This is a genomic window from Pseudoduganella flava, assembly GCF_007830495.1.
GTDB classification, from domain to species: Bacteria; Pseudomonadota; Gammaproteobacteria; order Burkholderiales; family Burkholderiaceae_D; genus Rugamonas; species Rugamonas flava.
The window spans coordinates 545,814-602,003 of record NZ_VLKW01000002.1 but is presented as its reverse complement, the minus strand read 5'-3'; the positions used below and the strand labels follow the sequence as shown (position 1 = coordinate 602,003).

Below are 56,190 nucleotides of genomic sequence, written 5' to 3'. Positions count from 1 at the left end.
TGGTACGATTCGAGCGTGCCAAGCACGCCGGTGATCTGGTCCCACGCGCGCGCATTCTGCACGCCGCCCATCGCGGACACGAGCGCCAGATAGCTTGCCAACGGGGCCGCTCCCGCTTGCGCCAGCGCCCACTGGTCGTCCAGCATGGCGATCCGGTCGCCATCCTTCAGCGTGGTGAACCGGCGGGTGTTCAACGCTAGCGTGGCCGGGTCGTAGGCGACGCGGTAGTAGCCGATGGCGTCGGCGTTCACGGTGAGCGTGTCCTCGCACGTGCCGGCGTCGATCCGCTGCTCGGCGCCGGTCAGCAGCACCGCCTGCGCGGGGCCGCCGCCGCTGCGCACCTGCAGCGGAACCTGCCAGAGCCCTTTGCCTGTGCCCAGTCCCTGCAGCAGGAAGCGCTGCTGCGTCAGCAGGGCGGTGCGCCTGCCGTCCGCACCGCACGTCACGGCCACGGACACGAGCGGGAAACCCGGCTGCGTCGTCCACGAGGCGGCGATGGCGCTGATCCGGCCGCCCTTGCCGTCCTTGGCGTCTTTGCTGCTGACGGCATCGAGCGCGTTCCACAAGTCGCCGGCGAGCGTGTTCGAATACGCGTGCTTCTTCATGTAGTTGCGGATGCCCTGGCGGAAGGTATCCGGCCCCATGTGGTTTTCAAGCATGCGCAGCACGGCCTGCCCCTTGTCCAACACGATGGACGGGTCGAAGGAGTTCATCGCGTCGAGTTCGTTGACGACGGGCTGGATGATCGGCTGCGCGTTCGCGCGCGCATCCGCGGCCATCGCTTTTTCCTTGCTCTCGTCCTGCAGTTCCCACCAGCGCCAGTCGGGATTGCGCAGGTCCGTCTCGCGCGCCGTCATCCACGACGCGAAGCTCTCGTTCAGCCATAGCTCGTCCCACCATCCCATCGTTACAAGGTCGCCGAACCACTGGTGCGCCATTTCGTGCGCCTGGACCCAGAACACCTTCTGGCGGGCGGCGAGCGTACTGGACGGCGTGACGAGCAGCGCCTGGTCGTTGTACGTAATCGCGCCCCAGTTTTCCATCCCGCCGCTGAAACCGCCCGGCACCGCGATCGACGTCAGCTTGGGCAGCGGGTACTTCACGCCGAAGTAATCGTTATAGTCGTCGAGGATCTGCTGCGCCGTGGCCAGTGCGACCCGGCCGCCCTCTTCCTGGCCCTTGACTGCCACCACGTTGAAGTGCGTGCCGCGATGGTCCGCGCTGATCTCGCCCAGGTGCCCGCCCGTGAATTCAACGAGGTAGGTCGGCATCTTCGGCGTCGGCTCAAAGCTGGTCGTCGCGAGCGCGCCGTCGACCTTGCGCGAAGCCTGCGGCATGTTCGAATACACCGACCAGCTGGCGGGTGTCGTCACCGTCAGCTTGAACACGGCGCGGAACGCCGGCTCATCCCAGCACGGGAACATGCGGCGCGCGTCGGTCGCCTGGAACATCGTGCTGAGGAGTTCACCTTCGACGCCATCCGGCGTCTTGTACTGCTGGGCGAACAGGCCCACCGGCTTGGTCTGGATCTTGCCCGTGTAGTCGAACGTGAGCGTGTGGCGGCCGCACGCCGCGGGGGCATGCAGCGTGATGGTGGTGAGCTGCTGTTCGTCGCTCGACTCCACCGACTTGACCGGTTTGCCGTCGAGGAGGACGTTGCTCAGCTTCTGGTTCAACGAGTTGAACTGGATGGTCGCGGTGGGCGCCGTGACTTCGAGCAGGATCGTTTCATGGCCAGCTAGCGTGCGCGCCGCGGCATTGGGGGTTACGGCGATGTCGTACCGGATCGGAATGACGTTCTTCGGGAGCCGGCCGGGCGCGCTGGCGAAGGTGAATGTCGTTGGCGCGGTCGATTGCGCTGGGGTCGGGGACGACGTGAATGCCGTGGCGAGGGCCAAAGTCAACAGACTGATTCGCATTGCGCGGTCCTGGATGAAAGCGCAAATCATACGTATTTCTTGCTTAATGCGAATCGCTAGAAAGAGTGATAGCGGCGCAACGAAAAAGGGTGTGCTGTTGGATTGTTGGTTGGCGTTGACCTGCGCCACGTGGTGGCCGATGCGCGCGCGTAGATAGGCACCGCCATTCACCTCCGCAGCCACCCTGTGGTGCCGGGCCTTAGGCCTGCAGTGGCCGCCGTGCTTGGCGACCGCAAGCAGCTCGTGCAGGTGGTGGCGAACATCCTGCACAACGAGACCCCCTATACTCCGGGGCGCGTCACGATCACCGTCCGCCTGACGTCGTGGCGGACACCGTGGGGCTGGCGGTCGTCGACGACGGCATTGGCATGACCCCCGAGGTGGGAGAGCGCGTGTTCGAACTGTTCACTCAGGCCGAGCGCGCGTCGGACCGCCGCAAGGCGGATTGGACTCGGCCTGTCGCTGGTTCACAGCCTGTGGAACCGCACGGCGGCACTGTACAAGGGCGCAGCGAACGACCGGCGAACTTGACTGCCTAGATGATTTCCTGCTACATCACCAGATCTGATTCGAGAGGAGACACGGCGGCGACATTCATGCTACTCGTTAGTCTTTATCCTCATCAGGAGCGGGGAGGTTTAGTATCTCCTGAACTCCAGGTTCCAACCGGACTAGCTCCATATTTCTTTCAATCTGCGCAGCGGTTTGTGTAAGAAACTCAAGACGGCCTTTTGCCTCATCATCTTGGAATTCCGGAGATTCCGGCTTCGGAGGAGGAGGAGGAAGGTACCGAACCTCAATAGTGACATTCTTTGCCAATTCCAGGGCAATGAATTTCAAACTACCTGTTAGCTCTGTTTTTAGTTCATTTGCGCGACCGATATCAGCAGGAGGATTTTCATCGACAATCTGCTCGGCGAGAGCACGCGTACCCCGATCGAGCATATTATCGGCCTCCGCCGCCACCATCGCTGTCCCGTCGGCAGAAACACCCCTCTCCGTGAGCTGAGCGATCAGCTTTCTGGTCTCGACAAGCTTCTGAAGCAGTTCATTAAGCTGACTGATCGCAGTAGAAAGAGCAAGATAGACCGCCGGGACTGAGGCAAGATAAAACTGCCAATCCGAAGACGAAATAGTTCGAACTACGATCGGATTGTGCTCTGGATCAGCCAGCTCGACGAATGGGCGAAGTGCTTTATTCCATGACTTAGCACTCGCTGCCAAGTCTGCGAGCAAGCGTTCCCCCTGCGGTTCCGGTATAGAAATTCCGATTTCGCCATCTCCTCGATCAAGAATTTCATACTCTACCCCCAGGTGAGTAAATGCTTGGTCAACCGCGTTTATTTCCGTATAGAACTTCCCAACCTCAGAGAAAAACTTCCTCAACTCGCCGGCAGCCAATTGTGGCGTCATTCCATTCTTAGCAAGTATGCCCTCGATCTTATCAAACAGGCGGTCTCCAATATAATTCTCTGCATCGATAGCCTCGATCAATTTAGCAAGCGTCGGGTACGGCTTATTAAGTTTTGATTTCGAAAGTGTTGACCTCAGCTCTTCAAGCTGCGACCGAAAATTATTTGCCACGTCGGAATTTCCGGGATTTGCAGCAAGCGCTTCAACTTCGCGAATAACATTTTCTATCTTTGCTCCAACCTCTTTCTTTTTATACTCAACATTTAGTGAGGTAACTAAAGCATGAAATTTTCCGAGATGCATTGTCTTCCTTCAAATATTAAACAAGATCCTAGAGCTAGCTTTGGGCAGTGGGGACGCGCTCCAAATACAGATCGCTAATTCAGTATATCCATTACCATAAATGCATTCATCTTCCCACCAGGCATCATGGGTGGGACGCGCTGCAGGGCAGTAGCTCAGTGTAAATACATGTTACCAATCGTTCAAGTGTAAATTTCGATGAAGAACGAAGGAGTGCAAAACTACAACATCTTGAAGGATTTTAAAAGTCACGGCACCCCCGGGTGCAGTCGCCACCCATATGGCGCCGAACCTTCGTGGGTCATATGCCGATTTCGACATGGCTCTGCAGCCTTCCGTTAAGTCTTTTTCGCTGCCAATAAGGAGAACGCCAACAGCCGATTGTAGTACGGCACATAGGAATAAAAACGCCTCTGAAATCAGAGGCGTAATCGCATATTGCCTGATTAGGCCCTGCCCCTTGGGGCGACCTCATCACTCCCACTCGATCGTCGCCGGCGGCTTCCCCGAGATGTCATATACGACGCGGTTCAACCCCCGCACCTCATTGATAATCCGATTCGACACCCGCCCCAGCAGTTCGTGAGGCAAATGCGCCCAATGCGCCGTCATGAAATCCTGCGTCTGCACAGCCCGCAACGCAACGACGTAATCGTAAGTCCGCCCATCCCCCATCACCCCCACCGACTTCACCGGCAGGAACACGGCAAACGCCTGCGACGTCGCCTCATACCAATTGCGCGGGGCAGCATCCTGATCGAACCCCGGCACGACAACGCCTTCATAAGCCGTATTACGCAGCTCCTCAATGAAGATCGCATCGGCCCGACGCAGCAGATCCGCATACTCCTTCTTCACCTCGCCCAGGATCCGCACACCGAGACCCGGACCAGGGAACGGATGACGGTAGACCATCTCATACGGCAGACCGAGAGCAACACCTAGCTTGCGCACCTCATCCTTGAACAGTTCGCGCAGCGGCTCCAGCAGCTTCAGCTTCATGTGCTCCGGCAGCCCGCCCACGTTGTGGTGGCTCTTGATCGTCTGGCCCTTCTTGCCCTTGCCTGCCGACTCGATCACGTCCGGGTAGATCGTGCCTTGCGCCAGCCATTTCGCGTTCGTCAGCTTCGCGGATTCCGCATTGAACACCTCGACGAATTCGGCGCCGATGATCTTGCGCTTCTGTTCCGGGTCCGTCACGCCGGCGAGCTTGCCCATGAACTGGTCGGTGGCGTCCACGCGGATGACCTTCACGCCCAGGTTCTTGGCGAACATGTCCATCACCATTTCGCCTTCGTTCAGGCGCAGCAGGCCATGGTCGACGAACACGCAGGTGAGCTGGTCGCCGATCGCGCGGTGGATCAGTGCCGCGGCCACGGACGAATCGACGCCGCCGGACAGGCCCAGGATCACTTCATCCGTGCCCACCTGCGCGCGGATCTTCTCGACGGCTTCGGTGATGTAGTCGGGCATGTTCCAGTCGGATTTGCAGCCGCAGATCTCGTGCACGAAGCGGCCCAGCATTGCCTTGCCCTGCACCGTGTGCGTCACTTCCGGGTGCCACTGCACCGCGTAGAACTTGCGCTCTTCGTCGGCCATGCCGGCGATCGGGCAGCTGTCGGTGGAGGCCATCAGCTTGAATCCCGGCGGCATGTCCAGCACCTTGTCGCCGTGGCTCATCCACACCTTCAGCATGCCGTGGCCTTCGTGCGTGACGAAGTCGTTGATGCCGTTCAGCAGATTCGTATGGCCGCGGGCGCGCACTTCGGCGTAGCCGAATTCGCGCACCAGGCCGTTCTCGACCTTGCCGCCCAGCTGCGCGGCCATCGTCTGCATGCCGTAGCAGATGCCCAGCACCGGCACGCCCAGTTCGAACACGGCTTGCGGGGCGCGCGGGGCGTCGCCTTCCAGGGTGGAGCTGTGGCTGCCGGACAGGATGACGCCGGCCGCGCCGTAGTTGCGGACGAATTCGTCGGACACGTCGTACGGGAAGACCTCGGAGAACACGCCGGCATCGCGCACGCGGCGTGCGATCAGCTGGGTCACCTGGGAGCCGAAATCGAGGATGAGGATTTTAGAGTGCATTGAGTGTGCTTACTGAACTTGGGAACCGGGACAAAATGGAAAAACGCCGGCAGGTTTTGCGCACCCTGCCGGCGTTTCGCGGAGCGTTTATTCCGAACGGTAGTTCGGCGCTTCCTTGGTGATCTGCACGTCGTGCACGTGCGATTCGCGCATGCCGGCGGACGTGATCTCGACGAATTCCGCTTTCTCGCGCAGTTCGTCGATCGTCGCGCAACCGCAGTAGCCCATCGACTGGCGCACGCCGCCGACGAGCTGGAAGATGATCGCCAGCACCGAGCCTTTGTAGGCCACGCGGCCTTCGATGCCTTCCGGGACGAATTTATCCGCCTTGGCCGACGCTTCCTGGAAGTAGCGGTCCGCCGAGCCTTCGGCCATCGCGCCCAGCGAGCCCATGCCGCGGTACGACTTGTACGAACGGCCCTGGTACAGGATCACTTCGCCCGGCGCTTCCTCGGTGCCGGCGAACATCGAGCCCATCATGACGGTGTTCGCGCCGGCGGCCAGCGCCTTGCTGATGTCGCCGGAGAAGCGGATGCCGCCGTCGGCGATGCATGGCACGCCCGTGCCTTCCAGCGCTGCCGCGACGTTCGAGATCGCGGTGATCTGCGGCACGCCCACGCCGGCCACGATACGCGTCGTGCAGATCGAGCCTGGGCCGATGCCGACCTTCACCGCGTCCGCGCCGTATTCGACGAGCGCCTTGGCCGCGGCCGCGGTGGCGATGTTGCCGCCGATGACGTCCACGTGCGGGTACTTCGTCTTGATGTATTTCACGCGGTCCAGGATGCCCTGCGAGTGGCCGTGCGCCGTGTCGACGACCAGCACGTCCACGCCGGCCTGCACCAGCAGGTCGATGCGTTCCTCATCCTTCGCGCCCACGCCGACGGCCGCGCCCACCAGCAGCTTGCCATGCTGGTCTTTCGATGCGTTCGGGTGTTCGGTGGATTTCTGGATGTCCTTCACGGTGATCAGGCCACGCAGTTCGAATGCGTCGTTGACCACCAGCACGCGCTCCAGGCGGTGCTTGTTCATCAGGCGCTTCGCTTCGGCCGTGTCGGCGTTCTCGCCCACGGTGACGAGCTTTTCGCGCGGCGTCATCTTGGCGCGCACTTCCGCGTCCAGCTCTTCTTCGAAACGCAGGTCGCGGTTCGTGATGATGCCGACCACCTGCTTGCCTTCGACGACGGGGAAGCCGCTGATGCCGTGCTGTTCCGTCAGCTTGATCACGTCGCGGATCTTCATGTCCGGCGGAATCGTGATCGGGTCGCGCAGCACGCCCGCTTCGAAACGCTTCACCTTCGCCACTTCGCGTGCCTGGTCGGCCGGACGCAGGTTCTTGTGGATGATGCCGATGCCGCCTTCCTGTGCCATCGCGATCGCCAGGCGGGCTTCGGTGACGGTGTCCATCGCCGCGGACAGCAGCGGGATGTTCAGCGTGATATTGCGGGTCAGCTTGGTGCGGAGGGACGTTTCGGCAGGCAGAACGTTCGAGTACGCGGGGACGAGGAGCACGTCATCGAACGTGAGTGCTTTTTGAAGAAGACGCATGGTAGTTTTCCTATCGGCGCAAAAGTGAATTATACAGAAGTTCGGCCATTTCGTCCTTGCATCTGGGAAAAGCTCAGCTACAGATGGCCGCTTTTGCCGTGCCGCGATTGACACTTGCGGCCAATCGCGGTGAAATCAGGTTGATTCAACAGGGAAACAAAGCTTATGAAATCAACGCAATGGCTGGTCGCCGCGCCGCTGGGCGTACTGCTTGCGGCGTGCTGCACGCTGGCCCAGGCGCAGTGGGTGTGGGTGAACGACAAGGGCGTCAAGCAGTTCACGGACCAGCCGCCGCCGGCTTCCGTGCCGCCGGCGCGCATCCTGAAGGCGCCGCGTGGCCAGCAGCCGGATTTGCGCAAGGAGCTGGCCGAGCAGCCGGCCGACGAGACGCAGCGCCCGCCCGTGCCGGCCAAGCCGCGCCCGACCTTGGCCGAGCGCAACGCCGACTATGCGAAGCGCCGCGAGGAAGCGGCCCAGCAGGCGCAGCAGAACGCTACTTCGGCGCAGAACCAGGCGGAGGACGCGGCGGCCTGCGACGCGACGCGCAGCAACCAGCGCATGCTGGAATCGGGCATCCGCGTCAGCACGATGGACGCCAACGGCGAGCGGGTGTTCTTGACGGAGCAGCAAAAGGCCGAGCAGATGCGCCGCAACCGCGACGTGCTTGCAACGCGTTGCAAATAAGGATTTGATGGCGCGCAAGGCGGGCGTGCATTCCGCTGGCCGGCTCAGCTATATAAGCCAAACTTCAGCCAAGCCTATGTTTGGCTTAACTATGTTTGCCTTAATTCTGTGAACCGACCAGCGAGCGCGCCATGAATGCTTTCACGAATGTGCAGATCATCAACGGACCCAACGGGGAACCCGTGTATGTCGTCATCCCCTACTCCACCTATATGCAGACGCAGTCGCGCCACCAGAACAGCGGCGTGCCGCACCGCGTCGTCAGCATGATCGCGGACAACGCGTGGACGCCGGTGCGCGCATGGCGCGAATACCTGGGATTGACGCAGCAGGAAGTGGCCACCCGGATCGGCATCAGCCAGCCGGCGTATGCGCAGCAGGAAGCGGGCTTGCGGCCGCGCCGGGCCACGCGCGAGAAGATCGCGCTGGCGCTCGGCATCGCGCCGCAGATGCTGGACTTATGAGGCGAGCCCGCCAGCCTCCGGCTTGGCCGGCTGCTCGGCCAACTTGTCGGCCGGCTTCTCGGCGTCCTTGTCCGCCTTCTTGGCCCGGCGGCGGCGCGCGTCCTTCGGGTCGGCGATCAGCGGGCGGTAGATTTCAATGCGGTCGCGCGGCTGCAGCACCGTATCCAACGTCTTTTTCTTGCCGTAGATCCCCACCGGCATCGTAACGAGGTTGATCTCCGGCGCTTCCTGCAGGATGCCCGACAGCTCGATGGCCTGGCCGATCGTCGTGCCGGCGTCCACGTCGAGCACGCGCAGGATCGGCTGCGGATGCGGGTCGCCGATCCGTGCATAGGCCAGCGAAACCTTGATGCGCTCGACCATCGTGTTATCCATAAACCGTTTCGGCGCGCTTGCAGAACGAGTCGACCATGCTGTTGGCGATCATGCCGAACACGGGGCCGACCACCTGCTCCAGCAGGCGGCTGGAGAATTCGTATTGCAGGTCCAGCTCGATCTTGCAGGCGTCCTCGCGCAGCGGCTTGAAGGTCCAGGTGCCGTGCAGCGTCTTGAACGGGCCGTCGACGAGGTTCATCTTGATGCAGGTCGGCGGCGTGTTGACGTTCGACGTCGTGAAGCTTTGCTTGACGCCGTGGAAATTGATGCCGACGGAAGCGACCACCGAATTCTCGCCGCGCTCGCGAATTTCCACTCCACCACACCACGGCAGGAATTTGGGATAATCCTCGATCCTGTCGACCAGGTCGAACATCTGCTGCGCGCTATATCCAAGAAATACCGATTTGTGCACTACTGCCATTTTTTACCGTTTGATATCATGTTGGACTTTCGCGCTTCGGCGCGAACGAAAGACCGTAGTTTAACCGACCCGCGCCTCGACCACGTTTCACACGATATTGCTCATGACCATCGCCGATAACCGCAAAGCCTTCCACGACTACTTCATCGAAGACCGCTATGAGGCGGGCATCGCGCTGGAGGGCTGGGAAGTGAAGGCCATCCGCGACGGCCGCGTCCAGATCAAGGAAGCCTACGTCACGATCCGCGATAACGAACTGTACCTCTTTGGCGCGCACATCAGCGCACTGCCGACGGCGTCCACCCACATCCACCCCGAGGCCGTGCGCACGCGCAAGCTGCTGCTGCACCGTCAGGAAATCGACAAGCTGATCGGCAAGGTCGAGCGCGCCGGCTACACGCTCGTGCCGCTGAACCTGCACTTCAAGGGCGGGCGCGTCAAGTGCGAGATCGGGCTGGCGAAGGGCAAGAAGCAGCACGACAAGCGGGCGGCGGAGAAGGATCGGGATGCCAACCGCGAGGTGCAGTCGGCGATGAAGCAGCACCGGCGGTGATGTCACTGCGGGACGCCCCGCCACCAGTCAGCAAGAACTGGTGGACCATCGCCAGCCTGGTGCTGCTGTACGCCAGCCTCATGCTGGGTTTGTTCATCGTGGACGAGTTTTTCGCCGGCAGCGCCGCGCGGTGCAACAAGATCGGCTACGGCTGCCTGCCCAGCGCGACCGGTGTCGTCGGGATCGGGTCCATTGCCGGGTTCGGCATGGCGCTGTGGGCGAGGAGAAATCCCGCGCACCGCGGCTGGCTGACCTGGGTGGCGCTGGCGCTCAACGGTGTGCCGATGCTCGGCTGCCTCGTCATTGCCGCATTGATCATTCCCAATTGGTAAGGGCGAGCGGAACTCGCAAAAGCCGTCGCGCGTGAACCACGCCCGACCTCATGAATTTCCACTCGGCAACGTGCGCATGGTAGACTGCGCGGGCTTATCCACTCCCAGTGCATCCCATGCTTGCCAAAGTCGTCACTGCCGCCGTTTTAGCCGCTACCGTGGCCGGCTGCGCCGTCCCGTACTCCCCGACTCCGATCGCCACGAATTTCCCGACCTCGCGCCAGGAAAAATTGCAGGCCGCGGCGCACTGGAACGCGATCGCCGACCACATCGAGCAGCGCATCGTGGCGGACATGAAGAAGCATCCGCAGCGCCCGTACTACGTGGCCGAGGACAAGGACGCGACGCCGTTCAAGCGCGCCGTGCTGAGCCAGCTCATGACGTCGCTCGTCAAGGACGGCTACGTGGTGTCGCGCACGCCCGCCGGCGCGTGGAAGCTGGACGTCGACATCCAGGGCGTGACGTTCACGAAGAACCGTCCGCAATATCGCTACTCCGGTGCGCATTCCGCGATCGCCACGGGCGTCTGGGTGCTGTCGGACATCGACCCGACCGTCGGCCTGGTCGCGCTGGCCGGCGCCAGCGACGCGTTCCACTGGTTCCACAGCCAGTTCGCGCCGGGCGCCACGCCGAAGACGGAACTGATCGTCACGCTGTCCGTCAGCGACCAGTTCCGCTACTATGCCCGTTCCACGTCGGCCTACTACGTGGCCGATACCGACCGGGAGCTGTACGGCATCAAGGATGAGGATGCGCCATTGACCAGGAACTTCAAAGTGACGGGGGGCCGCTGATGCGCCGCGCCGCCACCATCCTCGCGCTGGCCCTGCTGGGCGGCTGCGCCAGCACGGCGCCGAAAGAGGAAGCCAATTACGCGACCGTGTCGTCGAACCAGTTCGTCGAGGCGAACTACAAGGCCGCCAACGTGCTGCTCGCGCAGCTGAACGGCAAGCTGGCTGCGGACAAGCCGCTGATCATGGCCACCGTCGTCAACATCGATGCGCTGGACCAGACGTCGACGCTGGGCCGCCTGATCTCCGAACAGATCTCGACGCGGATGGCCCAGGGCGGCCTGAAGATGCTTGAAATGAAGCTGCGCAGCAGCGTCTACATGAAGCGCAACCAGGGCGAGCTGATGCTCACGCGCGAGCTCGGCGAAGTGGCGCAGAACCACGATGCGCAGGCCGTCGTGGTGGGCTCGTATGCCGAGACGAGCGACATGGTGTTCATCAACGTGAAGGTCGTCCAGCCGCAGAAGAACTACGTGCTGGCCGCGCACGACTACGTGCTGCAGAAGGAAGGCATCGTGCGCTCGATGCTGCTGCAGCGCTGAGCTATAGTAGCGTTCCGTCATCACCGGAACGCTGCGATGTTTTCCTCCTCCACCTGGCTCAACGAGCCTGCCTCCTGGTCGATCGATGCGCATACGCTGCGCGTCGTGACCGATACGAAGACCGACTTCTGGCGCGGCACCTACTACGATTTCGTGCGCGACAGCGGCCATTTCCTGGGCCGCGCGATCGATGGGCCGTTCACGGCGCAGTTGCGCGTGGACGCCCGGTTCACCGAGCTTTATGACCAGGCGGGGCTGATGGTGCGCATCGACGAGCGGCGCTGGTTGAAGGCCGGTGTCGAATTCTCGGATGGGCAGCCGATGCTGTCGAGCGTGCTGACAAACGAGCTGTCCGACTGGGCCACGATGCCCGCGCCGGCGCTGGCGGACTGCTTCTGGCTGCGCGCCACCGTCGAACGGGGCGCGATCCGCGTGCAGTATTCCGTGGACGGCATCACGTGGCCGCTGCTGCGGCTGGGGCCCTTCCCCGCCGCTGACAGCTACCTGGTCGGGCCGATGTGCTGCACACCGGAGCGCACGGGGCTGGAGGTGAGCTTCACGGACTTCACGGTCGGCCCGCCTCTCGGCAAGGACCTGCACGACCTTACGTGACGGCCAGCAGGCCCGCCACGGCGGGCAGCACTTCCTGCGCGGGCAGCGCCAGCTTCAGGCCGATGAGATCGTCCGCCCTAGTCTTGCCGGCATTGACGGCGGCGATCGGCTTGCCCGCCGCCGCGGCGAGCTTGCAAAAGCGGTAGCCGGAAAACACCATCAGCGACGAGCCGACGACGAGCAGCGCGTCGGCGTCGTCCATCCACTGCAAGGCTTGCCGGGTGCGCTCGGGCGGGACGTTATCGCCGAAGAAGACCACGTCCGGCTGCAGCACGCCGCCGCAGTCGTCGCACGTGGGGACGATGAAGCCCTCGAGCGATTCCGGCTCCACGTGCGCATCGCCGTCGGGCAGCGGCTGCGCCAGCACATCGCCGAAGGCCGGGTTGTCGCTGAGCAGGCGCTCCTGCAACGCGGCGCGGTGCTGCCGGCGTTCGCAGGCCAGACAGCGCACCATGTGGATGTTCCCGTGCAGCTCGATCAGGCGGCTGCTGCCGGCGCGCAGGTGCAGGCCGTCGACGTTCTGCGTGATCACGTTGCCGACGCGCCCAGCCTTCTCCAGCAGCGCCAGCGCACGGTGCCCGGCATTCGGCGACGCCTGCGCCAACGTCTGCCAGCCCACCATGCTGCGCGCCCAGTAACGGCGGCGCACCGCATCGTTGCGGCGAAACTCCGGCCCCTGCACCGGCGCCCGCCCACGCCGCACGCCCTCCTCGTCGCGATAACCGGGAATCCCGGAAGCGGTGGACAACCCCGCCCCCGTCAGCACGAGGACGTTGCGATGGCGGTCGAGGAAGTCTGCAAGCTGGTCGATCTGTTCGTTCATGGGTCCGATGTGGGGCCGCAAGTGCCCAAGCCCAAGGTCCCGCCCCGGTTCCACGCCGGTTCACCCGGCAACATTTCCAAAATCTGGGGACTGTCCCTCGATTCCGGAAATATTTCCTGAAACGAGGGACAGTACCTCCGCATTTCACAACAGTTTTTGTTGCCAAATGCTGACGCTTCGGCTGAATAGCGGTGCGCGCCGATGGGTTTCACGCCGGCAATGCGTAGCGCTCACTCGGGAATCCGCGTCACTGCAAAAGTTGCCAAAATTCGGGGACTGTCCCTCGATTCTGGAAATATTTCCTGAAATGAGGGACAGTCCCTTGTGTTGGTTTTACAACGTGGTCAGTTGGGGCGGAAGCGCAGGGTGTTGATCAGCGTGTTCGTCGTGTCGATGTCGGTCAGTGCTTCGCCGGAGATGCGTAGCAGGCTGCGCTGGCGGATGCGGAGCAGTTCGTCGATCAGCTGTTGGCGCGGCAGTGCGGACAGCGCCAGCTCCATCGGCTGGATGCCTTCGTAGCTGCCGTACGTGGCGGACAGCGTTGCCAGCACTTGCCGTGTGGCCGCTTCGTCGAGACGGCGCGGCGGGGGCGCTTTTTCGGACGGCGGCGCGTCCGCGAGCTGCTGGGCCAGCGTGTCGAAATTCATCGAGGCGAGCTGCTGGCGCGTTTGCAGGTAGAACTCGCGCGCCTTGCCCGTCAGGCCGCGGGCGTCGAACGCGAGCAGCGCTTCCCTGCCCTGCGGGCCGCCGGCGCGCAGCATGAACGTGACGGCGCGGGCGAATGTGTCGGCGTCCGGCGTCGTCAACAGTGCCGCGACGGCGGGCACGCTGTCCGGCGAGCCCACCCACATCAATACTTCCAGCGCGCGGTTCGCGACTGCCGGATCGCGCAGCAGGCCGCGCAGATGGCGCTCGGCCAGCTCGCCGTACTGGCCGTACAGGTAGATGCAGACGGACGTCTCGTCCACCGTGTAGCCGTGCTGCGGCACGAACACCGTGACGTGCCCGCGCAGGAAGACCTTGTCGATCAGCGGGAACAGGCGAACGTCCTTGTCCGGGGCGCTCGCATGCACGAAGCGGAACAGCTGCTGGCTTTGCGTCTTCGGCACGATGCCGTCCGCATCGATCGCCAGCAGCGCCTGCGTGGCCAGGGCCCGGTCTGACGGCTCGCCCTGCGCGCGCAGGAAGTAGCCCACGTCGAGCAGCACCAGCTGGTTCGGCTTTGCCTTCTTCAATTCCGCCGCCAGCTCGCGCCGCAGCACGGGCAGCGCCGCGGTCTTGTTGTTGCCGAACCAGCGCCATGCGGCGTCGAGATCGCGCCGCTGCTGCTGCGCATCCTGATCCACTGCCGCCGCCGGCATGGCCCGCATCCGCGCGACGCGGTCCAACGTTTCCTGTTCCGGCGTCGCCGCCCCCGCCACCGCGGCCGCGCACAACAGCGCCGCCGCCACCGCCTTCCTCACACCCGTCATGCGCTTCCTTGATCGTGTTCTCACTTGCCCGCCAGCCGCACCTTCTGCTCTTCCACGCCGGCGCGCCATGCGTCGTAATGCTCGCTATCCTGCCACAACTCGCGCAGCTCGGAGCGCTCGGACAGGACCAGGTCCAGCACCCGCCCGGCCTTCTCCACCAGGTCGGCGCGCGGCTTGTACTTCGCCTTCACGACGCCAACCCATTCATCGATGCCCGCGCTGTCGTCATCCTCCACGCCGCCGCGGCCTTCCAGCCGCAGCAGCGTCTCGACGGCGGCCAGCCCTTCCGCGCCGAACGGCGCTTCCAGGTGATCGGCATTGGTCAACACGTTGTCCAGCGTGTCGCCGATGAAGTACAGGTCGTTCGATTCATGCAGGTCTTCCGCCCAGTCCTGCGCGAAGTCGTTGCCGAACGGTCCTACGGCCCAGGTTCCCATTTACGTTCCTTTCACCAGCGGCGATTTCGGTGCTTTCACGACCTGCATCGCCGTGGCGATCAAGCTGCTCATGTCGCCCAGGTTCGCCGGCACGATCAGCGTGTTGTTGGTCTTCGCCAGTTGGCGGAACGCGTCCACGTACTGCTCGGCGACCTTCAGGTTCATCGCCTCGCCGCCGCCCGGCTGCTCGATCGCCGAGCCTACCTGGCGCAGCGCGTTGGCCGTCGCTTCCGCGATCGCGACGATGGCCGTCGCCTCGCCCTGCGCGCGGTTGATGGCGGCCTGCTTCTCGCCTTCGGAGCGGGCGATCGCCGCTTCCCGTTCGCCCGTAGCGATGTTGATCTGTTCCTGCTTGCGGCCTTCGGATGCGGCGATCAGCGCCCGCTTGCCCCGCTCCGCCGTGATCTGCGCCTGCATCGCGTGCAGGATCTCGGCCGGCGGCGTCAGGTCCTTGATCTCGTAGCGCAGCACCTTCACGCCCCAGTTCGCGGCCGATTCGTCGATCGCGTTGACGACCGTCGTGTTGATGTGGTCGCGCTCCTCGAATGTCTTGTCGAGTTCCATGCGGCCGATCACGGAGCGCAAGGTCGTTTGCGCCAGCTGGGTGATCGCGGCGATGTAGTTCGACGAGCCGTACGATGCGCGCATCGGGTCCGTCACCTGGAAGTACAGGATGCCGTCCACCTGCAGCTGCGTGTTGTCCTTCGTGATGCAGACCTGCGACGGCACGTCGAGCGGGATCTCCTTCAGCACGTGCTTGTAGGCGATGCGGTCGACGAACGGCACGACGATGTTCAGGCCCGGCGCCAAGGTGGCGTGGTACTTGCCGAGCCGTTCGACGACCCACGCATGCTGCTGCGGCACGACGTTGATCGTCTTGAAGACGAAGACCAGCGCGACGATCAGGATGACCAGCGCGACGGTACCGAAAGTAATCTCCATGTCACTCTTCCCTCATTTTGATTGTCACCGGCCCACGATCAGCCGGCTGCCGCGCACTTCGCGGATGTGGAACGTGCCCGGTTCCGCGGGCGTGCCGTGCAACAGCTCCACGTCCCACAGCGCGCCGCGATACATCACGCGCGCGGTGTGGCCATCCTGATGGCCTTCCCACCGCGGCACGTGCACGCTCTGGCCGATGTCCAGGTTGACGTTCGGGTCGCGCGCCGCATCCGACTTGGCGGGCTTGCCGGCCCGGCTGCGGCGCATCAGCACCGTCGCGACGATCGCCACCACGCTGGCCGCCAGCATCTGCCCCGGCAAGTCGATGCGCAGGAACGCCACCAGCGCGCCGGCCAACGCGCCCAGCGCCACCATCAACAGGTAAAAGGTGCCACTGAACAGTTCCAGCGCCACCAGCAAGCCGGCGGCGATGAGCCACATGATCCAGTCAGCCATGTTGCGCGTCTCCTTCAAAAATAAAACCCTCGTGGCCCTAAGATAGAGCAACGAGGGTTGACGTAACGATAGAGCAAAAGTTCAGTGTTGACCAGTGCACGCGGGCCGGGGCACTTGTTACCCCAAAGGCGTAACCCTGGGGTCAGACCCGACGGGTCTGACCCCGGCTTCTGCCGGTGGTGCTAACAACGCCGGCAACACGTTGACTTAATTCCTCAGCTCCGCCAGCTTCTGCCACGTATCCACGACCGAGTCCGGGTTCAGCGACATCGACTCGATGCCCTGCTCCATCAGCCATTCGGCCAGGTCCGGGTGGTCGGATGGGCCCTGGCCGCAGATGCCGATGTACTTACCGTGCTTGCGGCAAGCCTGGATCGCCATCGACAGCAAGGCTTTCACGGCCGGGTCGCGTTCGTCGAAGTCGGCGGCCAGCAGCTCCATGCCGGAGTCGCGGTCCAGGCCCAGGGTCAGCTGGGTAAGATCATTAGACCCAATGGAGAAGCCGTCGAAATACTCGAGGAACTGCTCGGCCAGCACCGCGTTGGACGGGATCTCGCACATCATGATCAGACGCAGGCCGTTCTCGCCGCGCTTCAGGCCGTTCTTTGCCAGCAGCTCGACGACCTTCTTCGCCTGGCCGATCGTGCGTACGAACGGCACCATCAGTTCAACGTTCGTCAGGCCCATCTCTTCGCGCACCCGCTTCATCGCCTGGCATTCCATGTTGAACGACTCGGCGAAGTCCTCGGCGATGTAGCGCGCCGCGCCGCGGAAGCCCAGCATCGGGTTTTCCTCGTCCGGCTCATAGCGCGAACCGCCGATCAGCTTCTTGTACTCGTTCGACTTGAAGTCGGACAGGCGCACGATGACGGGCTTCGGCCAGAACGCGGCGGCGATCGTCGCCACGCCTTCGGCCAGCTTGTCGACGTAGAACGCGCGCGGCGATGCATGGCCGCGGGCCACCGATTCGACGGCCTTCTTCAGGTCCGGATCGATGTTCGGGTACTCGAGGATCGCCTTCGGGTGCACGCCGATGTTGTTGTTGATGATGAATTCCAGGCGTGCCAGGCCCACGCCGCCGTTCGGCACCTGCTGGAAGTCGAATGCCAGCTGCGGGTTACCCACGTTCAGCATGATTTTTACAGGCAGCTGGGGCAGCTCGCCGCGCGATACCTCGGAAACCTCGGTCTCCAGCAGGCCGTCGTAGATCTTGCCCTCGTCGCCTTCCGCGCACGACACGGTGACGAACGTGCCGTCCTTCAGCACTTCCGTCGCATCGCCGCAGCCGACGACGGCCGGCACGCCCAGTTCACGGGCGATGATCGCCGCGTGGCAGGTACGGCCGCCGCGGTTCGTGACGATTGCCGAAGCGCGCTTCATCACGGGTTCCCAGTTCGGGTCCGTCATGTCCGCCACCAGCACGTCGCCCGGCTGCACGCGTTCCATCTCGGACGGGTCGTGGATCACGCGCACGGGGCCGGCGCCGATCTTCTGGCCGATCGCGCGGCCGGAGGCCAGCACGGTGCCGGACGACTTCAGCTTGAAGCGCTGCTGCGCATCCGTGTGCTTCTGCTGGGATTTGACGGTTTCCGGGCGCGCCTGCAGGATGAACAGCTTGCCGTCGCGGCCGTCCTTGCCCCACTCGATGTCCATCGGGCGGCCGTAGTGACGCTCGATGATCACGGCGTATTTCGCCAGCTCGACGACTTCCGCATCCGTCAGCGAGTAGCGGTTGCGCAGCTCGATCGGCACGTCCACCGTCTTCACGGAGCGGCCGGCCTTGGCCTCGCTGGTGAACTCCATCTTGATCAGCTTCGAACCGATATTGCGGCGGATGACGGGAGATTTACCCTGCTCCAGCATCGGCTTGTGGACGTAGAATTCGTCAGGGTTCACGGCGCCCTGCACCACCGTCTCGCCCAGGCCGTAGCTGGACGTGATGAACACCACGTCCTTGAAGCCGGACTCGGTGTCGATCGTGAACATCACGCCGGCCGCGCCCAGGTCGGAACGGACCATGCGCTGCACGCCGGCGGACAGCGCCACCTCGGCATGCGTGAAGCCCTTGTGCACGCGGTACGAGATCGCGCGGTCGTTGTACAGCGATGCGAACACGTGCTTCATCGCGTCCAGCACGTTGTCGATGCCGACCACGTTCAGGAACGTCTCCTGCTGGCCCGCGAACGATGCATCCGGCAGGTCTTCCGCCGTGGCGGACGAACGCACGGCGAACGACACTTCCGTGCCCGAACCGGCGACCAGGTCTTCGTAGAAGGTGCGAATTTCCTTTTCCAGGCGCGGCTGGAACGGCGTGTCGATAATCCACTGGCGGATCTCGGCGCCGGCCTGCGCCAGCGAGCGGACGTCGTCCACGTTCAGGTCCGCCAGGCGGTCGGCGATGCGCTCGGCCAGCGGCTTGCCGCCGTCGATCGAATGCGTCAGGAAGTCGCGGAACGCGGCGGCCGTGGTGGCGAAGCCGCCCGGCACGCGTACGCCCGCTTCCGCGAGCTGGCTGATCATTTCTCCAAGCGAAGCGTTCTTGCCGCCGACGGATTCCACGTCCGTCATGCGCAGGTGCTCGAACGAAGCCACATACACGGCTTCGCTGCTTTGCTCCTGGAGTGCTGCGTGAGACAAGTTGGTCATGATGACACCCTTACTGATGATAGAAACCTGTTCGGGGCATCGACACGGCGGCGCTCGTCCATCCCGGGAGGCGCACGGCACCTCGGTACCGGGACAGGTACCACTCGCAACGTTACCGAAGGCCCCATGTAACCTTCGCGGGCATGCCGACTGTGTTCCTTGTTATTCTTGGCGTCGTGCAGCACAATCTAACCGTTGCCGGCCATTTTACAGCCTGCGACGGAAATTGACGATTCACAATCAAAAGCCATGATATCTGAACAACCCCAGCGTCCCGCCGCGGCCCGTACCGTGTTCTTTGTTTCCGACGGTACCGGCATCACCGCCGAGACGTTCGGCCACTCCGTGCTGACCCAATTCGAGATGCGCTTCCGGCAGATCCGGCTGCCGTTCGTCGACAGCGTCGACAAGGCGCGCGCGGCGGCCCGCAAGATCAACGAGGCGGCCGAAAAGGATGGCCAGCGGCCCATCATTTTCAGCACCCTGGTGCAGGCGGAGCTGTCGTCGATCATCCGCCAGTGCAGCGGCCTGCACATGGACCTGTTCCAGAGCTTCGTCGCGCCGCTCGAGGAGGAGCTGGGCCTGAAGTCCACGCACACGATCGGCCGTTCCCACAATATCGTCGACAGCGACGAGTACCGCAACCGCATCGAGGCGATCAACTTCAGCCTGGCGCACGACGACGGCCAGTCGCACAAGAACCTGGCGGAGGCGGACGTGATCCTCGTCGGCGTGTCGCGCTCCGGCAAGACGCCCACGTCGTTGTACCTGGCGATGCAGTACGGGATCAAGGCGGCCAACTACCCGCTGATCCCGGACGACTTCGAGCGCGGCAAGCTGCCTTCCGCGCTGTACGACTACAAGTCGAAGATCTTTGGCCTCACCATCACGCCGGAACGGCTGACGGAAATCCGCAACGAGCGCCGCGCCGGCAGCAAGTACGCGTCGCTGGAGAATTGCCGCTACGAGGTCAACGAAGCTGAGAAGATGATGAAGCGCGAGGGCATCCGCTGGCTGTCGTCGACAACCAAGTCGATCGAGGAGATCTCGACGACGATCCTGCAGGAGATCAAGCCGAACCGGCGCGAATACTGAACCCTGCCCCTGCGCCGCCGGAGCGAGTATGATGGATGATCTCCCGACGGAGGTGCCATCATGTACCTGCCCCAGCAGTACCAGCCCACGCAGTATCAGCCGAATCAGCTGCTGTCCGCGGCGCTGAAGGAAGCCGGGCTGGACCCAGCCACGGTCGACGACGTGGTCGACCGCCTGAAGGATGACGAGTTCAAGGCCGCAACCGATCTGATGCTGTTGGTGCTCGACAGCGAGGAAGCCGCCGGCCACGTCACCGCGTTCGATCCCGCCACGCACGAGCCGCGCCGCCTGCACAGCATCCTGTACGGCGGTGCGGCGAGCACCGAAGGCAAGCTGGTCGCCTTCAACTTCACCCAGGCGTTCAAGGAAACCTTTTTCCCCATCGCCGGCCTCGTCGTCACGTTCATCGTCACGGGCCATCTCGGCCCAGGCAACGTGCCCCACGCTGCGGCGGCGCTGAAGTCGTTCTGGAACAACCTCGTCGTGCTGCGGCCGCCGCAGGACGACAATGCGATCGCCGCCGCCCGCGCCGTCGGCACGCTGGCGATGCGTGCCACGCACGCCTACAGCGAACTGGCGCCGTCGACGGCCGACATCGCATCGGAAACGGGCCTGTCCGGCCCCGAGCTGACGGCGGCGCTGCAACGGCTGTGCGACGTGAAGGTGCTGGCCAACGCGGAATGGGCCGGCCAGCACGGCGATTACGCCGAGCCCGGCAACCGCTGGCACTTGACGACCTGACTCCAGCCAGGAGCCCGCCATGGCAGCGCCCCTGCTGTTTTCCACCGACGCGGCGCACCGCATCGGCTCGTTCGATCACGGCCTCGGCCTGATCGACGTGACGCTGACGGACGAAGCCCATGCGCTGCTGCGCGAGCCGGCATCGGCCGCCGCCTACCGGCACGAGCCGCTGCGCTTCAAGCGCCTGCTGCTGGAGCTGACCAATTACGCGCACGAGCACCGCCACTATCTCGACACGTTCGGCACGCTGTCCGGCATCGGCGTGTACGTGGCGCGGCTGGGCTGCATCAAGCGCTTCATCGACGTGGCGCTCGAGCTGCATCGCGACGACATCCGCTGGCGGCTGCCGCTGTCCGCCTGGGCGCGCGAACAGGGCTGCCCGCGTTCCGTGCGCAGCCTGGCGCGCTTCGTCCGCTCGCACCGGATCAGCGCGGACTTCTTCTTCGGCGATTACGGCCGCCCCGTATTGCCCGGCCACGTGGACGATGCGTGGCTCGACGTGCCGGTCGCCGGCATGCCGGCAGCGGACATGCCGGCACACGGCGACAGCGGCTTTGCCGTGCCGGCCTTTCCTTTTTCGCTGGCGATCGCACGCCAGGGAGCTTCGGGCGCGCAGGAGGTCCGGCCGCTGACGGTGGTCTACCCGCTCGGCTACGAGGCGCTGGTCGAGGGCGCCGCCCATGCGCTGGCGCGCGAACTGGTCGGCGCGCTGTTCCCCGACGTGCCGGACGACTTCCTCGTGCAGCACCGCCAGGCCATCGCGAAGAAGGGCGAGGACGAAGAGGAAGCGGATTACCTGCGGCGCATCGCTGCCACGCTGCCGCCCTACAACGTGACGGACCTGTTGATCACGAAGCACCTGCGCCGCCACGGTATCGCACGCTTCCCGCGCCGCCTCGTGCTGCGGCTGACGGACATCGCGCTGGCCAGCGGCGGCCTGGTGCTGAAGGACGTGGACCACGCGACAACGCAGGCCGAGATCTTCAGCCCCGGCCGCACCTTCGTCGACGAACTGGCCGCCGCGCCGCCGGCCGAACTGGCCAGGGGCGACATCGCCTATCCGCCGATGTACCACGACGCGTACGCGACGCTGCTGGCCGAGCTGCGCCGGCATGGTAGGCACGCTGCGCCGCCTCCGCCGGACACCGTGTTCGGCGCCGTGCGCGTGTGGGAGCACTTTCTTGCACAGCAGATCACCTTGCCGCTGCTGCAGGAGCGGATCGACAGCGGCCACGCGTCGTTCGATCGGCAGGACGCGGCGCTGGAACAGGTGTTCGACATGGACCGGCCGTGCGTCCAGGTGATCAATGGCCGCATCGAATTTCGCCACGTGCCGCCGCCCGTGCAGACGGCATGGGCGCGGCAGATGATGCTGGGCGAATTGACGCAGCAGCTGTTCGCCGACGCGACAACCTTGCTGTGCCCGCGCGCCAATCGCCTGCTGCCGGGGATGGAGACGATCGACCTGGCCAACGGCCACTGCAAGCGCAACGAGCGGCGCGGCTGCGGCAGCTGGGCGCCGGGGCGGGATGCGGACGTCCCCGACTGCATGTTCCGCGAATGCCTGGTCGCCTACGGCTTCATTCCGATCAAGCCCGCGATCAAGCCCGCCGTGTGACGGCGCTGCCCGCAACGGCGCGGCTTGCCGATCGCGCCACTTGCGCTACCATGCGAACTTTCGTTCCATGGAGTCCACATGCGTTTCACGACCATCGCCGCTGGCACCGCCGCCCTGCTCTCCTTCGCGCAACCCGCACTGGCGCAGGGTCCCGCCGTGTCCGAACCCGCGCTGCGCGCGCACCTGTCGTTCCTCGCGGACGACCTGCTGGAAGGCCGCGGCACGGGCCAGCGCGGCGGCGAACTGGCCGTGCGCTATCTCGAGACGCAGGCCGCGCTGATCGGCCTGCGGCCGCTGCCGGCGGGCGGCTACCGCCAGCCGGTGCGCTTCCAGGGTACCCGGCTGCTGGCCGGCAGCGCCGTCACGTTCGACGCGGGCGGCAAGCGCATCGCGCCGGAGACCGGCAAGGGCATCGTGTTCGGCACCGGCAGCGGCAAGGACAGCGTGGCGTTCGACGCGCCGCTGGTGTTCGTCGGCTACGGCGCCAGCGCGCCCGAGGAACGGTGGGACGACTACAAGGGCCAGGACATGAAGGGCAAGATCCTCGTCATGATGGTCAACGACCCGCAGCCGACCGCCGAGGAGCCGAACCGCTTTGCCGGCAAGGCCTACACGTACTATGGCCGCTGGCTGTACAAGTTCGAGGAAGCCGTGCGCCGCGGCGCCGCCGGCGTGCTGCTGATCCACACGACGCCGTCGGCATCGTATCCATGGTCGGTGCCGGCCAATGGCTTCTCGCACGAACGCTTCCATCTGAAGGCGGGCGGCAATCCGGTCGAAGGCTGGCTGCACGAGGACACGGCGCGCGAACTGTTCGCCGCGGCCGGCCATGACCTCGACAAGCTGCGCGCGCAGGCCGAGCGGCGCGATTTTAAGCCGGTGGACCTGGGCATCCGTACGCACGTCGAGATCAAGTCGGCGATCCGGCCCGTCGAACAGTTCAACGTGGTCGGCATCGTGCCGGGCACGGACCCGAAGCTGAAGGAGCAGGCCGTCGTCTACTCGGCGCACTGGGACCATCTCGGCATCGACGAAGGTGTGGCGAAGGACGACAAGCGCGATCACATCTACAACGGCGCGATCGACAACGCGTCCGGTTCGGCGGCGCTGCTGGCGATGGCCGCGGCAGCCGTCAGGCAGCCGGCGAAACGTACGCAGGTCTTCCTGTGGCCGGCGGCCGAGGAACAGGGCCTGCTGGGCAGCGCCGCGTATGTGGCGGACCCGGTGATCCCGCTGGCGCGCACGGCGGCGGACCTGAACCTGGACAGCATGAACTTCGTCGGCCCGACGAAGGATATCGGCGTGGCCGGCGCGGAGCGCAGCAGCCTGTACGAAACGTCGGCCGCCGTGGCGAAGCAGATGGGGCTGAGGCTGGCGCCGGCGATCCCCGACCTGTCCGGCGCCTACTTCCGCGCCGACCACTTCAATTTCGCGAAAGCGGGCGTCCCCGCGTTCAACGTGGGCTCGGCCGTGTTCTCCGGCGACGGCCACTTCGAGTTCGCGCACGACCATGCCGCGTCGAGCGCGAAGATGGTCGGCTTCAAGAAGGACTACCACCAGGTCACGGACGAGTACCACGCCGACTGGAACCTGGCCGGCATGGCGCAGCAGGCCCAGTTCACGCTGAACCTGGGCTACGCCGTGGCCAATGCGGCGGAGATGCCGACGTGGAAGAAGGGCGAAGCGTTCGGGCAGGTGAAGCGCTGACTGCCCGAAAGTTGCCCGGAAAATGGTGTCTGTCCCCGAAGCCGTTCAGTCAAGGCAAACCCGAGACCCGAAACCCCGGGGTCAGGGAGGGGTTCGGGCTTGCAAGCCCGAACCGCTTCGCCGGCAAGGAGCGGAGCTCCTCGAAACCCCTGCTACGCCCCGGCGGGTCTGACCCCAGCCCTTGCCGTTGGGGTGAAAGCATACGTCTTCAACGGCATAAGGTCACGGATTCCCCTTGCCCCCCGCCACCCCATAGATCTGCCCCGTCGTATAGCTGGACTCGTCGGCCGCCAGCACCACGTACGTCGGCGCCAGCTCGACCGGCTGGCCGGGGCGTTTCATCGGGGTGTCGGCGCCGAACGTGTCGAGCGCTTCGGGCGGCTGGCCGCCGGAGACCTGCAGCGGTGTCCAGATCGGGCCCGGCGCCACGCCGTTGACGCGGATGCGCTTCTCGGCCAGCTGCTGGGCCAGCGCTTTCACGAACGCCACCTGGGCCGCCTTCGTCTGCGCGTAGTCGAGCAGGTTCGGCGACGGGTCGTAGGCTTGCACGGAAGCCGTGACGATGATCGCGCCGCCGTTCGTCATGTGCGGCACGGCCGCCTTGCAGATCCAGAAGTTCGCGTACAGGTTCGTCTTCATGGTCCAATCGAACTGTGCCGTGGTGAGCTCGAGGATCGAGTCGACCGAATGCTGCTTGGCCGCGTTCGACACCAGGATGTCGAGCCCGCCCAGTTGCCCGGCCGCGTCGTCGACGAGCTTCCGGCAGAAGCTCTCGTCGCGGATGTCGCCCGGCAGCAGCACGGCCTTGCGCCCCGCCTTGCGGATCAGCTCAGCCACTTCGCGCGCATCCGGCTCCTCGGCCGGCAGGTAGCTGATCGCCACGTCCGCGCCTTCGCGCGCATAGGCGATCGCCGCGGCGCGGCCGATGCCCGAGTCGCCGCCCGTGATCAGCGCCTTGCGGCCCTTCAGCCGGCCGCTGCCGTGGTACGACGTTTCGCCGTGGTCGGGCTTCGGCGTCATCTTGCCGGCCAGCCCCGGCCACTCCTGCTGCTGGCGCGGGAATGGCGGCTTCGGATAATCCGGGTCGCGGCCCACGCCGCCGAAGTCCGTGCCGCCCGGCGCGCCGGCGGCCAATGCGCCGGCCGCGGCCGTTCCTGCCGCGATCCCTGTCGCGACCGCGCCCACGAAGCGGCGGCGCGACGGCATGATCGTTCCCTCCAAAAACTGGTCGTTCGGATCCATCGATGGCTCCCTGAAACTGGGTGAATGAAGCTGAGTTGAAATAGTGAAAGTTGGTAGACTGACGGCGTATCAATGTAGACAAGAATAAAACTGCCTGCCAACACCTTTGCCGTGGGAAAGCTGTCACAAGCCGGATGCCTGCGCCGTCTAGCGGGTATCGAACCTTTACCGTAACCACCATGAACGACACGTCCTCCTCCGCCGCCGCTTTCGACGCCCTGCGCCCCCGCCTGTTCTCGATCGCCTACCGCATGCTCGGCACGCGCGCCGATGCGGAAGACGTGGTGCAGGATGCCTGGCTGCGCTGGCACGGCAGCGCCAGCGGCGAAGTGCAGTCGGCCGAGGCGTGGCTCGTGACGATCACGACGCGCCTGGCGATCGACCGGCTGCGCAGCCGCAAGGCCGAGCGGGAAGCTTACGTGGGCTGGTGGTTGCCCGAACCGCTCGTGGAAGTGGACGAGCACACGCCCGAAACGGCGGCCGAACTGGCCAGCGACGTCTCCGTGGCGATGCTGTGGGTGCTGGAGCGGCTCGCGCCGGAGGAACGCGCCGCGTTCCTGATGCGCCAGGTGTTCGACCAGGATTACGCGGACCTCGCCGCCACGCTGGGCAAGAGCGAGGCGGCTTGCCGCCAGCTGGTGCACCGCGCGCAGCAGCGCGTGCAGCAGGAGAAGCCTCGCTTCACGGTGCCACGGCAAGTGCACCGCGACCTGCTGGCCGGCTTCATGCAGGCGGCCGCCGGCGGCGACCGGGCGGCGATGAAGACGTTCCTGGCCGGCGACGTGCAGCTTGTCTCGGACGGCGGCGGCAAGGTGCCGTCGTTCGGCAAGATCCTCGAAGGCGCCGCGCGCATCGCCGGCGTCTACTGGTCCCTCGAACACGCCTATCCGGGCCAGGTGCAGTACCGGATGGCGCGCATCAACGGCGAACCGGGCCTGCTGCGCTACGTGAACGGCGTGGTCGAGTCGGCCCAGTCGTTCATCATCGACGGCGGCCGCATCGTCGCCATCTACGTGATCCGCAATCCGGACAAGCTGACCGGCATCGCGCCGCTGCACTGAGCGCCGCACTGAGCGGCAAAGCAGCCAAGCCGCCCGCACGATACATTCGTGGAAATGCATTGTATTTTTTATAGTACAATACGGCTGCGTTACCCGGGCCTTAGCATGCGCCCGCGACGAATCTCCTCACGCGACGGCAGGCTCCGCCACCGTCGCTTTCCGCCGCGCGACCGATCCCCGCCGGCTTCGGTTGCCCTCCGCTAAACACGGCGCTCCCCGCGCCCATCGCTTGCAAAAGGATGTATCGCCATGCCCATTCAGGACGTTTCCCGCCTCACCCACCCGAACCAATTCATGCTGGCCACGGACCTCGACGGCACGCTGCTGGCCGGCACACCGGAAGCACGCAGCCGCGTGCGCGCCTTGTTCGCCGCCGCGCCGCGCCATGCGCAGCTGGTTTTTGTCACGGGCCGCGGCCTCGAATCGATCCTGCCGCTGCTGTCCGACCCGACGATCCCCACTCCGGACTACATCATCGCTGACGTCGGCGCGACGATCGTCGACGGCGCCGAGCTGCGCCCAGTGGGCAACCTGCAGCAGGAAATCGCCGAGCGCTGGCCCGGTTCACAGGCCGTGCTGAAGGCGCTGGCCGGCTTCCCCGGACTGCAGCGCCAGAGCGTGCCGCAGGAGCGGCGCTGTTCCTTCCTGGCCGCCGAGGCGGACGTGACGCCCGCGCTGCGCGCCGCCGTCGATATGCTGGGCTGCGACCTCCTGATGTCCGCCGGCTGCTACCTGGACGTGCTGCCGCGCGGCGTCGGCAAGGGGCCGGCGCTGCTGCGGCTGGCCGCGGAACTGGGCATCGATCCTGGCACCATCCTCGTGGCCGGCGATACGCTGAACGACCTGTCGATGTTCGAGACGGGCGTGCGCGGCATCGTCGTCGGCGGGGCCGAACCGGCGCTGGTGCAGAAGCTGCGGCGCTGGCCGCAAGTGCACATCGCGCGCGGTGAAGGGTGCGACGGTATCCTCGAAGGCCTGGTGCGGCACGGCGTGCTGCCGCCGGCGCGGCCCGCCCGGCGCACCGTGGAGCGCGGCGACGCCGACCTGGTGATGGTGTATCACCGGCTGCCGTTCGACGAGGTGGAGGTGGACGGCCGCATCGAGCGCCGCCGGCCGAAAAGCCCGAACGGCATCATCCCCACGCTGCTGCGCTTCTTTGCCGGCAGCCGGCGCGGCTCGTGGGTCGCGTGGTCGCAGCAGGACAGCCGCACGCCGGACGATTTCGACACCCACGTCGACGTCGATCCCGCCTACCCACGCCTGCGTGCCGCGCGCATTCCATTGACGGCCGAGGACGTGGACCTGTTCTACAAGAAGTTCTCGAAGGAGGCCTTCTGGCCGATCATCTTCTCGTTCCCGGACAAGGCCGAATTCAACCAGGCGCACTGGGAGCGCTTCCTCGACGTCAACCGCCTGTTCGCCGAGCAGACGGCGCGCGAGGCGGCCGAAGGCGCTTGTGTCTGGGTGCACGACTACAACCTGTGGATGGTGCCGGCGTTCCTGCGCCCGCTGCGGCCGGACCTGAAGATCGCGTTCTTCCACCACACGGCGTTCCCGTCGTCGGACGTGTTCAACATCCTGCCGTGGCGGCGCGACATCGTCGGCAGCCTGCTGCAATGCGACTACGTGGGCTTCCACATTCCCCGCTACGTGGAGAATTTCGTCGATGCGGTGCGCTCGTTCGCGCCAGTCGAACTGGGCCCCGCGCAGCCGTGCGCGCCGCGCTTCCTGACCTATGGCTGCGCGCTGGGCGTCGACACGATGACGACGTCGATCGACGCCGGCGGGCGCCGCATCGAACTGGGTGCGCACCCGGTCGGTACGGATGCCGCGCTGATCGAGCGGCTGGTGCGCACGCCGGCGGTGGCGGACAGCGCGGCCGCGCTGGAAGACTACCTGGGCGGCGTGACGGGCATCGTGTCGATCGAGCGGCTGGACTACGTGAAAGGCTCGCTGGAAAAGCTGCACGCATTCGAACGGCTGCTCGAGGAACACCCGGAGCACGTCGGCAAGGTGACGCTCCTGAACATCATCACGCCGGCCGCGCCGGGCATGGAGATCTACGAAAGCCTGCGCGTCGAAGTGGACCGCGCGGTCGGCCGCATCAACGGCCGCTTCTCCACGCTGAACTGGGTGCCGGTGCGCTACTTCTATCGTTCGCTGCCGTTCGAGGAAGTGGTGGCGCATTACGCGGCTTGCGGCGTCGCGTGGATCGCGCCGCTGCGCGACGGCCTCAATCTCGTCGCGAAGGAATACGTCATCGCCCGCAAGGCGGCCGGCAAGTCGGGCGTGCTGATCCTGTCGGAGTTCTGCGGCGCCGCCGTCGAGCTGCACGGCGCATTGCTGACGAACCCTTACGACACGCAATCGATGATCGACACGCTGCACCAGGCTTTGACGATGGGCGCGGACGAGCAAGCCTACCGCACCGCGCGGATGGCGATGATCGCCACGGAGCACGATGTGGTGCGCTGGGGCGACGATTTCCTGGCCGCCGTCGCGGGCCAGGACGACGACCGGGCCGCGGCCTGACGGCGGGGCCGGCAGTGTGCGTGCGCTAACAAAGCGTGCGCGCCAGGCCGCCTACAATGGCGGCATCCCCAGGGGGCAGCGCCCCCGTCATCCCGGCATGCGCCCGCGCGGCGCGAAGCCTCCCATCGCAACAGGAGACCACCAATGGATTACATCTTGCTGGGTAACGACCTGACCACGTGGGCCATCGCGATCGGCATCGCGGCCGCCGTGTGCGTCGCGCTGTCCACCGTGAACAGCCTGGTGGCGCGCCGGCTTGCCGCGTTCGCGCAGCACACCGCCACCTATGTCGACGACGTCGCCGCGAAGGTGCTGTCGAAGACAAGCTTCCTGTTCATCCTGGCGATGGGCATCTACGCCGGCGCGCAATGGCTGGACCTGACACCGAAGGCCGCGATCCTGCTGCGCAATTTCGCGATCACCGTGCTGCTGCTGCAGGTGGCGCGCTGGGCCGATATCGGGGTGCGCGGCTGGCTCAATCGCTACCGAGAACTGCGCGGCGCGCAGGACGTCGCGGCCACGACGTCGACGGCGGCACTGGGCTTCGTCGTGCGCGCGGCGCTGTGGCTGATCATCGCGCTGATGATCCTCGATAACTTCGGCGTCAACATCACGACGCTTGTCGCCAGCCTGGGCATCGGCGGCATCGCCGTCGCGCTGGCCGTGCAGAACATCCTCGGCGACCTGTTCTCGTCGCTGTCGATCCTGCTGGACAAGCCGTTCGTCGTCGGCGACTACATCGTCGTCGACGGCATCGGCGGCACCGTCGAATACGTAGGCCTGAAGACGACGCGCATCCGCAGCCTCGATGGCGAGCAGATCGTGTTCTCGAACAGCGACATCCTGAAGGCCCGCATCCACAACATCAAGCGGATGCAGACGCGCCGCGTGGCGTTCACGATCGGCGTCACGTACGACGTCACCGAAGAGCAGCTCGAAGCGATCCCCGGCATGCTGAAGGAGATCGTGTCGGCCCAGCAGAAAGTGCGCTTCGACCGCGCCCACTTCCGCGCGTACGGGCCGTCGTCGCTGGACTTCGAGGTGGTGTACGTCGTCGAGACGGCCGACTACGGCCTGTACATGGACATCCAGCAGGCGATCAACATCGCGCTGTTCAAGCGCTTCGCGCGCGCAGGCATCGAATTCGCGTACCCGACGCAGACGATCAAGGTGGCCAATCCGGAGCTGCTGCGCGGCGCGGCGGCGAACGTGGAGGAATACGGCGAGCGCGCGCCGCGCGAGCGGACGCTGCCGCCGCGCGCGCACTGACGCCGTCGCGGAACTGCCGGGCGGTTCCGCTGTCTATCCGTTCTCTACCGAACGGAGGCAGGCATGGATACGCAACGCTTGAAGGGTTGGCTGGAAGCATGGCGCAGCGGCGCTGCACAGCGCAAACTTGCCCCCAGCGAGGTTCATTACTGCAACCCTGGGCGATGCGTTCGGGCGGACCTCGCCCTGCCGGAGCCTCATACCGGTAACGGGAATTTAACCGTGCCTCTGCTACGGTAGGTGCTCCGAACATCCGTCGATCGCCCGAGGGCACGGTAATGGACACCCGGCAAGACACCGCGGCATGGCAGCCCCTGGACGGGCCTTCGGCCGACGCGCGCCTGGGCGCGGACCCGGCCGCGACGCGGGCGCCCGACCGTATCAATGACGATCCCACTGACGGTATCACTGATCGCTTCACCGACCGCTTCACCGACCAGATCACCGGCCGCTGGCTGACCGCCGCCGTTGCCCTGCTGCTGCTGGCGCGCCTCATCATGATGGCATGGGCGCCGCTGGCCGACACCACGGAAGCACGCTATGGCGAACTGGCACGCCAGACGGTGGCGGGCGGTTACTGGCTGATGCCGCACATGGATGCGCACACGCCGTTCCTCGCGAAGCCGCCGCTGGCCACGTGGGCAAGCGCGGCGTCGATGCACCTGCTGGGCATCACGGAATTCGCGGCCCGGCTGCCGGCCCTGCTGTGTGCGCTGTTGACGGTCGCCGTCACGCTGGCCTTCGCCCGGGTCGCCGGTGTGCGCCGGCCGTGGCTCGTCGTGCCCGTGCTGGCGGCCTGCCCGCTGTTCTTCGCCAGCGCCGGCGCCGTGATGACGGATGCGCCGCAGATGGCCATCGTCTGGGCCGCGCAGTACAGCGCATGGCGCGCGTTGCAGCCGCAAGCGGCGCAGGTGCGCGGCTGGCGCCTCGCATTCTGGGCATTGCTGGGCCTCGGCGCGCTGTCGAAAGGGCTGGCCACGTGGGCGCTGGCCGGATTGCCCATCGCGGCCTGGGCGCTGCTGTACCGCCGCACCGGCGACACGGTGCGCCGGCTGTGGGACTGGCGCGGCCTGCTGCTTGCGCTGGCATTGTGCCTGCCGTGGTATGCCGCGGCCGAGCGCGCCTATCCGGGCTTCCTGCGTTACTTCATCGTCGGCGAGCACTTCGGCCGCTTTCTCGTGCCGGGGTGGCAGGGCGACCGCTACGGCACCGCCCATCGCCAGCCGCCGGGCGCCATCTGGCTGTTCTGGTGCGTTGCCGTGCTGCCCTGGATCAGCGTGTTCTCCGGCGGCCTCGCCGCGCTGGCGCGTGGCCGCGTGCGTCCTTTGCCAGTGACCGGCTACCTGTGGTGCATGGTGCTGGTTCCCCTGCTGTTCTTCACGGCCAGCCGGAACATCATCTGGACGTATGCGCTGACGGCGATTCCGCCTTTTGCGGTGCTCGTCGCCGCCCGCTTCGACGCATGGAGCCCTGTGGCCCAGCGGCACGCGGCATACGCACTGGCCGCCTTCGCGGCCGCCGTGCTGGCGGCGCTGCCGCTGCTCGAGCACCTGCAGGAGGTCCAATCCGACCGGGCGCTGGTGCGTGCCTTCGAGAAGCTGGCCCCGGCCGGCGCGACGCTGGCCTACCGCGCGCATCCCGCGTTCTCTTCCGCGTTCTACACGCGCGGCACGCTGCGCACGGCGCCGCCGCAACACGCCGGGCTCGTCGTGGTGGACAACGCCGACCTGGCGCATTATCCGCCTGCCGCCGTGCGCTTCCACGGCCGGCGCCGCTCTCTTGTGGAAGAACAGTGATGGACCTCAGTTCGATACCGCCGGAGACCGCGGCCAACGCTTCGCTGTCGGTCGTGCTGCCTGTGCTGAACGAGGCCCCGGCACTGGCGACGCTGCTGCCCGCGCTGGCGCAGGTGCTGGGCCCGTGCGGCGTCGCGTGGGAAATCGTTATCGTCGACGACGGCAGCACCGATACGCTGCCGCAGGTCGTCGCCGCGTTCGAGCGGCAGCACGCGGGGATCAGCATGCAGGTGCTGCACCTGTCGCGCAACTTCGGCAAGGAAGCGGCCCTGACGGCGGGCCTGGCGGCGGCACGCGGCGATGCGGTCGTGTGCATGGATGGCGACGGGCAGCATCCGCCGGCGTTGCTGCCGACGCTCGTGGCGCACTGGCGCGACGGCGCGCAAATGGTCATCGCCATGCAGCGCTCGCGCGCCCACGAGCAGCGCTGGACGTCGTGCGCGAAAGGCCTGTTCTACCGGCTGCTGCAGGGCGGCGAACGCTTTCGCATTCCCGCCGGCGCGGGCGACTTCCGGCTGATGGACCGCCGCGTCGTGCAGGCGATGCTGCAGCTGTCCGAACGGGCCCGCTTCATGAAGGGCCTGTACGCCTGGCTGGGCTTTCGCACGGTCACGGTTCCCTACGACGCGGCGCCGCGCTGCGCGGGCGCCAGCAAGTTCCCGCTGTGCAGGCTGCTGGAGCTGGCGTCGCTGGGTATCACGTCGTTCTCCATGAAGCCGCTGCGGATGGTCTCGGCCATCGGGGGCGCCATCTCCCTCTGCGCGGTCGGCTACGGCATCTACATCGCCATCGACGCGCTGGTGGTCGGCAATCCCGTGTCGGGTTGGGCCACGCTGGCGTCGGGCATGATGCTGCTGTCCGGCATCCAGCTGCTGTGCCTGGGCGTGATCGCGGAATACCTCGGCTACATTTTCGAGGAAACCAAGCAGCGACCCCTGTACGTGATCGACGAGGTCATCGACCACAGCACGCTGGGCCGCCGCGCCGCGGCGCGCACCGCCCCGTGACATGGGCGTGCCGGGTCAATTGCTCCGCTTCGGCGTCGTGGGCATCTGCGCCATGGCGGTCCATTACGTGGTGGTGACGTCGCTGCTCCGGTTCGTGGCCGTGCCCGGCAGGCCGGCCGTACTGCACGCGAACGTGCTGGGCTTCCTGTGTGCATTCCCCGTCAGCTACCTCGGCCACCGTCATGCGACGTTCGCGGCGACGGGCGTGCCGCACCACCTGGCCATGCGCCGCTTCTTCGCCACCGCCGTGCTGGGCTTTCTCGTCAACGAAGGGCTGCTGGCACTGCTGGTGACGGCGACGCGCCTCGACTATCGCGCCGCCCTGGTGATCGTGCTGGGCACGGTGGCGGCGCTGACGTTTGTGCTGGCCAGGTGCTGGGCATTCGCCGCTGGGCAGGCACCATGAAAACCGTCACGTTGTGCGCCGACGATTTCGCGCAATCGCCCGCCATCAGCGCGGCCATCCTGGCGTTGCTGGCGGCCGGCAGGCTGTCGGCCACCAGCGCGATGAGCGTGTCGCCGTACTGGCCCGATGACGCGCACGCGCTGCGTGCCGCCGCGCGCGGGGCGGACGTGGGGCTGCACCTCGCATTCACGCAGCCTTGCGGACAGCCGATGCGGCCTTTGCCCTGGTGGATCGTGCTGAGCCAGCTTCGCCTGCTGTCCCGTACGCGGCTGCGCGGGCACATACTGCACCAGGTCGACCGCTTCGCGGACGCCTACGGCAGCCTGCCCGCGTTCATCGACGGCCACCAGCACGTGCACGCGCTGCCGGTATTGAGGGACGCGCTGTTCGACGCCATCGCGATGCGCTGGCCGGACGGATCGCGGCCATGGCTGCGCGCGCCTGACCTGCTGGCCGATGCGGGCGACAGCCGCTGCAAGGCGCGGCTGCTGGTGGGGCTGTGCCGGGGCTTCAGCGTGGCGGCGCGAGCCCACGGATATGCGGTGCCGGCGTGGTTTGCCGGGCTGTACTCGCTGCGGCCGGGCGCCGATTTTGCCCGGTTGATGACCCGCTGGCTGGCCGCCAGCCCGGCCGGGGGACTGCTGATGTGCCATCCCGGCTTGCCGCAGGACGAACGCGGCGGCCGCATCGCCGCTGTGCGCGGCGCCGAATACGCATGGCTGGCCAGCGCCGGCTTCGTGGAGGCGTGCCGGCACCACGGGGTGGCGCTGGCGCGATGGACGGGCCAGGCGGCCTAGAAAAACTCCCGCCACTCGGCCAGCCAGCGCGGGAACTCCTCGACCGGCATCGGGCTGGCGATGTAATAGCCTTGCGCGTACGTGCAGCCCAGGCCTTGCAGGAAGTCCCAGTCCTGCTTCGTTTCCACGCCGACGGCGCACGACATGCGGTCCAGGCTGCGCGCCAGGCCAAGGTAGGATTTCAGCACCGTGCCGATGGCCCGCTTCTTCGATGCACCGTCGACGAATGCGCGGTCGATCTTCAGTTCCGTGAACGGGATCGATGCCAGCAGCTGCAGGTTCGAGCGCGCCGTGCCGTAGTCGTCGATCGCCAGGCCGAAGCCCAGCATCCGCAGGCGCAGCAGCCGTTCCAGGAAATGCGGGTCCGTCTGCAGCACGGACGATTCGGTGATCTCGAACGTCAGGTAGCCGGGCAGGATGCGGTGCCGTTCCAGGCAGGCTTCCATCTGCGCGATGAATTGCGGATGCGACAGCGTCGTCGGATCGACGTTCACCGAGAACGAAATCGGGATGCCCTGGTCGTGCAAGGCGCGGCACGCGGCGACGGACTTCTCGATCATGCTCCAGTCGAGGAAGTCGATGCGGCCGTTCGCCTCCAGCACCGGCACGAAGGCCGACGGGCCCAGCACGCCATGCTGCGGATGGCGCCAGCGGGCGAACATCTCCAGGCCAGTCACCTGGCCCGTCTCCAGCTCGATCTTCGGCTGGAAGAACGGGTCGAACTCGCGGGCCTGCAAGCCCTTGCCCACTTCGGCGAACGTGAACGCCGGCGGCGCCGGTTCGGCCGGCACATCCGGCGGGCGGCTGTAGTTGCCGATCAGGGTTTGCAAGCGCTGCGCCGACACGGGCTTGGCCACGGCGCCCAGCAGGTCGACGCCGTAGGCCAGCGCCATCGTCTCGACGGAGAACAGGATGTCGCCGCTTTGCGCTCCGACGACGATCAGGCCCGCGCCGTTCTTCTCTTCCGCCAGGCGGCGGATCAGTTCCAGCCCATCCATGCCGGCCAGCGCCAGGTCCAGCACGACGATGTCGATATCGCCGCCCTGCACCGCCCGCAATGCCGCATGGCCGTCCGGCGCCGTGGCGACGTGTTGCGCGCCGACGCTGCGCAGCAGCCCCGCCAGCAGTTCGCGCTGCACCGGTTCGCTTTCGGCGACCACAAACTGCAAGTTAGCGATCTCCATCGCTCCTCCGTTTTTTACTTGCTCCGGGACTGATTCTGCCTGACCTGCTCGAAAAAGCATACCGCCGCACACGCGGCCACGTTCAGCGATTCGACCTTGCCCAGGTGGGGGATGACGACGCGGTGCCGCGCCATGGCGAGCAATTCCTCGGAGACGCCCTGCCCTTCATGGCCGAACACCCAGGCCACGGGCCGCTTCAAGTCGACGTCGTACAGCGTTTCCTTCGCATAGCCGCTGGTGGCCAGCGTGGCGATGGGCGCGTTGCGCAGCAGCGCGGCCAGGTCCGCATTCTCGTAAATATCGAGCACGAAGTGGGCGCCCATCGCGGCGCGCAGCACCTTCGGCGACCAGCAGAACGCCGTGCCCGGGCTGCAATACACTTCGCGGATGCCGGCGGCCGCGGCGCTGCGCAGGATCGAGCCCACGTTGCCGGGGTCCTGCACATTGTCGAGCAGGACGGCGCCGGTGTGCAACGCTTGCGGCACGGCTTTCTCCGGCGTCGCGACGAGGAACATCACGCCCACGCCATGCTCGACCTGGGACAGCGCCTCGTACAGCGCATCGGGCAGCTGCAGGCAATGGGCGTGGCGCGCTTCCAGCTTGGCGACGATCGCCACCACCTCGGGGTGCCGCAAGCCGCTCTCGCTGACGATGCACTGCTCCGGCAGGCCGCGCAGCTCCAGCCACGTCACGCACAGGTGCACGCCGTCGAGCAGGGTGCGGCCGGCCTTGCGGCGCGCCTGCGCGCTCGTGGCCAGCTGCTTCAGTTCCTTGTATTGCGCGTTGTCGCGCGAAGTGATCTGCTTCAAAACATCCGCTCCAGCAGCTCGCGCACGGGCGCGAACGAACGGCGGTGCACCGGCGACACGCCGTGCTGCTTCAACGCTTCCAGGTGCTGCGCGGTGCCGTAGCCCTTGTGCTGGTCGAAGCCGTATTGCGGATACTTCCTGTGCAGCTTGCGCAGTGCGTCGTCGCGCGCCGTCTTCGCGAGGATCGACGCGGCGGAGATCGATTCGATCTTGTCGTCGCCGTCGACGATTGCAATGGTCTGGATGCGCATGCGCGGGCAGCGGTTGCCGTCGATCAGCGCGAGCGTGGGGATCGTCTCGAGCGCATGCACGGCGCGCTTCATCGCCAGCATCGACGCTTCCAGGATGTTCAGCTTGTCGATCTCCGCCTCGGATGCCTTGGCGATCGCCCACGCGACGCAGTCGCGCTTGATGATCGGCGCCAGCTCTTCGCGCTTCGCTTCGGTCAGCTTCTTCGAATCGCGCAGGCCGCCGATCGGGCGCTCGCGGTGCAGGATCACGGCGGCCGCGTAGACGGGGCCGGCCAAAGGCCCGCGGCCCGCCTCGTCGACGCCGCAGATGATCTCTTCGAGGCTGTAGGGCAGGTCGTCGAACAGGCCGCTCTGCATCGTGTTCATGGTGTTACGTCTTTCTATGCGGTTGCGCGCGATTTGGCTGACGATGTTTCAATTACCCGCAGCACGGCGGCTGCGCTTTCCTGCGCGCTGTTGCGCAGCAGGCTGTGGTGCATGTCGGTGAAACGACGCTCCAGCATCGCGCGGTGCGGCGCGTCCGTCAACTGTTTCCACATCTGGTCGGCCAGTGCCTGTGGCGTGGCGTGATGCTGGATCAGTTCCGGCACGAGGAATTCGCGCGCCAGGATGTTCGGCAGGCCGATCCATGGCTGGTAGCCCATGTGGCGCATGATCTGGTACGACGCGCCCATGATCTTGTACGCGATCACCATCGGCTTCTTGAACAGCGCCACTTCCAGCGATGCAGTGCCGGACGCGACCAGCACTGCATCGGCCGCGCAGATCGCCGTGTGGCTCTGGCCGTCCAGCAGCGTGATCTCGACGTCCTGCAGGCCGGCGTCGGCCACCAGCTTCTTGAAATACTGTTTCTGCTTGTCGCCGGCCATCGGCGCGACGAAGCGCAGGCCCGGGTCGCGCTGCTTCAGCAGCCGGGCGGCGCCGATGAACGCGGTGGTGTTGTACTTCAGCTCACCCATCCGGCTGCCCGGCATGATCGTGACGACGCGCGCATCGTCCGCCAGGCCCAGCTGGCGGCGCGCCGCGGTCACGTCCGGCGTGAGCGGGATCAGTTCGGCCAGCGGATGGCCCACATACGTGACCGGCACGCCGGCCTTCTCGTAGATCTCCTGCTCGAACGGGAAGATCACCAGCATGTGCGACACGTTCCGGATGATCTTCTTGATGCGGCCGCCCCGCCAGGCCCAGATCTGCGGGCCGATGTAGTGCATCGTCGGGATGCCGGCCGCCTTCAGCTCGCCCTCCAGGCCCAGGTTGAAGCCGGGGTAGTCGGCGCCGATGAACACGGCGGGACGCTCGGCCAGCAGCCGGTCGCGCAGCGCCGTCTGGATGCGTTTCAGCTCGCGGTAACGGGGGATGATTTCAAACAGCCCACGCACCGTCATCGTCTCCAGCGGCACTTCCGATTCGAAGCCCTGGGCGATCATCGCCGGGCCGCCGATGCCGTGGAACCGGGCATGCGGCAAGAGCGGGCGCAGGCCGGCCAGCAGCCGGGCCGCCAGCATGTCGCCGGACGGCTCGCCGGCGACGAGCGCGACGGACAATTCGCCGGCTGCCTGGACGGCCGCCGGATCAGCGGACGATGCCACGGCTCGCGGTATCGAGGAACTCGCGGAACGCGCGGATATGCTCGGCCGCATCCGGCGTGTTGCGTTCCTGTTCCAGCAGGGCCGCCTTGGCCTCTTCCAGCGTATGGCCGGAGCGGTACAGGATCTTGTACGACGTGCGCAGTGCGTTGATCTGCTCGCGCGTGAAACCGCGCCGCTTCAGGCCTTCGATGTTGATGCCGTGTGCCTGCGCCGGGTTACCGTTCAACAGCACGAACGGCGGCACGTCCTGCGTCAGGCTCGTGCTCATGCCGACGAACGCATGGGGGCCGATCTTGCAGAACTGGTGCACGTTCGCATAGCCGCTCATGATGACCCAGTCGCCGATCTCGACGTGGCCGGCCATCTGCGCATTGTTCGAGAAGATCGTGTTGCTGCCGACCACGCAGTCGTGCGCCAGGTGGACGTAGGCCGAGATCCAGTTGTCGTTGCCCAGCTTCGTCACGCCCTTGTCCTGCACCGTGCCGAGGTTGAACGTGCAGAACTCTCGGATCGTGTTGCGGTCGCCGATTTCCAGGCGGGTCGGTTCGCCCTTCCACTTCTTGTCCTGCGGCGGCGCGCCGATCGACGAGAACTGGAAGAACTTGTTGTCGCAGCCGATCGTCGTGTGGCCTTCGATGACGACGTGCGGGCCGACCCACGTGCGCTCGCCGATCACGACGTCCGCACCGATGATCGAATAAGCCCCGATCACGACGCCGTCGCCCAGCTCGGCGCGCGGATCGACGATCGCGGTAGGATGGATGGTCGCCATGCTCGTGAACCCTTACGATTCGACCGTGTTACGGATGGTGCACATCAGTTCCGCTTCGACGGCCAGGTTGCCGTCGACCGTGGCGATTGCCTTGTACTTGTAGATGCCGCGCGCCGCGCGCAGCAGCTCGACGTCCATCTTGAGCTGGTCGCCGGGGCCCACGGGGCGCTTGAAGCGCGTGTTGTCGATGCCGACGAAGTAGACGACCGAGTTCTCGTCCGGCTTCACGCCTTCGGACAGGAACGACAGGATCGCGGCCGTCTGCGCCATCGCCTCGATCATCAGCACGCCCGGCATCACAGGCTTGTGCGGGAAGTGGCCGTTGAAGAATTCCTCGTTCGCGGTCACGTTCTTGATCGCCGTGATCGACTTGTTCGCTTCCCAGTTCAGCACGCGGTCGACCAGCAGCAGCGGATAGCGGTGCGGCAGCAGCTTCTTGATCTCGTTGATGCAAAGGGTCTTGTTTTCCGGAGTGGTCATGATTCGTCTTCTTGCAGAGTCTTTGGTGTTGTAATGGCTTTGATCTGTTTTTCCAGCTCGCGCACCTTCTCGCGCAGGCCGGCGGCGTTACGCACCACGACCGCGGAACGTTCCCACTCGCTGTTCTTCGCCATCGGATAGAAACCCGTGTACTGGCCGGGTTCAGTGATCGAACGGGGCACCATCGTGGCCGCCGTGACGAACACGTTGTCGGCGATCGTGATGTGCCCCGAGATCATCGCGGCGCCGCCGAACGTGCAGTGCTTGCCGATCTTGGCGCTGCCTGCCACCCCCACGCAGCCGGCCATCGCCGTGTGCGCGCCGATGTGGCAGTTGTGGGCGATCTGGATCAGGTTGTCCAGCTTCACGCCGTCCTCGATCACCGTGTCTTCCAGCGCGCCGCGGTCCACCGTCGTGTTGGCGCCGATGTCGACGTCGTCGCCGATCACCACGCGTCCCACTTGCGGGATCTTGATGTAGACGCCGCCTTCGCTGGCGAAGCCGAAGCCGTCCGTGCCGATCACGGCGCCGGAGTGCAGGATGCACCGTGCGCCGATCGTGCAGCGGGCATGGAACGTCACGTTGGCGAAGAAATGCGTATCCTCGCCCACCACCGCGTCGCGGCCGATGTAGCAGCCCGCGTCGATGACCGCGCGCGCCTTCACGACGGCGCCCGCCTCCACCGTCACGTGCGGCCCGATGTGCGCGGTGGGATCGACCTGCGCGGCCGGATCCACGTACGCCGTCGGGTGGATGCCGGCCGGCGGCACGAACGCCGTCAGCGATTCGAAGAGCTGCGCCACGCGGGCGAAATACGCGTACGGGTTCTTCGTGACGATGCGCGCGCCCTGGTAGGTTTCGGCCACGAGCGCGTCGTCGTTGGGGGATACGATCAGCGCGGCGGCCTGGCTCTGCCCGGCTTGCGCGCGAAACTTGCTATTGGTGAGAAAGCTGATGTGTGAAACGCCGGCGTCCGTCAACGGCGCGATGCCAACCACTTCCGTGGCCGGGTCGCCGATCAACTCTCCGCCGAAGCGCTCGACCAGTTCTGCCAGTCGAATGCCCATGGTAGTCCAATCGTGAATGGTGAAATGCCGGCCGGCGCCGCACGCATCGCGGCAGCTGGCCGGCCGGCATTATCGGGTGGTTACTTGTCCTTGTCGAGTGCCGCCAACACCTTGTCGGTGATGTCGATGCGCGGGCTGGCCCAGACGGCGTCCTGCAGCACGATGTCGAAGCCTTCCGTCTGCGCGAGCTGCTTGATGATCTTCGTCGCCTTCTCGGCGATCGCGGCGCGTTCCTCGTTGGTGCGCTGCGTCAGGTCTTCACGGAACTCGCGCTGGCGGCGCTGCAGCTCCTTGTCCAGGTCCGCCACCTCGCGCTGGCGCTTGAAGCGGTCCGCCTCGCCCAGCGAAGGCTCATCCTTCGCGTACTTGTCGGAAGCGTTCTTCAGGCGCGCGGCCAGGTCGTTGACGGCCTTCTCGCGCGGCGAGAATTCTTCCTTCAGCTTGTCGCCGGCCAGCTTGGCCAGCTTCGACTCGTTATAGATGCGCTCGGGGCTGAGCCACGCGATGCGGGAGGACGACGGGGAGGACTGCGCATGCGCGGGCGCCAGTGAGCCCAGCACAAGGCAGGCAAGCCCCATGGCGGCAACGAACTTGCCTAGCGTTGCGGATGCGGTCTTCAACTTGATTCTCCTATCACTAACTCGCCAGTGCCCGGTCGTCAGAAGCCGGTACCCATCTGGAACTGGAAGCGTTCCAGGCGGTCGCCGGTAATGGCGTTCAAAGGCTTAGCATAACTCAACTTCAGCGGGCCCACCGGGGAAATCCAGCTGATGCCCAGGCCCGTCGAGAAGCGCAGCTCGGACAGGCGCATCTTCTGGCCTTCCTGGTAGACCTGGCCGCCGTCCAGGAACGCGAACCAGCGCAGGCTGCGGTCCTTGCCCTGGCCCGGGAACGGGAACTGCAGCTCGGCATTGCCGATCAGGCGCGAGGCACCGCCCAGCGCGTCGCCGTTTTCCGGGTCGAGGTAGCCCAGCGAGGAGCTGTAGTAGCCGCGCACGGAACCGATGCCGCCCGCGTAGAAGTTCTTGAACACGGGGTAGGCGCGATCGCCGATGCCGTGGCCGTAGTCGAACTCGCCCTTCAGCGCCAGCGTCATCGACTGCGTGATCGGGCGGTACCACTGGTGTTCGTACACCATCCGGTAGTACTTGGTGTCGCCGACGATGTCCAGCTCCAGGTTGGCGCGCTGGTAGCGGCCGATGGTCGGGGTCACCGCGCTGTCGCGGCTGTCGCGGCCCCACGCGGCCGTCAGCGGCACGGAGTTCGACGACACGGTGCCCTCGCCGTTGGCCGGGCCGCCCAGGTCGCGCACGTACTTGCGGTAGAAGCTCGGCGAGGTGCGGTCCGTCGTCACCGTCGCGTGTTCCAGGCCGATGCCGAAGAACACGGTGTCGACTTCGGAGAACGGCACGCCCCAGCTGACGCGGCCGCCCTTCTGCTTGATCGTGTACAGGCCCGTGTTGACGGCCGGCGGTTCGAACGTGCGCAGGTACAGCTCGTAGCTGCGCGACACGCCGTCGTCCGTGAAGTACGGGTTGGTGTGCGAGAACGCGATGGTGCGGCTGTATTTGCTGGTGTTGACTTCCAGGCCCACCGTGTTGCCGGAACCGGCGAAGTTGGCCTGCTGGATCGACGCGGAGATGCTGAACTTCTCGGCCTGCGAGAACGCGCCGCCGATCTGGAAGTTACCGGTCGGCTTCTCGACCACCGTCAGGTTCACGTCGACCTGGTCGGACGTGCCCTGCGCTTCCGGCGTATCGACGGTGACGTCCTTGAAGTAGCCCAGGCGGTCGACGCGGTCGCGCGACAGCTTGACCTTGTTCGCGTCGTACCAGCTCGATTCGAACTGGCGGAATTCGCGGCGGATCACTTCGTCGCGCGTCGTCGTATTGCCCTGGATGTTCATGTGGCGCACGTAGGCGCGCTTGCCCGGGTCGATGAAGAACGTGAAGGCGACCTCGCGCTTCTCGCGGTCGATCTCCGGGTTCGCGTTGACGTTGGCGAACGCGAAGCCGAAGGTGCCCAGGCGGTCGGTGATCAACTTGTTCGTCGTCGTCAGCTTGGCGCCCGAATACGTCTCGCCCTTGCGCAGCAGGACGAGCTGGCGCAGCTCTTCCTCGCGGCCGAACATCTCGCCTTCGAACTTGATGTCCGAGACCTTGTACTTCTCGCCCTCGGTGATGTTGATCGTGAGGTAGATGTCCTTCTTGTCCGGCGTGATCGACACCTGCGTGGAATCCACGTTCATCTCGATGTAGCCGCGGTCCAGGTAGAACGACTTCAGCGCTTCCAGGTCGCCCGTCAGCTTCGTCTTCGAATACTGGTCGGCCTTGGTGTACCAGCTGAACCAGCCGGACGTGTTCAGCGACAGCTGCTCGCGCAGTTCCTTGTCGCTGAAGGTCTTGTTGCCGACGATGTTGATCTGCTTGATGCGGGCGATCTCGCCTTCGTCGACGTTGAACATGATCGACACGCGGTTGCGCTCCATCGGCGTCACCGTCGTCGTCACCTTCACGCCGTACAGGCCGCGCGACAGGTACTGGCGCTTCAATTCCTGCTCGGCGCGGTCGACCGTCGCCTTGTCGAAGGTCTTCGCTTCGCCGACGCCGATGTCCTTCAGCGCCTTGACCAGCATGTCCTTCTCGAATTCATGGGTGCCGGAAAAATCGACCTTGGCGATCGCCGGGCGTTCCTCGACGATCACGACGAGCACGTCGCCATCCTTTTCCAGCCGCACGTCCTTGAAGATGCCGGTCGCGTACAGCGCCTTGATCGTCGTGACGCTCTTGTCGTCGCTGAACGTTTCGCCCACGCGCACCGGCAGGTAGCTGAACACGGTGCCCGCCTCGGTACGCTGGATACCCTCGACGCGGATGTCCTTGACGACGAAGGGTTGAACGGCAAAGGCGCTGCCGGAGCAGAACACCAGGACGGCGGCGCCGATCAGCGTGCGACGAAAGGAAGGCAAGGCAAAGCGGTCAGAATTGAATTTCATTGGCAAACTTATCGGCTTAGAAGCCGGTTCGCAATGATCACGCGGATTCCATTTCCCGCACCATTCCGAACCAGCTTCCCAAATACGAGACTGCACACGGCCTGGCGGATCACATCAACCGCGCGACGTCGTTGAACACAGCGAGCGCCATCAAGGTCACCAACAATCCAACGCCCAGACGCTGTGCAATCTCCCCAAAACGCTCCGGCACCGGGCGCCCAGTCAAAACTTCCAGCGAATAATACAGCAAATGGCCGCCATCCAGAACCGGTATCGGGAGCAAATTCATAACACCGAGGCTGATGCTGACGACCGCAATGAACGATAAATAGCTCGCCAGGCCGATACGCGAACTCTGGCCGGCATAATCGGCGATCGTGATCGGGCCCGTCACGTTCTTCCACGAGACTTCGCCGACGATCATCCGGCCGATCATCTTCACCGTCAGCACGCTGGTATCCCATACCTTGCGCACGGCCTTCACCACCGCCGCGAACGGGGCGTCGGTCACGACGATCATATCCGGCCGGCCCAGCAGCTCCGTCCTGATCTTACCGACTGTTACACCGTCTTTACCGGCCGCGCCTTCGGGCACGACGGCCAGCCGCAGCAGCGCGCCGTCACGGCGCACGTCCAGCTGCAGGGTGCGCCCGGCCGCCTGGCGGATCGCCGCCGTGAAGGCACCGATGTCCTCCACCGGCGCGCCGTCGATCGCGACGACCTGGTCGCCCGTGCGCAGGCCGGCACGGGCGCCGGCGCCGGCCGGGTCGACCTTGCCCAGCACGGGCGCCGGCAGCCACACCCCGATGCCCAGCGCGCCAGGCACGTCGTCGTCCAGCTCCACCTCGCGCAGCGCCTGCGCGGGAATCGTGATCGCATGGCGGCCGCGCTCGGGGCGGTCGACGTCGATGCGCGCGCCCTGCCCGTCCTTCGCTTCGACGGCCGCCTGGATCAACTGCCAGCGCAGGTCGGACCACGCGGCCACGCGCGTGCCGTTCACGGCCACGACGACGTCGCCGCGGTCCAGCCCCGCCAGCGCGGCCGGCGTCCCGGCGGCCGGCTCGGCGATGCGCGCCGACGGCTCCTCGATGCCGTGCATGAAGAGGCCCGCGAACAGCACGATCGCGAGCAGGAAATTGGCGATCGGCCCGGCGGCGACGATCGCGATGCGCTTGTAGACACTCTGGCGAGTGAACTCGCGCTTCAAATCCGCATCGGGCAGCTGCGAGACGTCCTGCTCGCGCGCGTCGAGCATCTTCACGTAGCCGCCCAGCGGCAGCGCGGAAATGGCCCATTCGGTCTGGTCCGGGCCGATGCGGCGCGACCAGACGACGCGCCCCATGCCGACGGAGAAGCGCAGCACCTTCACGCCGCACCAGCGCGCCACGAGGTAGTGGCCCAGTTCATGGAACACGACCAGCGTGCCCAGTGCGAGGAGGAAGGCGGCGAGGGTCTGCAGGAGGTTGTTCATCGGGCGCCCTCTCAGGCGGTGGCGGCCTTCAGCGGCTGGCCCAGCGCGGCGATCGCGCGGCCGGCGGCGGCGCGGGCCGCGGCATCCTGTGCTAGCACGGCGTCGACCGACGATGCCGGGCCGTGCGGCAGCTCGTCCATCACGGCCGCGATGACGCGGTCGATCTGGCGGAAGCCGATGCGCTCGTCGAGGAAGGCCTGCACGGCGACCTCGTTGGCCGCGTTCAGCAGCGCCGGCGCGGTGCCGCCCGCCCGCAGCGCATCATAGGCCAGCGCCAGGCACGGGAAGCGCTTGAAGTCGGGCTTCTCGAACTGCAGCGTGCCCACCTGCGTCAGGTCCAGCTGCGCGACGCCCGAAGCGATGCGCTCCGGGTACGCGAGCGCATGGGCGATCGGCGTGCGCATGTCCGGGTTGCCCAGCTCCGCGAGCACGGAACCGTCTTCGTACGACACCATCGAGTGGATCACCGACTGCGGGTGGATCACCACTTCGATACGGTCGGCCGGTGCGCCGAACAGCCAGTGCGCCTCGATCACTTCGAGACCCTTGTTCATCATCGTCGCGGAGTCGACCGAGATCTTGCGGCCCATGACCCACTTCGGATGCTTGCAGGCCTCGGCCGGCGTGACGGCATCGAGCGTTTCGACGGCCCGCTTCAGGAACGGCCCGCCCGATGCGGTCAGCAGGATCTTCGTCACGCCCGCGGGCGCCAGCTGGCGGCCGTAGTTCGCCGGCAGGCACTGGAAGATCGCATTGTGTTCGGAGTCGATCGGCAGCAGCGTGGCGCCGGATGCGGCGACGGCATCCATGAACAGCTGGCCGCTCATCACCAGCGCTTCCTTATTGGCCAGCATGACCTTCTTGCCGGCGCGGGCGGCGGCCAGCGTGGGCGCGAGGCCCGCGGCGCCGACGATCGCCGCCATCACGGCATGCACGCCGGCCGCGCTGGCGATGTCGCACAGCGCCTGCTCGCCCCATGCCACTTCGGTGTCGAGCTCCATCGCGCGCAGCAGCGCGGCCAGCTGGTCCGCCGCCGCGGCGCTGCCGACGACGGCCACCTTCGGCCGGAACTGGCGGCACTGCGCGGCCAGTTCGTCGACGCGGCTGTGCGCGGACAGCGCGTACACGCTGTAGCGGTCCGGATGGCGGGCGATGACGTCGAGCGTGGAGACGCCGATCGAGCCGGTGGCGCCAAGGATGGTGATGTGTTGCATATTCATTTCCTTCGAAACTTGCTAAAACCGGTCGCGGCCAGGCGTGGCGCCGCAGACAGTGCCCTTTGCACGGCAAGGCGACACAACAACGCTGCGGCCGGTTTTAGCATGTTTCCTATAGCCAGCCGCCGATCAGTGCGGCGATGGGCAGCACCGGTACGAGCGCATCGATGCGATCGAGCACGCCGCCATGGCCAGGCAGCAGGTTGCTGCTGTCCTTGAAGCCGGCGCGGCGCTTCAGCTGGGATTCGAACAGGTCGCCGACGATCGATGCGGCGACGATGACGGAGAGCGTGGCCAGGGCGATGCCCCAGCCCAGTTTCGCCTGCATGCGCACGGCGAAGGTATCCTGCAGCCACGGCTGGTATGGCGCGGCAAGGATCGTGATCGAGGCCAGCACCAGCACGGCGATCCAGCCACCGACGGCGCCTTCGACGGATTTGCCGGGCGAGATCGATGGCGCCAGCTTGCGCTTGCCGAACTTCTTGCCGGCGAAGTAGGCGCCGATATCGGCGATCCACACGATCGCCATCGCGGAGACGAGGTACAGCGCGCCGATGTTGAACAGCACGAGGATCGCGACGAAGCACGCCACCAGCGTGGCCGCGTACACCATCGCCAGCAGCGTGTTGCCGTAGCCTTCCAGCGGCGGCAGCCCGATCTTCAGCGACGGCGCAAAGCGCAGCAGCCAGATCGCGACGCCCAGCGCCAGCCAGAAGCGCGCCTGCAGCAGGCCGTCGTTGAAGAAGAACGTCCACGCGAACGCCGCCGTCCAGAACGCGGCGATCACGATCGGCAGGCGCAGCTTGAACAGGCGGAAGGTTTCCCAGGCGGCCGCGCCGAACGCGAGCGCGACGACGACCTGCACCGCCGGCAGCGAGCCGGAAAACAGCACCGCCACGAGGACGACGAACAGGATGACGGCGGTAATGATCCGGGTCTTCAGCATGCGCAGGATATCTCTTGTTATTTTTTCAGTTGTTCGCCGGTGCGGCCAAAGCGGCGCTCCCGGTGCTGGTAGGACGCGATGGCCTCATCCAGCTTCTCGGCCGTGAAGTCGGGCCAGTACGTGTCGGTGAAATACAGCTCCGTGTACGCCAGCTGCCACAGCAGGAAATTGGAGATGCGTTCCTCGCCGCCCGTGCGGATGAACAGGTCCGGCTCCGGCGCATAGGCCATCGCCAGGTGCGGCGCGAGCTGCTCTTCGGAGAAGTCGGTCGCGCCCGGATGGGCCGCCACCATCTTGCCGATCGCCTGCATGATATCCCAGCGCCCGCCATAGTTGGCGCACACGGTCACCGTCAGGCGCGTGTTGTTCGCCGTCTTGCGCTCGGCCGCTGCGATCATGTCCTGCAGCTTCTGGTCGAAGCGCGTCAGGTCGCCCACCACCTTCAGGCGGATGTTATTGGCATGCATCTTCGCGACTTCGCGTTCGAGCGCCGTGACGAACAGGCGCATCAGCAGCGACACTTCCTCTTCCGGCCGGCGCCAGTTCTCGGAGCTGAACGCGAACACGGTCAGGTATTCGACGCCGCGCAGCGCGCAGGCCTCGACCACGGTACGCACCGCCTCCACACCCTTGACGTGCCCCGCGACGCGGGGCAGGAAGCGCTTCGTGGCCCAGCGGCCGTTACCGTCCATGATGATCGCCACATGGCGCGGCACGTTCGGCACGTCGGGCACCGCAGTCGTCGAACTCGTATATCTCATTAGTAACGCTTTAATGCCAAAAGATGAACTTTACAAAAAAAACCGGTGACAGGCACCATATTTCGAGAAACTTTCTCACGTAGGTGCCTGTCACCGGTTTTCGGAAGCCTTAAACGGTCAGGACTTCCTTTTCCTTCTCGGCCACGATCTTGTCGATGTCGGCGATCGCCTTGTCGGTCAGCTTCTGCACGTCGTCCTGGGCGCGGCGCTCCTCGTCTTCCGAGATGGCCTTGTCCTTGACCAGCTTCTTCAGCTGTTCGTTGGCATCGCGGCGGATGTTACGGACGGCGATCTTCGCATCCTCGGCCTCGCTCTTGCACAGCTTGACCATTTCCTTGCGGCGCTCTTCCGTCAGCGGCGGGGTCGGCACGCGGATCGTGTCGCCCTGTGCGGACGGGTTCAGGCCCAGGTCCGCATCGCGGATCGCTTTCTCGATCGTCGCGCCCATCTTCTTCTCGAACGGCGTCACGCCGATCGTGCGGGCGTCGATCAGGGTCAGGTTCGCGACCTGGTTGATCGGCGTGGGGTTGCCGTAGTAGTCGACCGTCACGTGGTCCAGGATGCCGGTGTGGGCACGGCCCGTGCGCACTTTTGCCAGATCGTTCTTCAACGTTTCCAGCGATTTGGTCATCTTGTCCTGGGCGTTCTTTTTAATGTCGGCGATAGACATTGCTGCTCTCCTGTTACGAGATTGAATTTTATCTATTATGAATGATGGGGCCTGCCGGTGCAAAACCGGCATCGAAAACGCTGCATGCGTCGCCGTTACGCCCCGGGGCAGTACAAAACCGTCGCGAGCGGCAGCAGTTTCGGTTGAGAAACGGAGCTGTACTTAAGTACAGCGAGTACCGGAGACCGAAAATGCAACGCGCAGCAGGTTTGGCACGCCCCCACCACTCAGACGTGGACGAGGGTGCCTTCTTCTTCGCCCATGATCACGCGCATCATCGCGCCAGGCTTGGTGATCGAGAACACCTTGATCGGCAGTTTCTGGTCGCGGCACAGCGCGAACGCGGTGGCATCCATCACCTGCAGGTGCTTGGCGATCGCGTCGTCGAAGCTGATCGAATGGTACAGCGTGGCGTTCGGGTCCTTCTTCGGGTCGGCGCTGTAGACGCCGTCGACCTTCGTGGCCTTCAGCACGATCTCGGCCGACACTTCCGAACCGCGCAGCGCGGCGGCGGTATCGGTCGTGAAGAACGGGTTGCCGGTGCCGGCGGCGAAGATGACGACCTTGCCCTCTTCCAGGTACTGCAGCGCCTTCGGGCGCACATACGGTTCGACGACCTGCTCGATGCCGATCGCCGACATCACGCGCGCGGTGACGCCGACGTGGCGCATCGCGTCGGCCAAGGCCAGCGCATTCATGACGGTGGCCAGCATGCCCATGTAGTCGGCGGTGGCACGGTCCATGCCCTGGGCGCCCGGCGCCACACCGCGGAAGATGTTGCCGCCGCCGATCACGACCGCCAGTTCCACGCCCAGTTTCGCGACCTCGGCCACGTCGGCGACCATCCGCTCGATCGTGCCACGGTTGATGCCGTAGGCGTCATCGCCCATCAGGGCTTCACCGGACAATTTGAGGAGGACGCGCTTGTAGGCTGGTTTTGACATGAGCTGGGGCTCCTAAGTAAATGTATTCGGTGACATTCCGGCGGCAATGATAGCGTAATGCCAACTCGCGCCGGGTATTGCTGCAGCCGTTGGCCTTGTGGGGACGGCTGGGGGGGGAGCTGCGGCGAGGCCGGCGGCGGCTGAAGGAAAACCAGGAGCGACCCCTGGGGTCAGACCCGGCGGGTCTGACCCCGGCTTCTGCCTTTGGTTTTGCTGACAGCCGCGGCACCTCGGCCTCGTTTGCAACTTCCCTAAAAAAACGGGCCTTGCGGCCCGTTTTCCAATTACGCTCCTTTCGAAGCAGCCATCTGGGCTGCCACTTCGGCTGCGAAATCGTCGACTTTCTTCTCGATGCCTTCGCCCACCACGTACATGGTGAAGCCCTTCACGGACGCGCCGGCGGCTTTCAGCATCTGCTCGATGGACTGCTTGTCGTTCTTCACGAACGCCTGGTTCAGCAGCGACACTTCCTTCAGGTACTTCTGCACGGAACCTTCCAGGCGCTTCGCAACGATGTCCGGCGACTGGGCCGGCTTGCCTTCGGCAGCGGCCTTGGCCGCATCTTCGTCGGCCTTGGCCTGGGCAACCGAGCGCTCTTTCTCGATCAGTTCAGCAGGCACCTGGTCCGAGGACAGTGCCACCGGCTTCATCGCGGCGATGTGCATCGCGACATCCTTGCCCACCTGGTCGTCGGCGCCTTCGAAGTCGACGATGACGCCGATCTTCGTGCCGTGCAGGTAGGAAGCCAGCTTGCCCGTCGTTTCGAAACGCTGGAAGCGGCGGATCGACATGTTCTCGCCGATCTTGCCGACCAGGGCGGAACGCACTTCTTCCAGCGTCTGGCCGGATTCGGTCGGCAGCGCCAGCAGGGCAGCCACGTCGGCCGGGTTCTTCTCGGCGGCCAGCTTGGCGGCGGTGTTGGCCAGGGCCAGGAAGTCGTCGTTCTTGGCGACGAAGTCGGTTTCGGAGTTCACTTCGACCAGAGCGCCGACGTTACCCGAAATGAATGCCGCGACAACGCCTTCGGCCGTGATACGTGCGGAAGCCTTGGCTGCCTTGCCGCCCAGCTTAACGCGCAGAATCTCTTCTGCCTTGTCCATGTCGCCGGCCGCTTCGGTCAGGGCCTTCTTGCATTCCATCATCGGTGCGTCGGTCTTCGCGCGCAGTTCGCCGACCATTGCTGCGGTAATCGCTGCCATATGTTTCTCCTGTTATTCGGTGGGGTTGCCGGGGCGGCGCCTTGCGGCAGCCTGCTCATCCGGCGGGTCGTTAAAAAAAAGGGGAGCTGACGCCACCCCTTTTAACAGCCTATTGTTTAAAGCTGATGTCCACGAGGGACACGAGAGCAATTAAGCCTGCTCGTTCACTTCCACGAACTCGTCGCCGGATGCCGTCTTGATCGACTCCAGGACTTCAGCGGAGGCGTTGGCACGGCCTTCCAGGATCGCGTCTGCCACGCCGCGGGCGTACAGGGTGATCGCTTTGGAGGAGTCATCGTTACCAGGGATAACGTAGCTCACGCCTTCAGGCGAGTGGTTGGTATCGACCACGCCGATCACCGGGATGCCCAGCTTGGCAGCTTCGGTCACGGCGCCTTTGTGGTAGCCGACGTCCACGACGAAGATTGCGTCAGGAACGCCGCCCATGTCCTTGATGCCGCCGATCGACTTTTGCAGCTTGTCCATCTCGCGACGGAACAGCAGTGCGTCTTTCTTGGTCAGCTTGTCCACGGAACCGTCTTCGACTTGCGCTTCCATGTCCTTCAGGCGCTTGATCGAGGTCTTGATGGTCTTGAAGTTGGTCAGCATGCCGCCCAGCCAGCGCTGGTCGACGTACGGAACACCTGCGCGCTGTGCTTCGGCAGCGATGATGTCGCGTGCCTGGCGCTTGGTGCCCACCATCAGGATCGTGCCACGGTTAGCAGCCACTTGGCGGATGGTCTTCATCGCCTCCTGGTACATCGCCATGGTTTTTTCCAGGTTGATGATGTGAATCTTGTTGCGGTGGCCGAAGATGAACGGAGCCATCTTTGGGTTCCAGAATCGGGTTTGGTGACCGAAGTGGACGCCGGCTTCCAGCATTTCACGCATCGTTACAGACATTATTTACTCCAGGGTTGGGTCTGGAACCTGCCCAGTCACCCTTGCGGGCACCCTTGCAGGGCGGGTTCGAGTTTATAAAAAAGTAGGAATTTTACAACTTTGCAGGGATGGATCCGAGCAACCCGAGATTCTACTATGAGGTTCCTTACCAAGCAAGTGCAGCTAACTACCCCTCCCACTGCGACGATACTGACACATCAATTTCAACTAAAATTACCTCTCTACAATGCCAGACCCGACCAATCGTGACCGCTCATCCATCGTATGAGGAATTAGCCTCATCCATAAGCAAAGCCCTCGAGATCGCTCGCCACGTTGCCGAGCCATATCTCAGTCGACTGTCGATGGCTGAACAGCCATCGGAACTGCAGCAACTGATTCAATCATACAACTTATTGCACTCGCAGCTAGAGCAATCTATACGCCAGAGAAAAAGAAGCGAACTATTACACCAACAGCTAGAGCAGCTGATTGACGCTATTCGGAACCTTATATCACACGCCGTTAATTCAAGTGACACAGATTTTTCGGACCTTCAGCCAGTTCTATCTAAGCTTAGCTTAGACGCAGCCCAATCAATTTACTTCGATACGTTAAACCCTTCATCCGGAACTACCAATACCGGTATGGTTGTGAGCACAGCAACGGCGCCTGAGATGGATCACTTAGATACACTGAGAGAAGAGATAGGAAAAGTCGGCACAAGATTAGAATTACTTGAGCAAAGGATCAGTAGTGCCGAAAATTTCATCTCACGCTCCATCGATCCGCTAATCGAGAAGGAGCAACGCCTCAATGAGACTTTTGACACAACTATGGCTGAGATACGACGTCGGCAAACAGAGGTAGAGTCCTTGGTTTCGGTTGTAGCAAACACGGCTACCGCTGGCAGCTTCGCTGGCGTAGCTACAAAGGAAGAGGGCGTCGCTAATCTTTTTCGCGTCCTCGCAATACTCTTCATGTTGTTAGCTCTAGTGTTCGCTGGTTACTCGCTTCTAGAAGCAGCCAAGACACCACTCAACTTACAAGCTTCGGCATTTCGCCTAGCTTTCGCAATTATGCTTAGCATACCAGCAGCTTATTTGGCGAAAGAATCAACAAAGCACCGAAGACAACAGCACCTACACCTACGGGTAGCTCTCGAGTTAACTGCCCTCGGTCCGTTTTCTGCAAGCCTGCCATCTGAGACTCAAGATAGACTGAAGGAAGATATTGCGCGCCGAATTTTTGGGCGAAATCAACCAGAACTGGGCGCCGCAGATTATTTCCCCATAAATATTCAGGACTTTCTTCTCGCGTTTTTACGAAGAGAAAAAGAAAACTCCAAAAAAGCTGACGGCGGCTAGCGCTTGGGGAAAGCGAAGTGAAGTAGGTCTGTTGATCATCCGTTCACTTGACGCCGGCCTGTGTTGTCTGGAACAGGTGCAGTCGCGACAGCGTAGGCCTTGACAAACTATTGCAGACTGGCCGACCAAGCGTCCGCACCAAGTATACGGCGGTGACCGCATCCTAGCCACATCTTGCGCCACATCGCAGGGGTCTGCGAGCGAGGCAGTAGGGACGTCGGCTAAAACGTCAGCTTGACGATGCCCCTTTGGCCCCTATACATCCGCGGTTAGGCAGAGTGGATGCTCTCCAATTTTTGTACGGCCTGGTCTAAATCGACTCTGGCAGCAAACCGTCGGGCTCCTGCCTATCGTCCCACCAGGTACAGCAGCCGCGTTCCCACGGGAACTCGGTCACATGCTTTAAACTACGGCGCACTTTGCCACAGCATCTGGATTCAAATTGCGTATCTACCGTTTACGGGAGACAGCGCAAGGGCGCACAACATGGCAGCAACGGGAAGCGGGCGGCTAGTCCCCATGCCCGTGGATCGAGTGAACTAAGCTTCGGCGGCATGATACGCGACAGCGCTGCCAAAACCACCAAAGCGCAGAAACCAGGCCCCAATGCATGGCAGTCGAGGCCTTAGAACCGATACCGCCCCGTCACCCGCACATTCCTCGGCCCACCTGGCAAATTCAAATTCGGCGAACTGCCGTGCCCCGACACGATGTACTCGCGATCCAGCAGGTTGTTCACATTGACCTGCAGATCGACGGCGCCGATCTTGTACCCCACCATCGCATCCACCCGCGCATAGCCCGGCAAGGTCACCGTATTGCCCGGATTGGCAAAGCGCGATGCGACCGCGTTGACGCCCAGGCCCGCGCGCCAGCCGCCGCCGAACGACTTCGCCAGCCACACGTTGCCGCTGTGCCGCGGCGTCAGCGTCGCGCGCTTCCCTTCGATCGGCACGCGCTTGATCACGTTGTCGCTGCTGTCGAGCGCGGGCGACGACGTCACCTTCGCGTCCAGGTACGAGTAGCCCGACCACACTTCCCAGCCCTGCCCCAGCTGGCCCGCCAGGGTCAGTTCCAGGCCGTCCGAGCGCTGCGTGCCGACCGGTACCAGCAGGTTCGTCACCGGGTCCGTGTACTTGATATTGGTGCGCTCCAGCCGGAACAGCGCGGCCGTCGCCGACACGGCGCCGCCCAGGAAGTCGAACTTGCCGCCAACCTCCTTGTTCGTCGTCTCTTCCGGCGCGATCTGGGCGTTGTTGGCTGCCAGCGCAAAGGCTTCGGCGGATGGCTGGAACGATTTGCTGTACGACGCGTAGTACGACTGGGCGGCCGTCGGCTGCCACACCAGGCCGGCACGCGGGCTCCACGCCGTGTCGACGCGGTACAGGTTCGGCTGGCCGGCGCGGCGTTCGCGCGTCTCCTGCTCGAAACGGTCGTAGCGCACGCCCGCCAGCGCCTTCCAGTTGGCCGTCAATTCCACGAGATCCTGCACGTAGCCGCCGCGCGTCGTGAAGATGCCAAGGTTGTCGGTCGACGGTGCCGTGTCCACCTTCAGCGGCAACACCGGCAGCACCGGGTTGAACAGCGCGACGGTCGCGACGTTGTTGCGCGAACGGTTCACCTGGTCCTTGTTCTGCTTGCCGAACTCGACGCCGTACAGCAGCTTGTGCGTCATGCCCGCCAGGCTCGCCGTTTGCGTGATTTCGGTCTGGTTGAACCAGCCGTCCTCCTCGCGCCGCAGATTCGTGCGGTTCAACGACGCGGTTTTCGCCGCTTCGTTGACGCTGCCCACCAGCGTGTTGTTGCGGTCGAGCGTGTAGTCGTACTTGCGGAACGCGTTGCGTACGCTCAGCGTCTCGCTGAAGCGGTGCTCCAGCGTGAAGCCGCCAGCCGTGACCTCGGCCTGCGAGAAGTCCGCGTCGCGGGCGTTCGCGGCGCCGTAGTACGTGCCGGCCGGCACGCTCACGGGGCGGCCCTGGTACGACGGGATGCCGAAGTCCGTCACGCGCCGGTCGGACAGGTGCTCAAGCTGCAGCAGCAAGGTCGTGCTCGCGCCCAGCGGCAACAGCAGCGACGGCGCGATCGCATCGCGTTCAAGGAACTGCTGGTCACGATAGCTGTCCGAGCGCTCGATTGCGCCGGTGACGCGGAACGCCATGCCGTTGTCGCCCAGCTTGCGGGCGATGTCGACTTCGCCACGGCGCTGGTCGTGGCTGCCGACGGTGACCGCCACTTCGCTCGTGTCGCTGCCCGGCTTCTTGGTGATCCGGTTGATCAAGCCGCCGGACGAGCCGCGGCCGTACAGCACCGCCGCCGGCCCTTTCAGCACTTCGATCCGTTCGATATTGGACAGGTCGCGGAAATACAGCGCATCGTCGCGCAGGCCGTCCACGAACTGGTCGGCAATGGCCGAGAAGCCGCGCAGCGTCACCTGGTCGCGCTGGCCGTCGCCATGCGACAGGCCGACGCCGGGAATCGACTTCATCGCGTCTTCCATCGACAGCGCGCGCTGGTCGCGCAGCAGCTGCTCGGGGATCACGTTGACGGTCTGCGGAATGTCGCGCAGCGGTGCGTCGATCTTCAGCGCGCTAGTGGACGTGGATGGGTTGTACGGCGCGGCGCCCTTGCCCGTGATGGTGACGACGGCATCGACGGCACCCGCCGGCTCGTCGAGCGGCGCGGTGGCAGCGATCGCGGTGTGGAACTGCACAGCCAATGCCGCGGCCAGCGCGATCGGCGTCTTTCTCAACATCATTTTCACTCTCCCTGTTTGGCGCACCGCGTTCGGTCCACAGTCGGACTCACGCAAATGCGAATCGTTATCGTTTGCATTATCCCACGCTTGCAATTTGATAACAAGGAACTCATCAGGAAGGATCGGGGATTTCGATGATGCGGATCATGCGCGGGAATCGGGCGGCATCGCACGTGGGCGCGGCGTATGCTGCGCGGGTGACTACTGCCGAGAGCTAGAGAGAGGACCATCATGGAATCGAGCCGACTGGAAGAACTGGAGCGCGGCCTGCACCAGGCACTGCGTCTGCTGGAGCGCGACGAAGGCCGCGCGACAAGCGCCCTCCCCGCCGACCACCCGGCCGTGCGGGCAGCCGAAGCGTGCGAGCTGATGCTGCCCGAAACGCTGACGGCCGCTGCGTTGGCGGAGGCGATCCGCCACAAGATCGATGTCGTGCAGGTGCTGCTGGCCCGCTCCCGGGCCCATGAAAGCCTGCCCGAGGATGCCCGGCTGGCAGCCGACGAGGGTTATCTTACGGCGACGGACGGCGTGCCGAAGGATGCGCCGGAGCTGCGCTGACGTCGCGGCCGCACCACGGATGCGCGGCCGCGGTCTTTGCTACCTCGGCATGCGCAGCTCGAGGATGTTGCTGTCGAAGGTGGTGTATTCCTGCGTCCACGTCGCTCCGCCATCCTGCGACGACCGAATCGTGAGTACGCCGCTGTCGCCCTGGTCGTACAGCAGCACGGTGCCCGACTTC

The 56,190-nt window shown here is 64.9% G+C and carries 53 protein-coding genes (2 of these 53 running past the window's edge); 21 read left to right on the top strand and 32 right to left on the bottom strand.

Translation table 11 applies throughout. The features are described from left to right. Positions 1-1,919, bottom strand: partial view of a M1 family metallopeptidase gene (locus tag IP92_RS06950; protein ID WP_158206678.1) — the 5' portion only. It extends 751 nt beyond the left edge of the window; only the first 1,919 of its 2,670 coding nucleotides appear in the window; its start codon is at positions 1,917-1,919; the stop codon falls past the left edge of the window. A 189-nt stretch (positions 1,920-2,108) separates the two neighbouring features. Between IP92_RS06950 and IP92_RS06945 the strand changes: the two genes are divergently transcribed. Continuing rightward, positions 2,109-2,291, top strand: a complete 183-nt coding sequence (locus tag IP92_RS06945; protein ID WP_145873795.1) for a hypothetical protein — start codon at positions 2,109-2,111, stop codon at positions 2,289-2,291. Between the two features lie 234 nt (positions 2,292-2,525). Here the strand turns inward: IP92_RS06945 and IP92_RS06940 are convergent, their stop codons facing one another. From IP92_RS06940 to guaB, 3 genes are all read right to left on the bottom strand, one after another. Further along, the gene (locus tag IP92_RS06940) at positions 2,526-3,635 is read right to left on the bottom strand and encodes a hypothetical protein (protein WP_145873794.1); all 1,110 of its coding nucleotides are present in this window, start codon (positions 3,633-3,635) and stop codon (positions 2,526-2,528) included. Positions 3,636-4,109: 474 nt separating this feature from the next. Beyond that, positions 4,110-5,720 (bottom strand): glutamine-hydrolyzing GMP synthase, encoded by a 1,611-nt coding sequence (gene guaA / locus IP92_RS06935; RefSeq protein WP_145873793.1) that lies wholly within the window; start codon positions 5,718-5,720, stop codon positions 4,110-4,112. Positions 5,721-5,807: 87 nt separating this feature from the next. Then, entirely contained in the window at positions 5,808-7,268 is a 1,461-nt protein-coding gene (gene guaB, locus IP92_RS06930) for an IMP dehydrogenase (protein ID WP_145873792.1), read from the bottom strand. A 165-nt stretch (positions 7,269-7,433) separates the two neighbouring features. On the opposite strand from guaB, the gene IP92_RS06925 reads away from it, so the two are divergent. Both IP92_RS06925 and IP92_RS06920 read left to right on the top strand, forming a co-directional pair. After that, on the top strand, positions 7,434-7,952 hold the full coding sequence (locus IP92_RS06925; RefSeq protein WP_145873791.1) for a DUF4124 domain-containing protein: 519 nt from the start codon (positions 7,434-7,436) through the stop codon (positions 7,950-7,952). Positions 7,953-8,083: 131 nt separating this feature from the next. After that, the gene (locus tag IP92_RS06920) at positions 8,084-8,416 is read left to right on the top strand and encodes a helix-turn-helix domain-containing protein (protein WP_145873790.1); all 333 of its coding nucleotides are present in this window, start codon (positions 8,084-8,086) and stop codon (positions 8,414-8,416) included. Here IP92_RS06920 and IP92_RS06915 read toward each other — a convergent pair. Both IP92_RS06915 and IP92_RS06910 read right to left on the bottom strand, forming a co-directional pair. Beyond that, positions 8,411-8,779 (bottom strand): RnfH family protein, encoded by a 369-nt coding sequence (locus IP92_RS06915; RefSeq protein WP_145874069.1) that lies wholly within the window; start codon positions 8,777-8,779, stop codon positions 8,411-8,413. The two genes, IP92_RS06920 and IP92_RS06915, sit on opposite strands and share 6 nt — an antisense overlap. A gap of 4 nt (positions 8,780-8,783) precedes the next feature. Next, a complete protein-coding gene (locus IP92_RS06910; protein ID WP_145873789.1) occupies positions 8,784-9,215 on the bottom strand; it encodes a type II toxin-antitoxin system RatA family toxin in 432 nt (143 codons plus the stop codon). 103 nt (positions 9,216-9,318) lie between these two features. On the opposite strand from IP92_RS06910, the gene smpB reads away from it, so the two are divergent. The 5 genes from smpB (at position 9,319) to IP92_RS06885 (ending at position 12,045) form a co-directional block, all read left to right on the top strand. After that, positions 9,319-9,768, top strand: a complete 450-nt coding sequence (smpB, locus tag IP92_RS06905) for an SsrA-binding protein SmpB (protein ID WP_145873788.1) — start codon at positions 9,319-9,321, stop codon at positions 9,766-9,768. Then, complete coding sequence (locus IP92_RS06900; protein WP_145873787.1) at positions 9,768-10,100, top strand: hypothetical protein; 333 nt, start codon at positions 9,768-9,770, stop codon at positions 10,098-10,100. Before smpB ends, IP92_RS06900 begins: the two co-directional genes overlap by 1 nt. A 116-nt stretch (positions 10,101-10,216) precedes the next feature. Further along, complete coding sequence (locus IP92_RS06895) at positions 10,217-10,894, top strand: hypothetical protein (protein ID WP_145873786.1); 678 nt, start codon at positions 10,217-10,219, stop codon at positions 10,892-10,894. Further along, a complete protein-coding gene (locus IP92_RS06890; RefSeq protein WP_145873785.1) occupies positions 10,894-11,433 on the top strand; it encodes a FlgO family outer membrane protein in 540 nt (179 codons plus the stop codon). The genes IP92_RS06895 and IP92_RS06890 overlap by 1 nt, the downstream gene beginning before the upstream one ends. A gap of 36 nt (positions 11,434-11,469) precedes the next feature. Further along, positions 11,470-12,045 carry a DUF1349 domain-containing protein gene (locus IP92_RS06885; protein WP_145873784.1) on the top strand — a complete coding sequence of 192 codons (576 nt, stop codon included), beginning with the start codon at positions 11,470-11,472 and terminating at the stop codon, positions 12,043-12,045. On the opposite strand, the gene IP92_RS06880 is transcribed toward IP92_RS06885, so the two are convergent. The 6 genes from IP92_RS06880 to ppsA form a co-directional block, all read right to left on the bottom strand. Then, positions 12,038-12,868: an NAD-dependent protein deacetylase gene (locus IP92_RS06880; protein ID WP_145873783.1), complete on the bottom strand. Its 831-nt coding sequence runs from the start codon at positions 12,866-12,868 to the stop codon at positions 12,038-12,040. The two genes, IP92_RS06885 and IP92_RS06880, sit on opposite strands and share 8 nt — an antisense overlap. Before the next feature lie 344 nt (positions 12,869-13,212). Further along, entirely contained in the window at positions 13,213-14,340 is a 1,128-nt protein-coding gene (locus tag IP92_RS06875) for a hypothetical protein (RefSeq protein ID WP_145873782.1), read from the bottom strand. 20 nt (positions 14,341-14,360) lie between these two features. Beyond that, the gene (locus IP92_RS06870; protein WP_145873781.1) at positions 14,361-14,777 is read right to left on the bottom strand and encodes a DUF4259 domain-containing protein; all 417 of its coding nucleotides are present in this window, start codon (positions 14,775-14,777) and stop codon (positions 14,361-14,363) included. Continuing rightward, positions 14,778-15,719: an SPFH domain-containing protein gene (locus IP92_RS06865; protein ID WP_145873780.1), complete on the bottom strand. Its 942-nt coding sequence runs from the start codon at positions 15,717-15,719 to the stop codon at positions 14,778-14,780. It abuts the gene before it with no gap. Positions 15,720-15,743: 24 nt separating this feature from the next. Next, a complete protein-coding gene (locus IP92_RS06860; RefSeq protein ID WP_145873779.1) occupies positions 15,744-16,175 on the bottom strand; it encodes an NfeD family protein in 432 nt (143 codons plus the stop codon). A gap of 207 nt (positions 16,176-16,382) precedes the next feature. Next, entirely contained in the window at positions 16,383-18,821 is a 2,439-nt protein-coding gene (ppsA, locus tag IP92_RS06855) for a phosphoenolpyruvate synthase (protein WP_145873778.1), read from the bottom strand. 249 nt (positions 18,822-19,070) lie between these two features. Between ppsA and ppsR the strand changes: the two genes are divergently transcribed. From ppsR to IP92_RS06835, 4 genes are all read left to right on the top strand, one after another. Beyond that, entirely contained in the window at positions 19,071-19,916 is an 846-nt protein-coding gene (gene ppsR, locus IP92_RS06850) for a posphoenolpyruvate synthetase regulatory kinase/phosphorylase PpsR (protein ID WP_199271897.1), read from the top strand. A 60-nt stretch (positions 19,917-19,976) separates the two neighbouring features. Beyond that, a complete protein-coding gene (locus IP92_RS06845) occupies positions 19,977-20,657 on the top strand; it encodes a hypothetical protein (RefSeq protein ID WP_145873777.1) in 681 nt (226 codons plus the stop codon). A gap of 19 nt (positions 20,658-20,676) precedes the next feature. Beyond that, on the top strand, positions 20,677-22,275 hold the full coding sequence (locus IP92_RS06840; RefSeq protein ID WP_145873776.1) for a hypothetical protein: 1,599 nt from the start codon (positions 20,677-20,679) through the stop codon (positions 22,273-22,275). A gap of 78 nt (positions 22,276-22,353) precedes the next feature. Next, complete coding sequence (locus IP92_RS06835; protein WP_145873775.1) at positions 22,354-23,982, top strand: M28 family peptidase; 1,629 nt, start codon at positions 22,354-22,356, stop codon at positions 23,980-23,982. 222 nt (positions 23,983-24,204) lie between these two features. Here IP92_RS06835 and IP92_RS06830 read toward each other — a convergent pair whose 3' ends face one another. After that, positions 24,205-25,224 (bottom strand): SDR family oxidoreductase, encoded by a 1,020-nt coding sequence (locus tag IP92_RS06830; protein ID WP_145873774.1) that lies wholly within the window; start codon positions 25,222-25,224, stop codon positions 24,205-24,207. Between the two features lie 179 nt (positions 25,225-25,403). Here IP92_RS06830 and IP92_RS06825 point away from each other — a divergent pair, with 179 nt between their 5' ends. The 7 genes from IP92_RS06825 to IP92_RS06795 all read left to right on the top strand — a co-directional run bounded on the left by IP92_RS06825 (position 25,404) and on the right by IP92_RS06795 (position 34,092). Then, positions 25,404-26,285: an RNA polymerase sigma-70 factor gene (locus IP92_RS06825; protein ID WP_145873773.1), complete on the top strand. Its 882-nt coding sequence runs from the start codon at positions 25,404-25,406 to the stop codon at positions 26,283-26,285. A gap of 249 nt (positions 26,286-26,534) precedes the next feature. Further along, a complete protein-coding gene (ggpS, locus tag IP92_RS06820; protein WP_229418667.1) occupies positions 26,535-28,817 on the top strand; it encodes a glucosylglycerol-phosphate synthase in 2,283 nt (760 codons plus the stop codon). A 144-nt stretch (positions 28,818-28,961) separates the two neighbouring features. After that, entirely contained in the window at positions 28,962-30,086 is a 1,125-nt protein-coding gene (locus tag IP92_RS06815; RefSeq protein ID WP_145873772.1) for a mechanosensitive ion channel family protein, read from the top strand. Positions 30,087-30,364: 278 nt separating this feature from the next. Further along, positions 30,365-31,882, top strand: a complete 1,518-nt coding sequence (locus IP92_RS06810) for an ArnT family glycosyltransferase (protein ID WP_145873771.1) — start codon at positions 30,365-30,367, stop codon at positions 31,880-31,882. Beyond that, entirely contained in the window at positions 31,882-32,889 is a 1,008-nt protein-coding gene (locus IP92_RS06805; RefSeq protein WP_145873770.1) for a glycosyltransferase family 2 protein, read from the top strand. Before IP92_RS06810 ends, IP92_RS06805 begins: the two co-directional genes overlap by 1 nt. Before the next feature lies 1 nt (position 32,890). Then, positions 32,891-33,295, top strand: coding sequence for a GtrA family protein (locus IP92_RS06800; protein ID WP_145873769.1), 405 nt, complete (start codon positions 32,891-32,893; stop codon positions 33,293-33,295). Further along, complete coding sequence (locus IP92_RS06795; protein ID WP_145873768.1) at positions 33,292-34,092, top strand: ChbG/HpnK family deacetylase; 801 nt, start codon at positions 33,292-33,294, stop codon at positions 34,090-34,092. Before IP92_RS06800 ends, IP92_RS06795 begins: the two co-directional genes overlap by 4 nt. Here the strand turns inward: IP92_RS06795 and IP92_RS06790 are convergent. The 17 genes from IP92_RS06790 to rpsB form a co-directional block, all read right to left on the bottom strand. Then, positions 34,089-35,276 carry an EAL domain-containing protein gene (locus IP92_RS06790; protein ID WP_145873767.1) on the bottom strand — a complete coding sequence of 396 codons (1,188 nt, stop codon included), beginning with the start codon at positions 35,274-35,276 and terminating at the stop codon, positions 34,089-34,091. The genes IP92_RS06795 and IP92_RS06790 overlap by 4 nt on opposite strands. Before the next feature lie 14 nt (positions 35,277-35,290). After that, a complete protein-coding gene (locus tag IP92_RS06785) occupies positions 35,291-36,085 on the bottom strand; it encodes a TrmH family RNA methyltransferase (RefSeq protein ID WP_145873766.1) in 795 nt (264 codons plus the stop codon). Then, positions 36,082-36,735, bottom strand: coding sequence for a ribonuclease HII (rnhB, locus tag IP92_RS06780; protein WP_371860889.1), 654 nt, complete (start codon positions 36,733-36,735; stop codon positions 36,082-36,084). The genes IP92_RS06785 and rnhB overlap by 4 nt, the downstream gene beginning before the upstream one ends. Beyond that, complete coding sequence (lpxB, locus tag IP92_RS06775; RefSeq protein ID WP_260070660.1) at positions 36,717-37,925, bottom strand: lipid-A-disaccharide synthase; 1,209 nt, start codon at positions 37,923-37,925, stop codon at positions 36,717-36,719. The genes rnhB and lpxB overlap by 19 nt, the downstream gene beginning before the upstream one ends. Further along, positions 37,909-38,697 carry an acyl-ACP--UDP-N-acetylglucosamine O-acyltransferase gene (lpxA, locus tag IP92_RS06770; RefSeq protein WP_145873763.1) on the bottom strand — a complete coding sequence of 263 codons (789 nt, stop codon included), beginning with the start codon at positions 38,695-38,697 and terminating at the stop codon, positions 37,909-37,911. Before lpxA ends, lpxB begins: the two co-directional genes overlap by 17 nt. A 12-nt stretch (positions 38,698-38,709) precedes the next feature. Next, a complete protein-coding gene (fabZ, locus tag IP92_RS06765; protein ID WP_145873762.1) occupies positions 38,710-39,177 on the bottom strand; it encodes a 3-hydroxyacyl-ACP dehydratase FabZ in 468 nt (155 codons plus the stop codon). Beyond that, positions 39,174-40,244, bottom strand: coding sequence for a UDP-3-O-(3-hydroxymyristoyl)glucosamine N-acyltransferase (gene lpxD, locus IP92_RS06760; RefSeq protein WP_145873761.1), 1,071 nt, complete (start codon positions 40,242-40,244; stop codon positions 39,174-39,176). Before lpxD ends, fabZ begins: the two co-directional genes overlap by 4 nt. Positions 40,245-40,324: 80 nt before the next feature. Then, positions 40,325-40,822 carry an OmpH/Skp family outer membrane protein gene (locus IP92_RS06755; RefSeq protein WP_145874066.1) on the bottom strand — a complete coding sequence of 166 codons (498 nt, stop codon included), beginning with the start codon at positions 40,820-40,822 and terminating at the stop codon, positions 40,325-40,327. An 80-nt stretch (positions 40,823-40,902) separates the two neighbouring features. Beyond that, on the bottom strand, positions 40,903-43,239 hold the full coding sequence (gene bamA, locus IP92_RS06750; RefSeq protein ID WP_145873760.1) for an outer membrane protein assembly factor BamA: 2,337 nt from the start codon (positions 43,237-43,239) through the stop codon (positions 40,903-40,905). Positions 43,240-43,348: 109 nt separating this feature from the next. Further along, entirely contained in the window at positions 43,349-44,710 is a 1,362-nt protein-coding gene (gene rseP, locus IP92_RS06745; RefSeq protein ID WP_145873759.1) for an RIP metalloprotease RseP, read from the bottom strand. An 11-nt stretch (positions 44,711-44,721) separates the two neighbouring features. After that, complete coding sequence (gene ispC / locus IP92_RS06740; protein WP_145873758.1) at positions 44,722-45,924, bottom strand: 1-deoxy-D-xylulose-5-phosphate reductoisomerase; 1,203 nt, start codon at positions 45,922-45,924, stop codon at positions 44,722-44,724. Between the two features lie 115 nt (positions 45,925-46,039). Continuing rightward, the gene (locus IP92_RS06735; protein WP_145873757.1) at positions 46,040-46,873 is read right to left on the bottom strand and encodes a phosphatidate cytidylyltransferase; all 834 of its coding nucleotides are present in this window, start codon (positions 46,871-46,873) and stop codon (positions 46,040-46,042) included. Positions 46,874-46,890: 17 nt separating this feature from the next. Beyond that, positions 46,891-47,634 carry a polyprenyl diphosphate synthase gene (gene uppS / locus IP92_RS06730; protein ID WP_145873756.1) on the bottom strand — a complete coding sequence of 248 codons (744 nt, stop codon included), beginning with the start codon at positions 47,632-47,634 and terminating at the stop codon, positions 46,891-46,893. Positions 47,635-47,743: 109 nt separating this feature from the next. Then, the gene (gene frr / locus IP92_RS06725; RefSeq protein ID WP_145873755.1) at positions 47,744-48,304 is read right to left on the bottom strand and encodes a ribosome recycling factor; all 561 of its coding nucleotides are present in this window, start codon (positions 48,302-48,304) and stop codon (positions 47,744-47,746) included. A gap of 227 nt (positions 48,305-48,531) precedes the next feature. Then, positions 48,532-49,248 carry a UMP kinase gene (pyrH, locus tag IP92_RS06720; RefSeq protein WP_145873754.1) on the bottom strand — a complete coding sequence of 239 codons (717 nt, stop codon included), beginning with the start codon at positions 49,246-49,248 and terminating at the stop codon, positions 48,532-48,534. 284 nt (positions 49,249-49,532) lie between these two features. After that, the gene (gene tsf / locus IP92_RS06715; RefSeq protein ID WP_145873753.1) at positions 49,533-50,447 is read right to left on the bottom strand and encodes a translation elongation factor Ts; all 915 of its coding nucleotides are present in this window, start codon (positions 50,445-50,447) and stop codon (positions 49,533-49,535) included. Between the two features lie 150 nt (positions 50,448-50,597). After that, positions 50,598-51,350 carry a 30S ribosomal protein S2 gene (rpsB, locus tag IP92_RS06710; RefSeq protein ID WP_145873752.1) on the bottom strand — a complete coding sequence of 251 codons (753 nt, stop codon included), beginning with the start codon at positions 51,348-51,350 and terminating at the stop codon, positions 50,598-50,600. Between the two features lie 344 nt (positions 51,351-51,694). Between rpsB and IP92_RS06705 the strand changes: the two genes are divergently transcribed. After that, positions 51,695-52,696: a hypothetical protein gene (locus tag IP92_RS06705; protein WP_145873751.1), complete on the top strand. Its 1,002-nt coding sequence runs from the start codon at positions 51,695-51,697 to the stop codon at positions 52,694-52,696. Positions 52,697-53,321: 625 nt separating this feature from the next. On the opposite strand, the gene IP92_RS06700 is transcribed toward IP92_RS06705, so the two are convergent. After that, complete coding sequence (locus IP92_RS06700) at positions 53,322-55,451, bottom strand: TonB-dependent receptor (protein WP_145873750.1); 2,130 nt, start codon at positions 55,449-55,451, stop codon at positions 53,322-53,324. A gap of 231 nt (positions 55,452-55,682) precedes the next feature. Here IP92_RS06700 and IP92_RS06695 point away from each other — a divergent pair, with 231 nt between their 5' ends. Further along, complete coding sequence (locus tag IP92_RS06695; protein ID WP_145873749.1) at positions 55,683-56,009, top strand: hypothetical protein; 327 nt, start codon at positions 55,683-55,685, stop codon at positions 56,007-56,009. Between the two features lie 39 nt (positions 56,010-56,048). Here IP92_RS06695 and IP92_RS06690 read toward each other — a convergent pair whose 3' ends face one another. Next, positions 56,049-56,190, bottom strand: partial view of a sialidase family protein gene (locus IP92_RS06690; protein ID WP_145873748.1) — the 3' portion only. It continues 1,457 nt past the right edge of the window; 142 of the gene's 1,599 nt are visible here — the last part of the coding sequence; the start codon falls outside the window, past its right edge; it ends in the stop codon at positions 56,049-56,051.

What these genes read in the sequence shown, in the direction of transcription:
- IP92_RS06940 (WP_145873794.1), bottom strand. Translation starts at nt 3,635, where the DNA reads ATGCATCTCGGAAAATTTCATGCTTTAGTTACCTCACTAAATGTTGAG.
- guaA (WP_145873793.1), bottom strand. Translation starts at nt 5,720, where the DNA reads ATGCACTCTAAAATCCTCATCCTCGATTTCGGCTCCCAGGTGACCCAG.
- guaB (WP_145873792.1), bottom strand. Translation starts at nt 7,268, where the DNA reads ATGCGTCTTCTTCAAAAAGCACTCACGTTCGATGACGTGCTCCTCGTC.
- IP92_RS06925 (WP_145873791.1), top strand. Translation starts at nt 7,434, where the DNA reads ATGAAATCAACGCAATGGCTGGTCGCCGCGCCGCTGGGCGTACTGCTT.
- IP92_RS06920 (WP_145873790.1), top strand. Translation starts at nt 8,084, where the DNA reads ATGAATGCTTTCACGAATGTGCAGATCATCAACGGACCCAACGGGGAA.
- IP92_RS06915 (WP_145874069.1), bottom strand. Translation starts at nt 8,779, where the DNA reads ATGGTCGAGCGCATCAAGGTTTCGCTGGCCTATGCACGGATCGGCGAC.
- IP92_RS06910 (WP_145873789.1), bottom strand. Translation starts at nt 9,215, where the DNA reads ATGGCAGTAGTGCACAAATCGGTATTTCTTGGATATAGCGCGCAGCAG.
- smpB (WP_145873788.1), top strand. Translation starts at nt 9,319, where the DNA reads ATGACCATCGCCGATAACCGCAAAGCCTTCCACGACTACTTCATCGAA.
- IP92_RS06900 (WP_145873787.1), top strand. Translation starts at nt 9,768, where the DNA reads ATGTCACTGCGGGACGCCCCGCCACCAGTCAGCAAGAACTGGTGGACC.
- IP92_RS06895 (WP_145873786.1), top strand. Translation starts at nt 10,217, where the DNA reads ATGCTTGCCAAAGTCGTCACTGCCGCCGTTTTAGCCGCTACCGTGGCC.
- IP92_RS06890 (WP_145873785.1), top strand. Translation starts at nt 10,894, where the DNA reads ATGCGCCGCGCCGCCACCATCCTCGCGCTGGCCCTGCTGGGCGGCTGC.
- IP92_RS06885 (WP_145873784.1), top strand. Translation starts at nt 11,470, where the DNA reads ATGTTTTCCTCCTCCACCTGGCTCAACGAGCCTGCCTCCTGGTCGATC.
- IP92_RS06880 (WP_145873783.1), bottom strand. Translation starts at nt 12,868, where the DNA reads ATGAACGAACAGATCGACCAGCTTGCAGACTTCCTCGACCGCCATCGC.
- IP92_RS06875 (WP_145873782.1), bottom strand. Translation starts at nt 14,340, where the DNA reads ATGACGGGTGTGAGGAAGGCGGTGGCGGCGGCGCTGTTGTGCGCGGCC.
- IP92_RS06870 (WP_145873781.1), bottom strand. Translation starts at nt 14,777, where the DNA reads ATGGGAACCTGGGCCGTAGGACCGTTCGGCAACGACTTCGCGCAGGAC.
- IP92_RS06865 (WP_145873780.1), bottom strand. Translation starts at nt 15,719, where the DNA reads ATGGAGATTACTTTCGGTACCGTCGCGCTGGTCATCCTGATCGTCGCG.
- IP92_RS06860 (WP_145873779.1), bottom strand. Translation starts at nt 16,175, where the DNA reads ATGGCTGACTGGATCATGTGGCTCATCGCCGCCGGCTTGCTGGTGGCG.
- ppsA (WP_145873778.1), bottom strand. Translation starts at nt 18,821, where the DNA reads ATGACCAACTTGTCTCACGCAGCACTCCAGGAGCAAAGCAGCGAAGCC.
- ppsR (WP_199271897.1), top strand. Translation starts at nt 19,071, where the DNA reads ATGATATCTGAACAACCCCAGCGTCCCGCCGCGGCCCGTACCGTGTTC.
- IP92_RS06845 (WP_145873777.1), top strand. Translation starts at nt 19,977, where the DNA reads ATGTACCTGCCCCAGCAGTACCAGCCCACGCAGTATCAGCCGAATCAG.
- IP92_RS06840 (WP_145873776.1), top strand. Translation starts at nt 20,677, where the DNA reads ATGGCAGCGCCCCTGCTGTTTTCCACCGACGCGGCGCACCGCATCGGC.
- IP92_RS06835 (WP_145873775.1), top strand. Translation starts at nt 22,354, where the DNA reads ATGCGTTTCACGACCATCGCCGCTGGCACCGCCGCCCTGCTCTCCTTC.
- IP92_RS06830 (WP_145873774.1), bottom strand. Translation starts at nt 25,224, where the DNA reads ATGGATCCGAACGACCAGTTTTTGGAGGGAACGATCATGCCGTCGCGC.
- IP92_RS06825 (WP_145873773.1), top strand. Translation starts at nt 25,404, where the DNA reads ATGAACGACACGTCCTCCTCCGCCGCCGCTTTCGACGCCCTGCGCCCC.
- ggpS (WP_229418667.1), top strand. Translation starts at nt 26,535, where the DNA reads ATGCCCATTCAGGACGTTTCCCGCCTCACCCACCCGAACCAATTCATG.
- IP92_RS06815 (WP_145873772.1), top strand. Translation starts at nt 28,962, where the DNA reads ATGGATTACATCTTGCTGGGTAACGACCTGACCACGTGGGCCATCGCG.
- IP92_RS06810 (WP_145873771.1), top strand. Translation starts at nt 30,365, where the DNA reads ATGGACACCCGGCAAGACACCGCGGCATGGCAGCCCCTGGACGGGCCT.
- IP92_RS06805 (WP_145873770.1), top strand. Translation starts at nt 31,882, where the DNA reads ATGGACCTCAGTTCGATACCGCCGGAGACCGCGGCCAACGCTTCGCTG.
- IP92_RS06800 (WP_145873769.1), top strand. Translation starts at nt 32,891, where the DNA reads ATGGGCGTGCCGGGTCAATTGCTCCGCTTCGGCGTCGTGGGCATCTGC.
- IP92_RS06795 (WP_145873768.1), top strand. Translation starts at nt 33,292, where the DNA reads ATGAAAACCGTCACGTTGTGCGCCGACGATTTCGCGCAATCGCCCGCC.
- IP92_RS06790 (WP_145873767.1), bottom strand. Translation starts at nt 35,276, where the DNA reads ATGGAGATCGCTAACTTGCAGTTTGTGGTCGCCGAAAGCGAACCGGTG.
- lpxA (WP_145873763.1), bottom strand. Translation starts at nt 38,697, where the DNA reads ATGGCGACCATCCATCCTACCGCGATCGTCGATCCGCGCGCCGAGCTG.
- fabZ (WP_145873762.1), bottom strand. Translation starts at nt 39,177, where the DNA reads ATGACCACTCCGGAAAACAAGACCCTTTGCATCAACGAGATCAAGAAG.
- lpxD (WP_145873761.1), bottom strand. Translation starts at nt 40,244, where the DNA reads ATGGGCATTCGACTGGCAGAACTGGTCGAGCGCTTCGGCGGAGAGTTG.
- IP92_RS06755 (WP_145874066.1), bottom strand. Translation starts at nt 40,822, where the DNA reads ATGGGGCTTGCCTGCCTTGTGCTGGGCTCACTGGCGCCCGCGCATGCG.
- bamA (WP_145873760.1), bottom strand. Translation starts at nt 43,239, where the DNA reads ATGAAATTCAATTCTGACCGCTTTGCCTTGCCTTCCTTTCGTCGCACG.
- rseP (WP_145873759.1), bottom strand. Translation starts at nt 44,710, where the DNA reads ATGAACAACCTCCTGCAGACCCTCGCCGCCTTCCTCCTCGCACTGGGC.
- ispC (WP_145873758.1), bottom strand. Translation starts at nt 45,924, where the DNA reads ATGCAACACATCACCATCCTTGGCGCCACCGGCTCGATCGGCGTCTCC.
- IP92_RS06735 (WP_145873757.1), bottom strand. Translation starts at nt 46,873, where the DNA reads ATGCTGAAGACCCGGATCATTACCGCCGTCATCCTGTTCGTCGTCCTC.
- uppS (WP_145873756.1), bottom strand. Translation starts at nt 47,634, where the DNA reads ATGAGATATACGAGTTCGACGACTGCGGTGCCCGACGTGCCGAACGTG.
- frr (WP_145873755.1), bottom strand. Translation starts at nt 48,304, where the DNA reads ATGTCTATCGCCGACATTAAAAAGAACGCCCAGGACAAGATGACCAAA.
- pyrH (WP_145873754.1), bottom strand. Translation starts at nt 49,248, where the DNA reads ATGTCAAAACCAGCCTACAAGCGCGTCCTCCTCAAATTGTCCGGTGAA.
- tsf (WP_145873753.1), bottom strand. Translation starts at nt 50,447, where the DNA reads ATGGCAGCGATTACCGCAGCAATGGTCGGCGAACTGCGCGCGAAGACC.
- rpsB (WP_145873752.1), bottom strand. Translation starts at nt 51,350, where the DNA reads ATGTCTGTAACGATGCGTGAAATGCTGGAAGCCGGCGTCCACTTCGGT.
- IP92_RS06705 (WP_145873751.1), top strand. Translation starts at nt 51,695, where the DNA reads ATGGCTGAACAGCCATCGGAACTGCAGCAACTGATTCAATCATACAAC.
- IP92_RS06700 (WP_145873750.1), bottom strand. Translation starts at nt 55,451, where the DNA reads ATGATGTTGAGAAAGACGCCGATCGCGCTGGCCGCGGCATTGGCTGTG.
- IP92_RS06695 (WP_145873749.1), top strand. Translation starts at nt 55,683, where the DNA reads ATGGAATCGAGCCGACTGGAAGAACTGGAGCGCGGCCTGCACCAGGCA.